General features: G+C 65.4%; 48 protein-coding genes, 2 tRNA genes and 2 pseudogenes (2 of these 52 cut by a window edge). 16 read left to right on the top strand and 36 right to left on the bottom strand.

Annotated elements, in window-relative coordinates:
* Positions 1-342, top strand: partial view of a TadE/TadG family type IV pilus assembly protein gene (locus DWA33_RS13265; protein ID WP_114358553.1) — the 3' end only. It extends 1,026 nt beyond the left edge of the window; only the last 342 of its 1,368 coding nucleotides appear in the window; its start codon lies off the left edge, out of view; its stop codon occupies positions 340-342.
* A 380-nt stretch (positions 343-722) separates the two neighbouring features.
* Positions 723-2,465: a serine hydrolase gene (locus DWA33_RS13270; protein ID WP_114358554.1), complete on the top strand. Its 1,743-nt coding sequence runs from the start codon at positions 723-725 to the stop codon at positions 2,463-2,465.
* Positions 2,466-2,715: 250 nt separating this feature from the next.
* On the opposite strand, the gene DWA33_RS13275 is transcribed toward DWA33_RS13270, so the two are convergent.
* From DWA33_RS13275 to DWA33_RS13290, 4 genes are all read right to left on the bottom strand, one after another.
* Complete coding sequence (locus DWA33_RS13275) at positions 2,716-3,441, bottom strand: DnaJ domain-containing protein (RefSeq protein ID WP_114358555.1); 726 nt, start codon at positions 3,439-3,441, stop codon at positions 2,716-2,718.
* Positions 3,442-3,496: 55 nt separating this feature from the next.
* The gene (locus DWA33_RS13280) at positions 3,497-4,243 is read right to left on the bottom strand and encodes a VWA domain-containing protein (RefSeq protein ID WP_114358556.1); all 747 of its coding nucleotides are present in this window, start codon (positions 4,241-4,243) and stop codon (positions 3,497-3,499) included.
* Between the two features lie 80 nt (positions 4,244-4,323).
* Positions 4,324-5,166: an alpha/beta fold hydrolase gene (locus DWA33_RS13285; protein ID WP_114358617.1), complete on the bottom strand. Its 843-nt coding sequence runs from the start codon at positions 5,164-5,166 to the stop codon at positions 4,324-4,326.
* Positions 5,167-5,435: 269 nt separating this feature from the next.
* Positions 5,436-6,359 (bottom strand): division plane positioning ATPase MipZ, encoded by a 924-nt coding sequence (locus DWA33_RS13290; protein ID WP_114358557.1) that lies wholly within the window; start codon positions 6,357-6,359, stop codon positions 5,436-5,438.
* Between the two features lie 236 nt (positions 6,360-6,595).
* Between DWA33_RS13290 and panC the strand changes: the two genes are divergently transcribed.
* On the top strand, positions 6,596-7,447 hold the full coding sequence (gene panC / locus DWA33_RS13295) for a pantoate--beta-alanine ligase (RefSeq protein WP_114358558.1): 852 nt from the start codon (positions 6,596-6,598) through the stop codon (positions 7,445-7,447).
* Between the two features lie 41 nt (positions 7,448-7,488).
* Here the strand turns inward: panC and DWA33_RS13300 are convergent, their stop codons facing one another.
* From DWA33_RS13300 to DWA33_RS13315, 4 genes are all read right to left on the bottom strand, one after another.
* The gene (locus DWA33_RS13300; RefSeq protein WP_114358559.1) at positions 7,489-7,908 is read right to left on the bottom strand and encodes a DUF1489 family protein; all 420 of its coding nucleotides are present in this window, start codon (positions 7,906-7,908) and stop codon (positions 7,489-7,491) included.
* Between the two features lie 36 nt (positions 7,909-7,944).
* Entirely contained in the window at positions 7,945-9,012 is a 1,068-nt protein-coding gene (locus tag DWA33_RS13305) for a hypothetical protein (RefSeq protein WP_114358560.1), read from the bottom strand.
* Positions 9,013-9,229: 217 nt separating this feature from the next.
* Positions 9,230-9,421, bottom strand: coding sequence for a hypothetical protein (locus DWA33_RS13310; protein WP_114358561.1), 192 nt, complete (start codon positions 9,419-9,421; stop codon positions 9,230-9,232).
* Between the two features lie 211 nt (positions 9,422-9,632).
* Positions 9,633-10,289: a glutathione S-transferase family protein gene (locus tag DWA33_RS13315; protein ID WP_114358562.1), complete on the bottom strand. Its 657-nt coding sequence runs from the start codon at positions 10,287-10,289 to the stop codon at positions 9,633-9,635.
* A 111-nt stretch (positions 10,290-10,400) separates the two neighbouring features.
* Between DWA33_RS13315 and DWA33_RS13320 the strand changes: the two genes are divergently transcribed.
* Positions 10,401-10,697, top strand: coding sequence for a DUF3253 domain-containing protein (locus DWA33_RS13320; RefSeq protein WP_114358563.1), 297 nt, complete (start codon positions 10,401-10,403; stop codon positions 10,695-10,697).
* A 39-nt stretch (positions 10,698-10,736) separates the two neighbouring features.
* On the opposite strand, the gene DWA33_RS13325 is transcribed toward DWA33_RS13320, so the two are convergent.
* From DWA33_RS13325 to mgtE, 3 genes are all read right to left on the bottom strand, one after another.
* Entirely contained in the window at positions 10,737-11,531 is a 795-nt protein-coding gene (locus tag DWA33_RS13325; RefSeq protein ID WP_114358564.1) for a YdcF family protein, read from the bottom strand.
* Between the two features lie 87 nt (positions 11,532-11,618).
* A complete protein-coding gene (locus tag DWA33_RS13330) occupies positions 11,619-12,452 on the bottom strand; it encodes an aldo/keto reductase (RefSeq protein WP_114358565.1) in 834 nt (277 codons plus the stop codon).
* A gap of 222 nt (positions 12,453-12,674) precedes the next feature.
* A complete protein-coding gene (gene mgtE, locus DWA33_RS13335; RefSeq protein ID WP_114358566.1) occupies positions 12,675-14,087 on the bottom strand; it encodes a magnesium transporter in 1,413 nt (470 codons plus the stop codon).
* A 162-nt stretch (positions 14,088-14,249) separates the two neighbouring features.
* Between mgtE and DWA33_RS13340 the strand changes: the two genes are divergently transcribed.
* Together DWA33_RS13340 and DWA33_RS13345 are read left to right on the top strand one after the other, a co-directional pair.
* Positions 14,250-15,053: a polysaccharide deacetylase family protein gene (locus DWA33_RS13340; RefSeq protein ID WP_114358567.1), complete on the top strand. Its 804-nt coding sequence runs from the start codon at positions 14,250-14,252 to the stop codon at positions 15,051-15,053.
* A 136-nt stretch (positions 15,054-15,189) separates the two neighbouring features.
* Positions 15,190-16,500, top strand: a complete 1,311-nt coding sequence (locus DWA33_RS13345) for a polysaccharide deacetylase family protein (protein ID WP_114358568.1) — start codon at positions 15,190-15,192, stop codon at positions 16,498-16,500.
* 87 nt (positions 16,501-16,587) lie between these two features.
* On the opposite strand, the gene DWA33_RS13350 is transcribed toward DWA33_RS13345, so the two are convergent.
* Positions 16,588-16,672 (bottom strand) — tRNA-Leu (locus tag DWA33_RS13350).
* 78 nt (positions 16,673-16,750) lie between these two features.
* Positions 16,751-16,993: a FliM/FliN family flagellar motor switch protein gene (locus tag DWA33_RS13355; protein ID WP_011158713.1), complete on the bottom strand. Its 243-nt coding sequence runs from the start codon at positions 16,991-16,993 to the stop codon at positions 16,751-16,753.
* 66 nt (positions 16,994-17,059) lie between these two features.
* Between DWA33_RS13355 and lipB the strand changes: the two genes are divergently transcribed.
* Positions 17,060-17,797 carry a lipoyl(octanoyl) transferase LipB gene (gene lipB, locus DWA33_RS13360; RefSeq protein ID WP_114358569.1) on the top strand — a complete coding sequence of 246 codons (738 nt, stop codon included), beginning with the start codon at positions 17,060-17,062 and terminating at the stop codon, positions 17,795-17,797.
* A gap of 187 nt (positions 17,798-17,984) precedes the next feature.
* Here the strand turns inward: lipB and DWA33_RS25470 are convergent, their stop codons facing one another.
* The gene (locus DWA33_RS25470) at positions 17,985-18,230 is read right to left on the bottom strand and encodes a hypothetical protein (protein ID WP_244601298.1); all 246 of its coding nucleotides are present in this window, start codon (positions 18,228-18,230) and stop codon (positions 17,985-17,987) included.
* Between DWA33_RS25470 and DWA33_RS13365 the strand changes: the two are divergent.
* Positions 18,144-20,486: pseudogene (locus DWA33_RS13365) on the top strand (EAL domain-containing protein); the annotation flags it as partial. The gene DWA33_RS25470 and the pseudogene DWA33_RS13365 sit on opposite strands and share 87 nt — an antisense overlap.
* 18 nt (positions 20,487-20,504) lie before the next feature.
* Here DWA33_RS13365 and DWA33_RS25725 read toward each other — a convergent pair.
* The 6 genes and pseudogenes from DWA33_RS25725 to DWA33_RS13390 form a co-directional block, all read right to left on the bottom strand.
* Positions 20,505-20,573, bottom strand: a pseudogene (locus tag DWA33_RS25725) (hypothetical protein); the annotation flags it as partial.
* 194 nt (positions 20,574-20,767) lie between these two features.
* Entirely contained in the window at positions 20,768-21,067 is a 300-nt protein-coding gene (locus tag DWA33_RS13370; RefSeq protein WP_114358571.1) for an acylphosphatase, read from the bottom strand.
* Entirely contained in the window at positions 21,067-21,933 is an 867-nt protein-coding gene (locus DWA33_RS13375; protein WP_114358572.1) for an isocitrate lyase/PEP mutase family protein, read from the bottom strand. Before DWA33_RS13375 ends, DWA33_RS13370 begins: the two co-directional genes overlap by 1 nt.
* Before the next feature lie 4 nt (positions 21,934-21,937).
* Complete coding sequence (locus tag DWA33_RS13380; RefSeq protein ID WP_114358573.1) at positions 21,938-23,953, bottom strand: acetyl-CoA carboxylase biotin carboxylase subunit; 2,016 nt, start codon at positions 23,951-23,953, stop codon at positions 21,938-21,940.
* 364 nt (positions 23,954-24,317) lie between these two features.
* Positions 24,318-24,893 (bottom strand): hypothetical protein, encoded by a 576-nt coding sequence (locus tag DWA33_RS13385; RefSeq protein WP_114358574.1) that lies wholly within the window; start codon positions 24,891-24,893, stop codon positions 24,318-24,320.
* 291 nt (positions 24,894-25,184) lie between these two features.
* Positions 25,185-25,583: a DUF2177 family protein gene (locus DWA33_RS13390; RefSeq protein ID WP_114358575.1), complete on the bottom strand. Its 399-nt coding sequence runs from the start codon at positions 25,581-25,583 to the stop codon at positions 25,185-25,187.
* 121 nt (positions 25,584-25,704) lie between these two features.
* Here DWA33_RS13390 and DWA33_RS13395 point away from each other — a divergent pair, with 121 nt between their 5' ends.
* Both DWA33_RS13395 and DWA33_RS25225 read left to right on the top strand, forming a co-directional pair.
* Positions 25,705-27,150, top strand: a complete 1,446-nt coding sequence (locus DWA33_RS13395) for a cryptochrome/photolyase family protein (protein WP_114358618.1) — start codon at positions 25,705-25,707, stop codon at positions 27,148-27,150.
* A gap of 78 nt (positions 27,151-27,228) precedes the next feature.
* The gene (locus tag DWA33_RS25225; RefSeq protein ID WP_167443209.1) at positions 27,229-27,528 is read left to right on the top strand and encodes a histone; all 300 of its coding nucleotides are present in this window, start codon (positions 27,229-27,231) and stop codon (positions 27,526-27,528) included.
* Between the two features lie 95 nt (positions 27,529-27,623).
* Here the strand turns inward: DWA33_RS25225 and DWA33_RS13405 are convergent, their stop codons facing one another.
* Positions 27,624-28,499: a DMT family transporter gene (locus tag DWA33_RS13405; RefSeq protein ID WP_114358577.1), complete on the bottom strand. Its 876-nt coding sequence runs from the start codon at positions 28,497-28,499 to the stop codon at positions 27,624-27,626.
* A gap of 152 nt (positions 28,500-28,651) precedes the next feature.
* Here DWA33_RS13405 and DWA33_RS13410 point away from each other — a divergent pair, with 152 nt between their 5' ends.
* Positions 28,652-29,560: a PhzF family phenazine biosynthesis protein gene (locus DWA33_RS13410; protein ID WP_114358578.1), complete on the top strand. Its 909-nt coding sequence runs from the start codon at positions 28,652-28,654 to the stop codon at positions 29,558-29,560.
* 56 nt (positions 29,561-29,616) lie between these two features.
* Here the strand turns inward: DWA33_RS13410 and DWA33_RS13415 are convergent, their stop codons facing one another.
* Positions 29,617-30,063 (bottom strand): hypothetical protein, encoded by a 447-nt coding sequence (locus tag DWA33_RS13415; protein ID WP_114358579.1) that lies wholly within the window; start codon positions 30,061-30,063, stop codon positions 29,617-29,619.
* Positions 30,064-30,257: 194 nt separating this feature from the next.
* On the opposite strand from DWA33_RS13415, the gene DWA33_RS13420 reads away from it, so the two are divergent.
* The 3 genes from DWA33_RS13420 (at position 30,258) to DWA33_RS13430 (ending at position 35,394) form a co-directional block, all read left to right on the top strand.
* Positions 30,258-30,334, top strand: a tRNA-Arg gene (locus DWA33_RS13420).
* 452 nt (positions 30,335-30,786) lie between these two features.
* The gene (locus tag DWA33_RS13425; RefSeq protein ID WP_114358580.1) at positions 30,787-34,758 is read left to right on the top strand and encodes an NACHT domain-containing protein; all 3,972 of its coding nucleotides are present in this window, start codon (positions 30,787-30,789) and stop codon (positions 34,756-34,758) included.
* Positions 34,759-35,043: 285 nt separating this feature from the next.
* The gene (locus tag DWA33_RS13430) at positions 35,044-35,394 is read left to right on the top strand and encodes a GrlR family regulatory protein (protein ID WP_114358581.1); all 351 of its coding nucleotides are present in this window, start codon (positions 35,044-35,046) and stop codon (positions 35,392-35,394) included.
* 61 nt (positions 35,395-35,455) lie between these two features.
* Here DWA33_RS13430 and DWA33_RS13435 read toward each other — a convergent pair whose 3' ends face one another.
* The 9 genes from DWA33_RS13435 to DWA33_RS13475 all read right to left on the bottom strand — a co-directional run bounded on the left by DWA33_RS13435 (position 35,456) and on the right by DWA33_RS13475 (position 49,830).
* Positions 35,456-38,158, bottom strand: coding sequence for a PAS domain S-box protein (locus tag DWA33_RS13435; RefSeq protein ID WP_114358582.1), 2,703 nt, complete (start codon positions 38,156-38,158; stop codon positions 35,456-35,458).
* A 180-nt stretch (positions 38,159-38,338) separates the two neighbouring features.
* Complete coding sequence (locus DWA33_RS13440) at positions 38,339-40,513, bottom strand: PQQ-dependent dehydrogenase, methanol/ethanol family (RefSeq protein WP_114358583.1); 2,175 nt, start codon at positions 40,511-40,513, stop codon at positions 38,339-38,341.
* Between the two features lie 153 nt (positions 40,514-40,666).
* Positions 40,667-41,458 (bottom strand): NUDIX hydrolase, encoded by a 792-nt coding sequence (locus tag DWA33_RS13445; RefSeq protein WP_114358584.1) that lies wholly within the window; start codon positions 41,456-41,458, stop codon positions 40,667-40,669.
* 4 nt (positions 41,459-41,462) lie between these two features.
* Complete coding sequence (locus tag DWA33_RS13450; RefSeq protein ID WP_114358585.1) at positions 41,463-42,416, bottom strand: dihydrodipicolinate synthase family protein; 954 nt, start codon at positions 42,414-42,416, stop codon at positions 41,463-41,465.
* A 107-nt stretch (positions 42,417-42,523) separates the two neighbouring features.
* On the bottom strand, positions 42,524-43,402 hold the full coding sequence (locus DWA33_RS13455) for an SDR family oxidoreductase (RefSeq protein WP_114358619.1): 879 nt from the start codon (positions 43,400-43,402) through the stop codon (positions 42,524-42,526).
* A gap of 146 nt (positions 43,403-43,548) precedes the next feature.
* Positions 43,549-44,409 carry a MaoC family dehydratase gene (locus tag DWA33_RS13460; protein ID WP_114358586.1) on the bottom strand — a complete coding sequence of 287 codons (861 nt, stop codon included), beginning with the start codon at positions 44,407-44,409 and terminating at the stop codon, positions 43,549-43,551.
* A 147-nt stretch (positions 44,410-44,556) separates the two neighbouring features.
* Complete coding sequence (locus DWA33_RS13465; RefSeq protein WP_114358587.1) at positions 44,557-44,949, bottom strand: Zn-ribbon domain-containing OB-fold protein; 393 nt, start codon at positions 44,947-44,949, stop codon at positions 44,557-44,559.
* The gene (locus DWA33_RS13470) at positions 44,949-46,097 is read right to left on the bottom strand and encodes a thiolase domain-containing protein (protein WP_114358588.1); all 1,149 of its coding nucleotides are present in this window, start codon (positions 46,095-46,097) and stop codon (positions 44,949-44,951) included. Before DWA33_RS13470 ends, DWA33_RS13465 begins: the two co-directional genes overlap by 1 nt.
* A 247-nt stretch (positions 46,098-46,344) precedes the next feature.
* Entirely contained in the window at positions 46,345-49,830 is a 3,486-nt protein-coding gene (locus DWA33_RS13475; protein WP_114358589.1) for an indolepyruvate ferredoxin oxidoreductase family protein, read from the bottom strand.
* 322 nt (positions 49,831-50,152) lie between these two features.
* Between DWA33_RS13475 and DWA33_RS13480 the strand changes: the two genes are divergently transcribed.
* Entirely contained in the window at positions 50,153-50,575 is a 423-nt protein-coding gene (locus tag DWA33_RS13480; protein ID WP_114358590.1) for a hypothetical protein, read from the top strand.
* A 235-nt stretch (positions 50,576-50,810) separates the two neighbouring features.
* Entirely contained in the window at positions 50,811-51,098 is a 288-nt protein-coding gene (locus DWA33_RS13485) for a GCG_CRPN prefix-to-repeats domain-containing protein (RefSeq protein ID WP_114358591.1), read from the top strand.
* Positions 51,099-51,161: 63 nt separating this feature from the next.
* Here DWA33_RS13485 and DWA33_RS13490 read toward each other — a convergent pair whose 3' ends face one another.
* The 5 genes from DWA33_RS13490 to DWA33_RS13510 form a co-directional block, all read right to left on the bottom strand.
* Positions 51,162-51,971, bottom strand: coding sequence for a DUF1295 domain-containing protein (locus tag DWA33_RS13490; RefSeq protein WP_114358592.1), 810 nt, complete (start codon positions 51,969-51,971; stop codon positions 51,162-51,164).
* 106 nt (positions 51,972-52,077) lie between these two features.
* A complete protein-coding gene (locus DWA33_RS13495) occupies positions 52,078-52,626 on the bottom strand; it encodes a hypothetical protein (protein ID WP_114358593.1) in 549 nt (182 codons plus the stop codon).
* Positions 52,627-52,713: 87 nt separating this feature from the next.
* On the bottom strand, positions 52,714-54,447 hold the full coding sequence (locus tag DWA33_RS13500) for a bifunctional protein-serine/threonine kinase/phosphatase (protein ID WP_114358594.1): 1,734 nt from the start codon (positions 54,445-54,447) through the stop codon (positions 52,714-52,716).
* 67 nt (positions 54,448-54,514) lie between these two features.
* On the bottom strand, positions 54,515-55,354 hold the full coding sequence (locus DWA33_RS13505) for a formate/nitrite transporter family protein (RefSeq protein ID WP_013501955.1): 840 nt from the start codon (positions 55,352-55,354) through the stop codon (positions 54,515-54,517).
* 763 nt (positions 55,355-56,117) lie between these two features.
* On the bottom strand, positions 56,118-57,671 hold the end of the coding sequence (locus tag DWA33_RS13510) for a P-loop NTPase family protein (protein WP_244601293.1). 3,315 nt of this gene lie beyond the right edge of the window; 1,554 of the gene's 4,869 nt are visible here — the last part of the coding sequence; the start codon falls outside the window, past its right edge; the stop codon is at positions 56,118-56,120.

Genomic DNA, 57,671 nt, shown 5'->3' on the forward strand with positions numbered 1-57,671 from the left:
ACGCCCTCGAAGGACACCAATTACAAGTACACGGACGCGATCATCCTGCTGTCGGACGGTATGAATACGATCGACCGCTGGTACGGCAATGGTTCGAGCTGGTCGCAGCAGGTCGACGCCAGGCAGAAGATCCTGTGCGACAACATCAGGGCGTCGTCCACCAACACCAACCCCATCACCATCTACACCATTCAGGTCAATACCGACGGCGACCCGGAGTCTGCCGTTCTGAAGTATTGCGCAGATACCGGCAACTTCTTTGCGACCACCACCGCGAGCGGCATCGGGACCGCCTTCGCCCAGATCGGCACCTCGCTGTCGAAGCTTCGACTGTCGAAATAGACCGGCACGAGGCGCCCTGCGCGAAAGCGGCAGTCCCGCGACGCACGGAGCGCCGCTTCCCGGAGCGCGGCTCGGCCCGATCGCCTCCGCGCCGGCCGAACGCCATTGCTGCACCGCGATACCGATTGGGCGAATCCTCGGCATCGCCGCAATAGATGCTTAACCTTTTCGAAACCGCCCGCTCCTAACCTGAATCCCTAAACATTTGCGCTCGCCTCGAAAAGCCGCGCCAATTCAGCCGTTTACCCGACCGATCGGGAGCTGCCGCTGGTGCCGGGCATGCGAGTGATTCCAACGCTGGATTCCAACGTTACCGGACCGCATGGGCTTAATTTTGCCTCACGGCCCGGTGAATGATGAAACATCGGACGGGGACGTTCATGCACCGCAATATTTCCTTCAGCTCGCGCGCGCTGCGAGTTTGCGTGCTCGGCTTGGCCACGATCTCCGCTGCGGTGGTTTTCACGACAGATACGGCCGATGCCCGGCGGCGCCACCGGGGTCATCACGCCCGCCATCACGTCGAGCGCAACGCCTACAATCCCGCCTTCGCTTCGATCATCGTCGACGGCAACACCGGCGCGGTGCTGACAGCCAACAATCCCGACAGCCTGCGGCATCCGGCGTCGCTGACCAAGATCATGACGCTGTACCTGCTGTTCGAACGCCTCGAGCAGGGCAAGCTGTCGCTGGACAGCGAGATGGAGGTTTCTGATTTCGCCTCCGGGCAGGCGCCGACCAAGCTCGGCCTGCGCCCCGGCCAGACGCTGCGGGTCGAGGACGCCATCAAGGGGCTGGTGACCCGCTCGGCCAACGACGCCGCCGTGGTGATTGCCGAGACCATCGCCGGCAGCGAGAGCGACTTCGCCAAAATGATGACCCGCAAGGCGCGTGCGCTCGGCATGTCGCGGACGGTGTACCGCAACGCCTCCGGCCTGCCGAACAACGAACAGGTCACCACCGCCCGCGACCAGTCGATCCTCGGGCGCGCCATTCAGGATCGCTTCCCGCGCTACTATCGCTACTTCTCGACCAGCGTCTTCACCTATCGCGGTCAGGCGATCCGCAACCACAACCGCCTCCTCGGAAACGTCGAAGGCGTCGACGGCATCAAGACCGGTTACACTCGCGCCTCCGGTTTCAACCTCGTCACCTCGATGCACCGCGGCAACCGGTTCCTGGTCGGCGTCGTGCTCGGCGGCCGCAGCGGCGGATCCCGCGACGCGATCATGCGCAATCTGCTGGCGGAAAATCTGGAGAAAGGCGCGACGCGCCGCACGGTCGCGGCCATTACCGAACGTTCGTCCGGATCGGACGATACCGAGGTGGCCGAAACCAACCGCTCCGCGCCGGCCGTCCAGGTCCAAGGCGCGGTTCAGGTCGCCTCCGCCGCCCCCGAAGCGGTGCTTCCGACTCCCCGACCCGCCGCCCCGTTGACCCGCTCGGCCGCGCCGGAACAGCGCGCTGAAACCAAGCCGGAGCCGGGCCCGTTCAACAGCGGCACCATCGAGACCAAGCCGCTGGTGATCATTCCGGGCTCGGCCGAACCGATGAAGCCGGTCCGGGTCAAGACGGTTCAGGTGAAATCCGCTCCGATCAAGCTCGCATCCGCGGTCGCCGCTCCTCCGGTCACCAGCGCGATTCCGCCGGCCCGCCGCGACCCTGCCGAGACCTCCAACGCCGCGATTGCCCGGGTCGAGGCCAGGCCGGAATCGATCCCGCAGCCGGCCGGACACGGCACCGGCCAAGGCGTGCTTGGCGTCCTGCCTGCCTCGAGCCTGCCGTCGAAGAATTCCCAGGCCTTGGCCTACGCCGAACCCGCCGCTGCGCCGCCCCCCTCCGTCCAGCAGCAAGGCGCGATCAAGACGGTGAACCACACCGGCTGGATCGTCCAGGTCGGCGCGCTGGAAAGCGAGACCGAAGCGCGCAAACGGCTCGAAGCGGCGCGCGAGCACGCCAGCGGCCTGCTCGGCAAGGCCGATCCGTTCACCGAGACCGTCACCACCAAGGGCGATCGCAAGCTCTACCGCGCACGCTTTGCCGGGCTGGAGCGCGACGAAGCCGAAGCGGTGTGTCGTAAGCTGAAGCGCTCCGACATCTCCTGCTTCACCATCAAGAACTGATCTTTCCAATCGTCGCACGGCCGAACGCGACCGGGACCTCCCGGTCGCGTTTTGCATATGGGGCGTGTTCATCTGGCGGTGCCGAGAATCGCAGCGCGCGACGTCGCGCGGCGGGAACGGCGCGAAACCACTCGTCAAGGATTGATCGTTAAAAGTTGAACCAACAGCCACGCCGAACCGGCGGGCGACCCGGGCGTCAATTCGGGATCAGGGCACTCGCAGTCTGTAGCGTGAAGTTGCGTTGCTGGAGTTAGCTGCGATGCGTTCGAAGCAAGGTATCCTTGGCCGCGTTTACCCGGGCGGCCAGGTACGTCGACCCCCCTTGGTCGGGATGGAGTTTCTTCATCAGGGTGCGGTGGGCGCGTCCGATGTCGTCCGGCCCCGCTCCCGGCTGCAGGCCAAGGATCTGATAGGCTTCCTCGGCCGTCATTTTGCTGCCCGACGCCTGGCTTCGCTGCCGCCCTGCCGTGTCTCCATCCGCGTTCTGACGCCAGGCGGGAAACCGGCGGTCCAGATAGCTTTCAAGTAGCGCACAGCTCTCGGCGTCGAAGCCGGCCAGCATCGCTGCAAGTTCGCCGAGGTCGAATTCGTCGAGCGAACGGCCGGCATTCGGGCCCTTTATGACTCGGCCGGTGATCGCGCCACTGTCGTGATCCAGCACCATCTCCAGGTATTGCGAGCGCACCGTCGAGGCCTGCCCGCGCGACCGCGCCCCGCCGCCGAAAATGCCGCCGAGGTTGCCGAAGCCGGCATTCTGCAGCGGCGTCCAGCCGAGCAGCCCGGCGCCGAACAGGCCGAGCGGAATCGCCACCGCCAGTTCACCTTTGACGCCGGTGAACAGCGCCGCCGCCAGGGTCACGATGCCGCCGGCGATCTTCAGCGCGCGGGCGAGCACCGCCGGGTTCGCCGAGCGCATCATCTGCAGCAGCGTGTACAGCACGAAAACGGCGATAGCGCCGGCAATCAACGTAGGCATGGCGACAATATAGGTCTGTGGGTCGGAAAAAGCACCGGCACTCCAGCTCGCGCGGTCAGCGCATCTGGCCGAGCAGGAGAGCCGCGCCCCCGCCCGCAGCGGCAAGCCGCTGCAGGGCCGCGCGGCCACCCGCCGCATAGGCCGCCGCGGCACGCAGCAGCTCGCGGAGCTGCGCCGCGGCGCCCGGATCGAAGCGGCACCACGCGCCGCCGCTCAGCCGCGCCATCTCGCGGAAGGTCTGCTCGGCGACCGGATCGACGCCCTCCTGGAACAGGAAGACCGGCACCTTGAGCATGCCGAGCTCACCGGCCCGCGCGCAGAGCTCGTCCGCCGCCTCCTCCATCGCGTCGCCGACGAACACCACCGCCCGCACGCCGGCGCTGACCGCCTCTTTCCGCGCGTCCGACAACACCCGGCCGATCTGGGTATGGCCGCCGCGGCAATCGATCTTGCCCATCAGCCGGGCCAGTTCCGTGCTCGACGAGATCCAGCCCGACGCGCGGCACTCGTTGAAGCCACGATAATACACCAGGCGGATGTCCAGGCTGCCGATCGCTTCGGCTTCGCGGAACATGTCGGCCTGCAGCGCGCAGGCCATGTCCCAGGTCGGCTGCCGACTCATCGTGGCGTCGAGCGCGAACACGAGGCGGCCGCGGGCGCCGGCGGCATCGGGCGACATCGCCCGCGCCTTGGCGACGAAGGCGGCGATCTCGTCCGACGACGAGGCCACCGGCGTGCGCGCGGCCCTCTCCCCCGCACGGAGGGACGGATCGACGGGCGATCGGGTGGGGTCGCGGGACATCGGGCTCGCTTCGGCTGTGCGAGACCTATGTGGCGACGGCCCGATCGACGGTCAATGCGCCCGCTTCGCGACGGCGCGGCTCAACGGCTCGCCGCCGCCAAGGTATCGGCCGGGCGCCTGCCGCGCGGCCCGGCTTTAGGTGCGTCGCTGCCTGGCAAATTGTCGTCGAGGAACTTGTCGAGCGAGGCTGCGATCGCGCTCTTTACCGACTCGGGTCCGCGATCGCTCATCTCGGTGTGCTGGAAGCCGGTATTGACGACCGTGATGCCGGCCTTGTCGCAGACGTCCTGCGCCGGAATCACCCCAGGATCGGTCTTGAAGACCGGATCGTGGGAACGGAACGTCAGCGTCTTGAACTTGCCGTCGATCATGAACGGCACCCGCAGATTGTCCAGCGTGACCACCCGCCTGATCCGCTCCGGATGCAACTGAGCGTAGTACATCGAGATGTCGCCGCCGTTGGAATGTCCGACCATCGTCAGGTGCCGATAGTCGGCGTTCGGGATCACGGTCTGCAGTTGGGCGACGGCGAATTCGATGTTGGCGACGCCTTTCTCGTACACCGGCAGGCGACCGACATAAGGCTCGCCGACTTTGGTCACCAGCGGCGCATCGGTCGGCAGATCGTGTTGGATACTCACCGCCAGATAGCCGCGCACCGCAAACAGATTGGAGAGGAACGAGTACTCAGTGAATTTGACGGTGTTGCCGTGGTTGAGAACCACGACGGGAAGCTCGGCGAGTCCGGCTTCGGCCTGCATCTCCCTGTCACGGCGGATCGCGATCGCGATCTCGACCGGCCGCTGCCGCGACGCATCGAAGAAGGTCAGGGTCTGGTGGCGGATCGCCCACTTCGAGGCCGTGAAGTAAGCGACAGCTGTTAACACGCACAGCGACAGCAGAACTGTGATTCCGCGGGTCATCATCCATCCCGTGTCTGTCAGCGGCCCCACGCCCGAAACGACCGACACCAGGACTATAAATCACTGCCATATGACAGAAAGATCAAAGATTAGCAGTTTTGCGCTTCGCCGTTGTGCAACTGCACAACGCCCCGCCAGGGCGCACGCAAAACGCTCTTCACCGGTTGCAAACAGCGGAATCTTCTCCGGAACAGCCGACAGCTTGGCAAGACATACTCGGCGCGACGGCTCGGCTACGACGAAAGACGTGGTGATTGCCGGCTCCGCAACTACGCGCCGACGATGTCGTGCAGTTCGAGCGGCACGCCGGACTGTGCGAACCATTCGGCACGGGCGGCGGCGCGACGACGGCCGCGTTCGTCCAGCGGCAGCTTCAGACGGCGCAGCAGATCGGTGACCTCCTCGCGCGCGGCGACGTGGCCCATGCTGGGCCGGGTGCCGAGCGTCGTCTGGTCGAGATCGTCGAGTGCCGTCAGTCCTCGCGGGAAGAACTCGCGATACACCACGCGTTCGGCAAAACCGTCGAGCGGCCGGAAGCCGATCCGCATCGCCAGTTCCTTCAGACCGGCCGCCACCGTCTGATTGTTCCGCGAACTCATCGTCGACAGCCGATTGCGGACCACGATCCAGTCGGTATCGACGCCGTCGAGCTGGCGCCGCCGGCGCCGCGCGTCCATCACCATCGCCGCGTAGTGACTCGCACCGGTGACTTCGAACGTGGTCGGGTCGACGCTGCCGAGCACGTCGAAGTCGAGAAAGCTGTCATTGATCGGCGTGATCAACGTATCGGCCATCGAGTGGGCCAGCCGCATCAGATAACTGTCCGACCCCGGCGTATCGATCACGATGAAATCGTGATCGTGCTCGACAGCAGCGATCACTTCGGCGAACTGCTGGAATTCGGCGGCCTCGTTGTCGGCGACCTGCATGGTGTCGCCGAGACGGAGACAGCAATGCCGCGGTGATGCCAGTCCGAGCCCGCAATGCTCCGACCAGGCGCGGCGATTGGCGACGTAGCGGGTGAAGCTCTGCTGCCGGCAGTCGAGATCGATCGTCGCAACCCGTTGCCCGGCCTTCAGCAGCGCCACGGCGATGTGGAGCGCCAGCGTCGATTTGCCGGAGCCGCCCTTCTCGTTGCCGAGCACGATGACGCGCGCCGAACCGGACGTGTCTTGGGGCCCCTCAATCAGCATCGATCTCCCTTTCGCCACTAATCATCAAATCGGCGATGCCGAGGGTCAAGCAAATTGCGCCGGATCGATCCGAACGGAAGAGGCTTTGCGCTTAATCATGAATCCGCAGCCGCTGCGTCGCCATCGAGCCTGACAGCCGGCGCCGTGGTGGCGGCACGCTCCGGGACTTGATAAGATCGGATTCCTTCCTGCTGCCGCCCGGTGCGGCTTGTCTCCTGACCGCGATCGAGCTTTCGATGTCCCGTCCTCCCGTCGTCGCCCGCACCTTTCCCGCCCTCCGCCGCGCCCTCGCCGAGCTGCGCCGCCGCGATGCCAGCGTCGCGCTGGTGCCGACCATGGGCGCCCTGCACGACGGCCACCTGTCGCTGGTTCGGCTGGCGAAGCGTCGCGCCGACAAGGTAGTGGTGTCGGTGTTCGTCAACCCGACCCAGTTCGCGCCGCATGAGGACTTCGGTTCGTACCCGCGAACCTTCAAGACGGACGCCGCCAAGCTCGCCGGCGAGAGCGTCGATCTGATCTGGAACCCCGACATCAAGGCGATGTACCCGGATGGTTTCGCCTCCAAGATCCTCACCGAGGGGCCCGCGCTGGCCGGTCTGGAAGACCGGTTCCGTCCGCATTTTTTCGGCGGGGTCGCCACGGTGGTCGGCAAGCTGTTCAACCAGTGCAGGCCGGACGTCGCAATCTTCGGCTCGAAGGACTTCCAGCAGCTCCGTGTGGTCACCCGGATGGCCGCCGATCTCGACATGGGCGTGAAGGTGATCGGCGCCCCGACGGTGCGCGAGCGCGACGGCCTCGCGATGTCGTCGCGCAACGTCTATCTGTCGGCCGAGGAACGTGCCGTCGCGCCGACGCTGTACCGGGCGCTGAAAGAGGTCGCCAAGCGGATCAAGGCCGGCAAGAGCATCGAATCGTCGCTGGCGGCCGGCGCCGAGCTGATTGCCGAGGCCGGTTTCGTGCTCGACTACCTGGAGGCCAGGCACGCCGACACGCTGGCCCCGATCAAGTCGATCAAAAACGGCCCGATCCGGCTGCTGGTGGCCGCCAAGCTCGGCAAGACCCGGCTGATCGACAATATCGCGGTGTGAGCCGCGCCGTCGCGCCCGCGGCGCGATGGCGGCGAAAACGCCTAAAGCAGCCCCAGCTCGCGCAGCTCCCGGCGCATCGGCTCGGGCATCGCCGCAATGCCGTCGGCCGCCTTGCCGAGATCGGCCGGCGCGTCGGGACCTTTGAGATAGCGCCATCCCTGAAACGGCCGCATCGGCCGCGGGCTGACCGCATGGACCTGCGGCTCCAGCACCAGCCGGCAGCGGCCGATCCCCTCGCCGTCGCGGAACGGCTCGATCGCCAGCAGTTTTTGCCGTGCCGAGATCTCGCCGCGGATCACCCAGTACAGCGAACCGCCCGCCAGCAGCTCGGCGTCGCGCTTCGGCACCATCCGGGTGACGTGAATGTGGCGGCCGGCGCGCCGGGCGCGATCGGCGACCCGCTCGGTCAGATCGCTCACCGAGTCGCAGCCGACCGCGAGCTTGATCAGATGCAGTGCCATCGCTTTGGAATATCCCGATACGGCGAACGCCGCCGCTCAGTTATCCGAATTCGCGGCTTCCGGTGCAAGCTGCACCGGCGCAGCCGGCTTGGGCCTCGGCGGCGCCGGCGGTCGCTTGGCCGGTGGCGGGTTCGCCGCGGCGGCGCCGCCACCATTGTGGTTGGCGGACGCCTGCGCAGCAGCCGGTGGCCTCTTGGCCGGGGCAGACGGAGCGGCCTTGGCGTTGGCCGCGGCACCATGGCCGGCGGCAGCCGCCGGCTTGGCCGGAGCCGCGCCGGCTGGCCCCGGCTCCGGCGTCATGATGCTGACCGGAGGAATCGAGGCCGAGGTCGGGAAATCGATGTCGGTCGGCTTGCCGCTCGGCGCCTCGGTGACGCCCGCAAGACCGGGTGTCGGAGCCGGCCCCGGCACCACGGCGGTGGACGTGGTCGCGGTTGCGGCACTCGCGGCGGTCGGCATCCCCCAGCTCGGCGCGTAGCGCGTCAGGGTGGTCTCGTAGAGGTGGTCGCCCATATTCGCCACGATCCGGGTGGTGTCGGTGAGCGACCGGAAGGCGGGGCAGTCGCTGGTCTGGCAGCGGTCCTGCGACGCCAGCACATAGGCGATCAGGCCATAGCGGTCGCGCTCCACCGCGCGGCGCAGCCGGGCGAGTTGCGGCGTCATCCGCTTGTCGGCGGCGGCGACGTCGCCGAGGGCGGTCAGCCGTCCCAATTGCGCCGCGGCGTAGGACACCGCGGCCGCGACCGTCTCGGGCGAGCTGAACAGGGCTTTCTCGCAGGCCGAGAGCACCAGATCGCCGGCGAGGTCGTCGACACAGGCCAGCGCCGGCATCGCTTTTGCCGTGGGTCCGCTGCCATCGAGCGCGACCATCGTTGCACCGGTCACAGTGGTGCTGGGAGTCCGGAACACGATGTAGCCGGCGAGCCCGATCGCACCGAGGGTGATCACCACCAGCGCGCCGTTGGCGACCGATTTGTCCGCCCGCAGCAGCGTGATCATCACCAGCAGCGCCACGAATGCCGCGACAGCGACGGTGGCCCACATCGAGAAATTCGGTGAATGCAGAATCCGGTCGAGCGAAGCCGACCAAGCAGCCCAATCCATGCGCGTTGTCCCCTGAGCGCCGATCCGGCCAGTCAACACCGGCTTTACGACGAAAATTGGCGCAGGGCCCGGCGAAACGACACCTGCCGAAACGCGGCTTGGCGGAAAGCGTCTCCGAGATCGCTGCCCCTGCCCGCAAAACGAGGCACCGGGACAGCGATGATGATCTCAGAGCCTGCTATGTCTTAGTCTTGGGAAGAAAAGACGAGGCGGGAACTCAGCAGACGCTGAGCTGGCTCTCTTTGGCGACCCGCTCGAACGCCTCGGAGATATTCTTGATCCGGTACTGGCAATCGGACCCGTCGGTCGGGAGCAGCCTGACGATTTCGTACATGCCGCTGGCCGCCGGACGGGCAACGTTGCTGGCGGTAAAATAGACCGAGTCACCTACCACGAACTTGTGCTTCAACGCTCAACTCCTGCGCCACTTGAATACCGATCCGTCCCTGTCGCCGGGTGTGATCGGTTCCCCCCGAGCCCCGCGCGCTTATAGCACGCGGACGGCCTCTCTGGCCAGTGCTTCACGCATGGCTGCTGACGCGATTTTGCTGGTTTTTCAGCGATCTAGGCGAAAATGCCGCCGCCGGGCCGGAGCTTGGGAATGAATCCCCGATGCCGACTTACGCGGTCTCGAATTTGTCGATGATCCAGCTTTCGGCGAGGGCCGCCTGCGTCCACTCCTGGAACGCCGGCAGCGCCATCATGACCTCCATGTAGCCGCGGGCAATCGGATCGACCTCCACCGCATAGGACCGGAAGCGGTGCACCACAGGAGCGTACATTGCATCCGCCGCGGAGAACCGGCCGAACAGATATGGACCGAACCGGCCATAACGCTGCCGACAATCGACCCAGATCTCCTGGATCCGGGCGATGTCGGCCCGCGCCGCGTCCGACAGCGGTTTTGCTCCGACCGGACGATGGATGTTCATGCCACACTCGTTGCGCAGCGCCGCGAAGCTCGCATGCATCTCCGCCGACACCGAGCGTGCGTGCGCCCGCGCGGCGACGTCGTCCGGCCAGAGCTGCGCCTTCGGAAAGCGTTCGGCGGCGTATTCGATGATCGCCAGCGAATCCCAGATCGTGACGTCGCCATCGACCAACACTGGGACCTTGCCGGACGGCGTGAAGGCGAGGATGCGCCGCTTGTCGGCATCGCCGGTGTAGAGCGGGATCACGACCTCGTCGAACGCGATGCCGGTCGCCTTCAGCGCGATCCACGGCCGCATCGACCACGATGAATAGTTCTTGTTGCCGACGACCAGCGTGCGCGCCATCCCGAACTCCTGTTGTCCCGCAGCTATCTTCTCCGGCAATCAATCCACGGGCGCAGTGGCTGTCAATCGGTCGGGTTGCAGCACGCGGATCGATACGGCACTGCATTGCAAATGACCTGTGACGATTCGGCGCCCGCGTCCGCGCCCGCCCCTGCCTCTCACGACCCGGCATTGGAAGACGGCATCCTGGCGGTGCTGAACAAAGCCGGCCCCGGCACGCTCAGCGCTCCGGAGATCGCCCATGCGCTACGTCCGGATGGCGACTGGCACGGGCTGTTGATGCCGATCCGCCGCGCCGCGGTGAGCCTGGCGCTCGCCGGGCGGCTGGTGATCTATCGCAAGGGCAAACCGGCCGACCCGAACGACTTTCGCGGCGTGTATCGGCTCGGCCTGCCCCGGCACGATTGAGCGTCGCAGCAGGCGCCCGGACAAGACGGCGTCGAACGGCTACGGCGACGGCAGCAGCGCCGAGGTTTTGCCGCCGAGCCGATACGCCAGCAGGCCCGCCCATTCGTGGACGGCGACGTCGGTGCGCGCCAGGCCCGCCGCCAAGGTCGCGAACGGCAGCCGCCAGTCTTCGGGGCCCCTGGTCCGCCAGTCGACCGGATAGGCGACGACGTCGAAGCCGGCGGCGCGGAACGCGACGATCGACCGCGGCATGTGAAACGACGAGGTCACCAGCAGCCACAGCTCTCCCGGCTTCGGTGCGACCAGGGCACGCGTATAGGCGGCGTTCTCCGCCGTGGTGCGTGATTTGTCCTCCAGCACCACGCGATCGGCGCCGACGCCGAAACGCTTCAGCAGTTCACCGGCCAGCGGAGCTTCGGCGGCCGAACGCTGGATCAGATTGCCGCTGCCGCCGGTGTAGACGATCCGCGCCTGCGGGTAACGCCGCGCCAGGTCGAGCGCGGCCAGAACCCGTTCGGCCGATGCGTCGAGCTCCAGCACACCGCGCGCGGCGCTGACTTCAGAGTTGATCGCGCCGCCGAGCACGATGATTCCGTCCGGCGCCCGGCCCGACTCCGACCATGGCGGAAACCGTTCCGACAGCGACAGCAGCAGCACGTTGGCGAGCGGCGAGTAGCCGGCAATCAGCAGCAGCACGACGCCGGCGACCAGCAGCGCGCGCCCTGCCCGCCACCACCGCGTCAGCACCAGCACAAGACCCGCGACGCAGATCATCGCGATCGTATTCGAGGGGTGGACGAAGAAGCCGAGGATCTTGGAGAGCAGGAAGAACATCGGTCACCGGCGCGCGAAACATCGTCTGCGCGAGGTGCGGGATTTCAGCCGCGGGGTCAACAGCCGGCGGTGTCGGTCCGACGATTGTCAGTCCCACGCCGGCGCGGTCGCCGTGGTGGTCAGTCGCCCCTTCGGGCTGCCGAGCGCGAAGATCTCGTTCATCTCAGCGTCCGACAGTTCGAAGTCGAACACCTCGATGTTCTGCGCCAGCCGCTCCAGCCGCGAACTGCGCGGAATCGCGGCGACGTTCTGCTGAATCAGCCAGCGCAGGCAGACTTGGGCCGCGCTCTTGCCGTGGGCCGCGCCGATCCGGGTCAGGATCTCGCTCGACTTGGCGTTGCCGCGCGCAATCGGGCTGTAGGCGACCAGCGCCATGCCGTGCGCGGCGCAGGCGGCCAGAACCTTCTGCTGATCGAGAAACGGATGGTACTCGACCTGATTGCACACCAGCGGCGCCGGACAGGCAGACACCGCTTCGTTGATCAGCGCGACGGTGAAGTTCGAAACCCCGATGTGGCGCGTGAGGCCGAGCGCGCGCGCCTGGGCAAGCGCGCCGAGCGTTTCAGTCAGCGGCACGTGCGGATTCGGCCAGTGCAGCAGCAACAAATCGACTTCGGACAGCCGCAGTTTGACCAGGCTTTCCTTGGCCGAGCGGAGCAGATCGTTGGGCGCAAAATGCGTCGTCCAGACCTTGGTGGTGACGAAGATCTGGTCGCGGCGGATATGGGAATTGCGGATGCCCTCGCCGACGTCGCGTTCGTTGGCGTAGATCTGCGCGGTGTCGATATGGCGATAGCCGAGCCGGATCGCCTGCTCGACCGCGCGCGAGCAGACGCGCTTGCTGAGCTCCCAGGTGCCTAGCCCGAGGGCGGGAATCCGCGCTCCGTGGGCCTCGACGAAATGCGCTTCCGCCGTCTGCATGGTGATCGTCCCGCATTCTCGATGACGCAGACTGATCTTTAGTAGTATGAACCGATCGACCTCCGCTGCCAATCGCTGCACGCCGACGAACTTACCAATTCCTTCCCGAGGTTGAGCGTCGCCCACCTTGGATCGCCGCGTCCGATGTCACGGGCCGCCAGGGGCGCGCGGAACTGCATAGTCGACGCGTGCCGCGGGAACTCGGCTCCCAGCGGCGCCGGTTTATTTCAGCCCGAACCATGCGGTCGCGATCCCCAGGAAGGCGAAGAAGCCAACGACATCGGTCACCGTCGTGACAAAGGTGCCCGATGCCACCGCCGGGTCGGCGCGCATTCGTTCGAGCGCCATTGGTATCAGAATGCCGCCGAGCGCGCCCGCAATCAGATTGCAGATCATCGCCAGCCCGATCACCACGCCGAGGCCCGGCACCTTGAACCAGGCATAGGCGGCGATCCCGGTGATCAGCGCGAAGGCGACGCCGTTCACCAAACCGACCAGCGCCTCGCGCATCACCACCCGGACGGCGTTCCAGGCGCCCAATTCGCGGGTGGCGAGCGCCCGCACCGCCACCGTCATGGTCTGGGTCGCCGCATTGCCGCCCTGGCTCGCGACGATCGGCGCCAGCACCGCCAGCGCCACCATCTGCTGCAGCTGATCCTCGAACAGCCCGAGCACCGACGACGCCAGGAACGCGGTGGCGAGGTTGACCAGCAACCAGTTGAACCGGCCGCGCGCGATCGTCCACACCCGGTCGGACAGTTCTTCGTCGCTGGTGACGCCGCCGAGCGCCTTGAGGTCCTCGTCGGCCTCCTCTTCGATGACGTCGACGACGTCGTCGATGGTGATCACGCCGACCAGCCGGTTCTGGCTGTCGACCACCGGCGCGGCGACGAGGTTGTACTTGCCGAACAGCCGCGCCACTTCCTCCTGGTCGTCGTCCACCGACACCTTGCGGCGGTCCTCGTCGACCAGGTCGGTCAGCGGCACGTTGCGGTGCGACCGTAGCAGCCGGTCCAGCGACACCGCCCCCTGCCAGTGGTTGACCCCATCGACGACGTAGATCTCGTAGAAACGCTCCGGCAGTTCCGCGGTCTCGCGCATGAAATCGATCGCTTCGCCGACCGTCCAGTCGCGCGGCACCGCGATGAAATCCGTCTGCATCCGCCGGCCGGCGGAGTTCTCCGGATAGTCCAGGCTGCGTTCGAGAGCGTCGCGCTCCGACGGCGGCAGCTTGTCGAGGATCTCCTCCTGATCCTCCTCGTCGAGCACTTGCAGCAGTTCGACGGCATCGTCGGCGTCCAGTTCTCGGACGCCCTCGGCCACGGCCGCCGGCTCCAGCTCTTCGAGGATCTCCTCGCGGACGGTTTCGTCGACCTCATTGAGCGCCGAGAAGTCGAAATCCGCCCCGGTCAGTTCCACCAGCCGGACGCGCTCGTCGGAATCCAGCGCCTCGATCAGATCACCGAGGTCGGCCTCGTGCAGCTCGGACACCAGCCCGCGGAGCCAGACCGCATCCTCGGCGGCGATGGCTTTTGACACCGCGTCGACGAACTCCGCCCGCAGATCGCCGTGGTCGTCCCGCATCGCGTCATAGTCGAATTCGGGTCGCACGACCGCAGCGACGTTTTCGGTCATGGGGGCCCCCTGCGGGTTTTACTGGTTGCAGATATCGGGCGCCGTCGGGCAAGATGCACTGTCGAGCGGCGGCTCGAATGCTCGTGGCAATAACCAATCGGTGAAGCAAAGCGCAATGATAATCGTGACACCCTGCAACAATCCGCTGGTCCGGAGGGTGTCGTGATCGTCGCGCGCACCGCCGCTGCACTGATCGCCATCGCCGCGCTCGGAGGAACGGCCCATGCTGCGGCATGCCCGCGACCGGGAACGCTGGGCACCTCGCGTGTGCTCACTGTCGATCCGGCGACCTATCCGCGCGTCGGCCTGAAGAGTTTCCCGCAGACACTGCCGCTGGCCGACCACGAAGTCGTGCTGACGTTCGATGACGGCCCGGCCGCGACTACTCCTGCGGTGCTGAAGGCGCTCGCCGACGAATGCGTCCGCGCCACGTTCTTCCTGGTCGGCAAGCCGGCCTCCGAGATGGGCGAGATGGTGCGGCGGATCGCGGCCGGCGGCCACACCATCGGCCATCACACCTACACCCATCAGCATCTCGCAGCGCTCAGTCACGCCGATGCGCTGACCGAGATCGACCGCGGCATCGCGGCCGATGAAGCGGTGATGCGCGCCAAGGGCATTCCGGTCTCAACGACGCGGTTCTTCCGCTTCCCGTATTTCGAATCCACCCCGGCGCTACTCGACGTTCTTCAGGCGCGCGGGATTCCGGTGTTCGGGGCCGATCTATGGGCCAGCGACTGGAATCCGATGACTCCCGACGAACAGCTCAAGTTGATCATCGAGCGCCTCAAGGCGGCCGGCCGCGGCATCATCCTGTTTCACGACCCGCGCAAGCAGACTGCCGAGATGATGCCGGCATTCCTGCGTTGGCTGCGCGAGAACAACTACCGCGTCGTGCATGTGGTACCGTCAGACGAACAGGAGCACGCGGTGGCGTCGGATACGCATGGCCGCACTGCGCGCTGAGCCGGCCCTGTGTCCCAGAATCGCCATGGAACTTTGAACGGTTAAGCAGCCGTTCACGACGCGGTTTTATTTTCGGTCCGGGTCGGGATTCGGGCGTCGCGAACCGCGCTGTCGGTCGCGTGAAGGCGGTGCAGTGTTGTCTGAACGTTCGTTGCGAAACTCCCTTCTCATTGGTGCGGCCTGCGTCGCCGCCTCACTCACCCTCCAGCCTCTTCAGGCCCGCGCGGCGAGCTGTCCCGGCAATCCGGATGCCCTCGGCACCTCCCGAACACTGGTCGTCGACCCGCGCGAGCATCCGCGGATCGGAACGATGCAGTATGGCGAGACCCTGCCGCTGCGCGACCGCGAGGTGGTGCTGACGTTCGACGACGGCCCGCTGCCGCGCGAGAGCAATCAGGTGCTCGACATTCTGGCCAAGGAGTGCGTCAAGGCGACGTTCTTCGTGGTCGGGCGGATGGCGAAGACATTCCCCGAAGGCGTCCGCAAGCTGCGCGACGCCGGCCACACCATCGGCACCCACAGCCAGAATCATCCGCTGAGCTTCAACCGGATGTCGGTGGAGCAGGCCCAGCAGGAGGTCGACGAGGGCATCGCCTCGACCCTTGCGGCACTCGGCGGCGACCGGGCGGCTCTGTCGCCGTTCTTCCGCATCCCGGGCCTGCTGCGGGCCGAAGCGGTCGAAGGATACCTTGCGTCCCGTGGCATTCAGGCCTGGAGCGCAGACTTTCCGGCCGACGACTGGCGTCATGTCTCGCCCGATACCGTGTTTCACCTGGCAATGAGCCGGTTGGCCGCCAAGGGCAAAGGTATCTTGCTGCTACATGACATCCAGCCGCGCACCGTGGCGGCGCTGCCGCGCATTCTTCAGGCGTTGAAAGCCGGCGGCTACAAGATCGTCCACGTGGTCGCGGCGACGCAGGACCTGCCGAAGACGGCGACCACGCCACAGGAGTGGCGCCTGCATCCGGCGCCGGAAGCCGTGGCGAGCGCTCGCTGGCCCAGGGTGCCGCGCTTTGTGTTCGCCACTGCGGAGATGCTGCCGGCCCCGGCGATCGCCGATATCGGCCTCGATCGCGACCGGCTGATTCCGGGCAGCGTGCCGATCCGCTCGAATCGCCTGGCGCGAGGCCAGGTGCCGACGCCGCAGAGTTCGCCATGGCCGCGGCACACTCTGGTCGAATCGCCTGCCAACATGATCGCCCTGCCGGTGCCGTCACAGAGCCTGTTCGCTCTGCCCGAGCGCAGCGCTCCGGTGATCCGGGCAATGGTCCCGGTGAAAGCGGATCGCGCCGCCAGCGATGCCCCGCAGCTCGTCAACGACCGAAACGTCTCAATCGACATCAGTGCCGCAGCGCGGCCGATCGCCGGCAGCGTCCGGATCGCACCGGAAGGCCTGCAGCGCGGCCCGCTCGATGCCGGTAGTCGCCCTCGCCCGCTCAATCACTGACGAGCGTCCAAAACGAGCCGATCTCGCGTCGAGGCCGTTCTATCGGATTGTTCTGAAGGATTGCGCCGAACAGCAAAGGCGCGGAAGTGGTGCGCTCGGAGGGACTCGAACCCCCACGATTTTACTCACTGCCACCTCAAGGCAGCGCGTCTACCAATTCCGCCACGAGCGCTTGGGACCGGTTTCGGGCATCGCCGACCGGATCGACGGCGCCCATTTAACAAAACAATGATGAGGCCACAAGGCCAGATCACCTTCGATCTGGGGATCGCGGCAACATCTGTTTGACCTCGACCGCAATTCGGTTGCGATCGACCAAAACCATGCCGGAAGCGATCGGCATGTTGTTGGCGAGGATCTTGACCTCGTCGGCCTCGGTGGCATCCAGTTCGATGATGGCGCCGCGGCTCAGCCGCAGCACCTGGTGGATCGGCATTGAGGTGGTCCCGAGAACCACCATCAGATCGACGGAAACTTTATCGAGTGTCGGCACTGGAACCCGGACTGCCTTGCCTGAGGAACGAAGACGTGGTCGACGACACCACGTTATGGTTATCCAATGATTAACGCCCCGCTTTCCCCGAGACAGACGCTGGATTGGACCGTCCTGAAGCCCGCCGACGGCTCGCCGGCGGTGGAATGGCGGATTTCCGATTCGCTCGTGCCCTATCCGGAGGCGGTGGCGACCATGGAGGCACGGGCCGCGGCGATCGCAGCGGGCGACGCGCCCGAGCTGGTCTGGCTGCTGGAGCATCCGCCGCTCTACACTTCAGGCACTAGCGGCCATGCCTCCGACCTGCTGGAGAAACGCTTCCCGCTGTTCACCACCGGCCGCGGCGGCCAGCTCACCTATCATGGCCCCGGCCAGCGCGTGGCCTATGTGATGCTCGACCTGAAGCGCCGGCGCCCGGACGTGCGCGCCTATGTGGCTGCGCTCGAACAATGGATCATCGCCACGCTCGACGCCTTTAACATCCGCGGCGAGCGCCGGGAAGATCGGGTCGGCGTCTGGGTCCGCCGCCCGGATAAAGGCGACGGCTGCGAGGACAAGATCGCGGCGATCGGTGTCCGGCTGAAACGCTGGGTGTCGCTGCACGGCATCGCCATCAACGTCGAACCCGACCTGTCGCACTTCAAGGCGATCGTGCCGTGCGGGATCAGCGACCCGCGCTATGGGGTCACCAGCCTCGTTGACCTCGGCCTGCCGGTGGTGATGACCGACGTCGATATCGCTCTGCGCACCGCGTTCGGGGAGATCTTCGGCGAAACCCGCGCTGCGGTTCCTGCAGGAGCCTGACCTGCTGATCCTGCCTGGACCGCAGCACCGACGGCGCGATCGTGTGCGCTCGCACGGGGACAGAGCATCCGTCACCATCGTGATGAACCGGGCGCTGTCGCTACAGGGTCGGAGATCGCGGCAACGGAATTCTAAGGATGAAACCGCTCGGTTCCGCGCGCGCGGGACCGACAACGCTTTCGTCACGTTAAAATGGGTAGATCGGCCAGGGCATTCGCTTGCTGCGGCGAACCGGTTCGTAGTTTCCAAAGTATCCGTCTGGACGATGCATCGACACACCAGCCATTTCGATGATCAGTCGCTCTGGCGCGTCGCCCTGGAGCGGACGCGCGATGCCGTTGTCATCATCGACGACAACGGCCGCATCGGCTTTTTCAACCAGGCGGCCGAACAGATCTGGGGCATCTCGAGTGAGGAAGTCGTGGGGCGCCATGCCGATTGCGTCGGACTCGACGCGATCGCGTCAGACGTCGGTGCCAGTTCGCAGCCTCGGGACGGGGGAGCTGACCTCCCGGTGGTGGTCGATCTGGTCCGCCGTGATGGCCGCTCGATCCATGTCGAACTGACGCGGTCGACGATCATCGCCGAGGGCAGCAATCATGCACTCGTGACCGCGCGCGACATCACCCCGAGCCGGGAGAACGGCCAAAAGCTGACGCTGCTCACGTCGATCGCCGACCGCACCACCCGTGCGGTACTCGTCACCGATCCTGAGCTGAGGATCGCATATACCAACGCGGCCTTCGCAGCCATGTTCGGCTACAGCGCCGACGAGGCCAAAGGCCGCAACATCGCCGACCTGCTCGCCGGCCGCCACACAGACCGCCGGACGATGATCCGATTGCGGCGTTGGATCGCCGAGGACGAAGGCGGCGAAGAAGAGATCCTGGTCTATGACAAAAGCGGCGGCGAGATCTGGATCTCCGCCGACGTCAAGGCGTTGCGGGACGCGCAAGGCCGAACCACGCAGGTGTTCGCGCTGCTCTCCGATATCTCCGAGACCAGACAATTGCACCTGCTGCAGCAAGTGACGCTGAGCGCGCTCGCCGACGACATCCCGATCACCGACGTCATCCATCGGATGTGCTGTTTCGTCGAGAAGATCGCCCCGGACGTGGTGTCTTCGATTCTGCATGTCGACGCGCAGGGCCTGCTGCATCCGCTCGGCGGCCCGAGCCTGCCCGATGACTACTCCCGCGCGCTCGACGGCGTGTCGATCGGACCGCTGGTCGGCTCATGCGGCTCCGCGGCGTATTTCGGCGAACCGGTGCTGGCGCTCGACATCGAAAGCGATCCGCGCTGGCGGCCGTTCAAGCAGCGGCCGCTCGAGCTCGGGCTGCGCGCCTGCTGGTCGTCACCGATCAAGGCCAAGGACGGCCGCGTGATCGGCACCTTCGCGTTCTATTTCCGCGCGAGCCGGCCGCCCAGCCGATGGCACCAGCGCATCGTCGACTCCTGTGTGCATCTCGGAGCGCTGGCGATCGAACGCATGGAGTCACATGCCCAGATCGCGAAGCTGGCTTATTTCGATATGCTGACCGGCCTGCCAAATCGGGCGCGGCTGCGAGATCTGATCGCCGAAGCGACGGCGGCCTGCCCGCCAGGGCGAACGCTGGGGCTCGCATTTCTCGACGTCGACAATTTCAAGGACGTCAACGACACGCTCGGCCACGCGGCAGGCGACGAGTTTCTCGTCGAGTTCGCTCGCAGGCTGCGCGAGCAGGTCCAGCCCCGCGACGTGCTCGGACGGCTCGGCGGCGACGAATTCCTGATCGTGCTGCCGAACCGGGAGCAGGCCGAGGTCGAGCGGGTGATCGCACGGATCAACGAGGCGCTGACGCTGCCGTTCAGCCTGTGCAGCAGCCAGATCTCGATGTCGGCCAGCATCGGCGTCAGCCTCTATCCGGACAACGCGACTGACATCGACGCGCTGATCAATCAGGCCGACACCGCGATGTATCGGGCGAAGTGCGCGGGCCGCTCGACCTACCGGCTGTTTCACGCCGACATGAACGGCGCGGCGGAGCAGCGCATGTCCTACGCCGCGGCGCTGCGGACGGCGGTGGCGAACGGTGGCCTACGACTGCACTATCAGCCGCAGATCCGAACCGCGGACGGCGCGCTGCACGGCGTCGAAGCCATGGCACGCTGGCACGACCCGGCGCTCGGCACCGTGCCGCCGGGCAGGTTCATTCCCCTGGCCGAAGAATGCGGATTGATCGATCAGATCGCGATCTGGTCGATCAATGAAGCCTGCCGCCAGATGCGGGTCTGGCACGACCAGGGAGTCGACGTGCTCTGTGTCTCGGTCAACCTGTCGCCGATCAATTTCGAGAATCCCGTCCTCGCCCCGACCGTGGCGGACATTCTCGCCGCCCATCGTCTGGCGCCCGACACCTTGATGCTCGAAGTCACCGAAGGCGTCGCGCAATCCGACCGCTCTGTCGCGCAAGACACCATGGCGGCGCTGCGGCGGCTCGGGGTCGGATTGTCACTGGACGACTTCGGCACCGGTTACTCCAATCTCAACCGACTGGCGCAAATGCCGATCCGCGAACTGAAGATCGACCGCGACTTCATGCGCGATCTCGACACCAGCGACACCGCTCGCGCCGTCGTCACCACCATCGTGCGCGTCGGCCAGAGCCTCGGCCTCAGCGTGGTCGCCGAAGGGGTCGAGACTTCGGCGCAGCTGCAACTGCTGAATGCGCTCGGCTGCGATGTCGTCCAGGGATTCCTGTACGCTCCAGCACTGGCGCCGGACGCGTTCGAGCACTGGCTGCTCGGCTACAGCGCCTCCCGCGCCGGCAGCATGAGCGACCGGATCGGCGCCGCCGCGAACGACGGACGTCCGCCGTTCCGCATCACCACGCGACAGCGGCAATAATCCCGGGCGCGCACGACGCCGCCTCCGCCGCAGCGATCATCCCCGCCGCTTGCCGACGTGATCTTCGCTAGAGTTGGCCGGCCTCACAGCGTCGATAGGATCGAAAACCGCTCGCCCGGCTGGCGCAGATCGAGCACATCGGGCGCGGCGGTCTCTGCGATCACCGCTTCGACCCGCGCCGCCGTCGGCCCGCGCCGGCAGCGTTCGATCATCTCGCTGACGACTTCATCGCGGCCGGCCAGCACCGCCTCGACGCTGCCGTCGCGGCGATTGCGCACCCAGCCGTGCAGTCCCACCGCCTCGGCGGTGTGGGCCAGCCAGGCCCGATAGCCGACGCCCTGCACCCGGCCGCGGATCGTCACCTGCCGGATGATCTCGGCCATCAGCGTTTCACACCGAGGAAATGCTCGCCGCGGTCGGCCACAACGTCGGCGCGCGTGACCTTGTCCATCAGGTCGGCCCCGGCGAGCCCGGTCAGTTGCTTCGGCGTGGCGCCGTCCTTGATCGCCGACAGCGTTTTGAAGACGGCCTCAGTCGCAGCCGCGATCGGCGCATGGCCCTGCACGGCGATGCGGACTCGCCTGCCCGCGAGATGATCGAAGTCGCCGAGTTCAGCCGGCGGACTGCCGAGCGCCAGCGGCAGCGTGGTCGCGGCACTGATCGCTTCGAGCTGCGCGCGGGTCTTCACGCCGGTGAAGAACAATGCGTCGACGCCGGCGGCCTCGTAGGCCAGTGCGCGTTCGATCGCATCATCGAGCGACGTGATCGAACACGCGCCGGTGCGACCAATAATGACGAGGTTCGGATCACGGCGGGCATCGAGCGCGGCCTTGATCTTGCCGAGCCCCTCTTCGCGCGACACCAGCTGCGGCTTGGCTTCGCCGTAGGCCTGCGGCAGCAGCGTGTCTTCGATGGTGAGACCGGCGGCGCCTGCCGCCTCCAATTCTTCGACGGTGCGGCGAACGCTGAGGGCATTGCCGTAACCGTGGTCGGCATCGACCACCACCGGCAACGCAGCGGCACGGCTCATCCGCCGCACCTGCTCGGCGAGTTCGGTGAGCGTGATCAGCGCGATGTCGGGATCGCCGAGGATCGCCAGCGACGCCACCGAGCCGCCGAACATCCCGAACGGAAAGCCGAGATCGTCGGCGATCCGGATCGAGATCGCGTCGTACACCGACGCCGGGCGCACGCAGGCCGATCCAGCAAGGATCGCCCGCAATGCGCCGCGGCGGTCACGCCAGGCCATGGCCTTACGCGAACTCCATGATCACCGCGTCGACCGCGAGCGTGGCGCCGGCGGCGGCGTGGATCTTCTTGATCTGGCCGTCGCGCTCGGCGCGCAGCACGTTCTGCATCTTCATCGCCTCGACCACGGCGAGCGTCTCGCCGGCCTTGACCTCCTGGCCCTCGGCCACTGCGATCGACACGATCAGCCCCGGCATCGGGCACAGCACCTTCTTGCCGGTGTCGGCCTTGTCGACTTCCTTCATCCACCGCGCCGCCGCCGCTTCGCGCTCGGTGAAGACGTTGACCGCGACCTCGTAGCCGTGATGCGCCAGCTTGAAGCCGTTCGGGATCGAGCGGACCTGCACCGCGACCGGATGGCCGTCGATGGTGCCTTCCCACACCGGATCGCCCGGCATCCACGACGACAGCAACTGATGCGGCTGACCGAGCGAACCGTCGGGGTTGGCGAAGCGGACCACGAACGCCTCACCCTCGCGGATCACGTCGAGCGGCACTTCGCTGCGCTCCAGCCAGACGCAGCGGCGGCGCTCGCGGATCACCGCGCGGCCGATCATCTGGCCCGAGATCTTGCGCTTGCGTTCGCCGATCACCCGGTCGATCGCCGCGCCGACCGCCGCGATGCGGCGGGCGACTTCGCCCTCCGGCACCCGCGGGTGGAAGCCCTGCGGGAACTCTTCGGCGATGAAGCCGGTCGACAGGTTGCCCTCGCGCCAGCGCGGATGCGTCATCAGCGCCGACAGGAACGGGATGTTGTGGCGGATGCCGTCGACGTAGAACGCATCCAGCGCATGGGTCTGCGCCTCGATCGCCGCGGCGCGCGACGGCCCGTGGGTCACCAGCTTGGCGATCATCGGGTCGTAGAACATCGAGATCTCGCCGCCCTCCTGCACGCCGGTGTCGTTGCGCACCGTAATGCCCGAGGCCGCGCTCTCGGCCGGCGGCCGGTACTTCACCAAGCGGCCGATCGACGGCAGGAAGTTACGGAACGGATCTTCCGCATAGACCCGGGACTCGACCGCCCAGCCCTTCAGCGTGATGTCCTTCTGCGCCAGCGCCAGCTTCTCGCCGGCGGCCACACGGATCATCTGCTCGACCAGATCGATGCCGGTGACCATTTCGGTGACCGGATGTTCGACCTGCAGGCGGGTGTTCATTTCGAGGAAGTAGAAGCTCTTGTCCTGGCCGGCGACGAACTCGACGGTGCCGGCGCTGTCGTAGTTCACCGCCTTGGCCAGCGCGACCGCCTGCTCGCCCATCTTGCGGCGGGTGACTTCGTCGAGCAGCGGCGACGGCGCCTCTTCGATCACCTTCTGATTGCGGCGCTGGATCGAGCATTCGCGCTCGCCGAGATAGATGACGTTGCCGTGTTTGTCGCCGAGCACCTGGATTTCGATGTGGCGCGGATCGACGATGAATTTCTCGATGAAGACGCGGTCGTCGCCGAACGACGCCTTGGCCTCGGCCTTGGCGAGGTTGAAGCCCTCGGCGACCTCGGCGGTCGAATGCGCGATGCGCATGCCCTTGCCGCCACCGCCGGCGGAGGCCTTGATCATCACCGGATAGCCGATCTCGTCGGCGATCTTGACCGCGTGCTTGTCGTCCTCGATCACGCCGAGGAAGCCGGGCACAGTCGAGACCTTGGCCTGCGCGGCGGCCTTCTTCGACTCGATCTTGTCGCCCATCGCGGCGATCGCGCCGGGGTTCGGACCGATGAACACGATGCCGGCGTCGGCCAGCGCCTTGGCGAACGCCTCGCGCTCGGACAGGAAGCCGTAGCCGGGGTGCACCGCCTCGGCGCCGGTCTTCTTGCAGGCTTCGACGATCTTCTCGATCACCAGATAGCTCTCGGCAGCCGCCGGCGGGCCGATCAGCACCGCCTCGTCGGCCATTTCGACGTGCAGCGCGTCGCGGTCCGCCTCGGAATAGACGGCGACCGTCTCGATACCCATACGACGCGCGGTCTTGATGACCCGGCAGGCGATCTCGCCGCGGTTGGCGATCAGAATACGTTTGAACATGCTCTTCTTGCTTGCAACCTTGGGGGTGGTTCTGCCGTCCCGGCCGGGATGGCAATCGGCATTGCGGATGTGCTTGTAACAATTCTGTCGCCGCGGAAAACTAGATATTGCGCAGGGGGCCCGCGCGACGACCGATTAAATCAAGTCTGCGCCCGCGCCGCCCGCCGCGACATCCGCAAGCTGCGTCCGCTGTCGCGCAAAAATCCCCGCTCCGCAATCGAATTCCGTGCTTTTTCAGCGGCCTAACGGCGGATTTCGCCGTCCGGGTTGAACTCTTGCGGCCGCCGCCGCACCTGACCGCACAAACAAAAGCGGCGGGGAAGACCTCCCCCGCCACCGGATTGCCGCCCTGCAATCGGATCGATCAGACGCCGAGGTCGAAAATCTGCGGCACCTGCGTGATCAGCGGCAGGGTCGCGACACCGACCAGAGTCGCCACCAGCCGCATCAGGGTGTGATTGCTGCGCCGCGTGCTGCGCATCTGGCGCGAGATCCACTCCAGCACCTCGGTGTTGACGCCGACCGCCTGGGTCGGAGCCCAGGATTCGATCGCAACGTCAGGCGACAGCGCGACACTGCGGGCCGGCACCGGCAGACCCGAGGCGGCTGCGGCATGATGCGCCACCGCCTTGGCGAACAGATCGTCGAACCGCCCGCCGTCGGTACGCTCGGCCGCGGCGTCGTTGATCTCGAACAGCGCCTCGGCTTCGGCGCGGCTGATCGGCTGATGGTCGACGGCAGCCGCCGTCAGGATTCCCATGCACCAGGCGGTATCGCCGGCGTCGAGGGTTCGGGAGAAATGCACCCGACCCTGGGTGGTCGGGCCTTCGCCGGTGATGATCCCATCCCGCACGATCCCGAGCGCCTGCGCGGCGGTATAACGATCCGAAACCTTGAGAGGGTCGATGCCGATCAGTTCGGCGGTGGCGACGGCAGTCATTGCTTTCACTCGTTTTTCTGGCTCTGGCCCAGCATTTCCACGCTGGCGTAAACGCTTGGTTAAGACTTCACCCCTGCGCTCGATTCGATCGGAATTACCCACGAAGTTTCGAAACAGGGTTGCCGATTTGTCGCAGCAGCGGTCTCGCCGGCTCAATTCGCAAGCCGCTCCGGCGGCGATTAGGCGCAGTGGCGGCGCAATTGCGGCAAAGCGGACTTGCCGGGCGGCCATTTGGCCGCACCGGTCATTCATCCGTCCTTCAGCGTTTCAGGCGTCGAGCCGCGCGCCGCGTCAGCGCGGCGACCACCAGTCGGCAAGCAGCAGTCCGAGGGTGCCCGACACCGCCGTCACGAACACTCCCCAGGAGATGTCGACGGCGACCACCGGCCAGGTCCAGTGCTTCAGCAGCGCCAGCGAGGTCAGCTCGAAGGTCGAGTAGCAGAAGAAGCCGAACAGAGCCCCGTACAACAACGAGGATTGCCAGGTCGCCTGCGCCGACCCGTTGACGAAGATGATGATGCCGACGACGTAGAGCAGGTAGAACAGCACAGCCGGCAGCATCCTCACCTCGCCGAGCATCTCCCCGACCTGCGACTGGAAGAAGCTCTTCGCGATCGTGCCGAGGAACAGAAAGTCGAGCGGAATCAGGACAATGAATGTTGCCAGATAGAGCACACCGTATCGCTTCAAATCGTCCTCCCGAACAAATCAGATTGCATCCTGTCAAATACGAAGCGTCTCGTCGATGGTTGCACAGGCGGCGGCGCCGCGGTGCGGGATCGCAGCCTGAGATCTTGGAGGAGCATCCATGCTGATGACCACTGCCCGCCCCGTCATCGTCTGGTTTCGTGACGACCTCCGTCTGACCGACCATCCGGCGCTACACGCGGCCGCGCAATCCGGCGCGCCGGTGCTGTGCGTCTATGTGCGTGACGACGACAGCGACGGCGTGCGACCGCTCGGGGCAGCCGCGCGATGGTGGCTGGCGCAATCGCTTCGCGCGCTGGAGGCTGAACTGCGCACGTTGAGCGCGACGCTGATCCTGCGGCGTGGGCCGGCGGCCGCGGTGCTGGCCGAGCTGGCGCAGCACAGCGATGCAGCGGCCGTGCATTGGAACGAGATCGAAATCGCGCCGCATCGCGCCGTCGCGGACTCGCTCGCCGACGCCCTCACTGTGGCGGGCATCGCCTATCACCGCCATCGCGGCGACACCCTGGTGCAGCCGAATGCGATCCGCAGCAAGGACGGCCGCGGCATGCGGGTGTTCACCCCGTTCTGGCGGCGGGTCCTCAGCCTCGGCGACCCGCCCGAGCCCCTGCCCCGTCCGACGACGCTGCGGGCGGCACCGGCGCAGCCGAGCGATCAGCTCAGCGACTGGCAACTCGAGCCGACCACGCCGGACTGGGCCGGCGGCCTCCGCGCCACCTGGATGCCGGGTGAAGCTGCAGCGCAGAGGCTGCTCGCCGACTTCCTCGCCCGGCAGCCCGGCTACGCCGAGGGCCGCGACTATCCGGATCGGCACGTCACCTCCAGGCTGTCGCCGCATTTGCGCTTCGGCGAAATCAGTCCGCGCCAGGTCTGGTACGCGGCGCGCTTCGCCGCTGCCGAACGGCCAGCGATCGCGCCCGACATCGACAAATTCCTCAGCGAACTCGGCTGGCGCGAGTTCTGCCGGCATCTGCTGGCCGAACATCCGGATCTTGCCGCCAGCAATCTACAGCCGGCGTTCGACGCCTTTCCGTGGCGGAGCGACGATGCCGCGCTGATCGCCTGGCAGCGCGGCCTCACCGGCTACCCGATCGTCGACGCCGGGATGCGCGAGCTGTGGCATTCCGGCGTGATGCACAATCGCGTCCGCATGGTCGTCGGCTCGTTCCTGGTCAAACACCTGCTGGTCGACTGGCGGCTCGGCGAGCAATGGTTCTGGGACACGCTGGTCGACGCCGACCCCGGCAGCAATCCGGGCAACTGGCAGTGGGTGGCGGGCTGCGGCGCCGATGCGGCGCCGTATTTTCGCGTCTTCAATCCGGTGCTGCAGGGCGAGAAGTTCGACGTCGACGGCCGCTACGTCCGCCGCTGGGTACCCGAACTCGCCGGGCTGCCGAACAACCTGCTGCACCAGCCGTGGACCGCGACGCCGCTCGAACTCGCCGCGGCGGGGGTCGAGCTCGGCGGCAACTACCCGCGGCCGATCGTCGACCACAAGGCCGGCCGGCAGCGCGCGCTTTCGGCCTACGCCGAACTGCGTCAACGTTGAACAACTGCGGTTGACAGCGTTACTAATTGCGCGAATCGGCTATCGTCGGGGTTATCTGCAAACCCTTGGGGGATCAACATGGACGACGACAAGCCGATGATCGATCAGGTGGGCGAGGTGATCGCCGAGGTCACCGAGGCGGCCAAGACCACCGTCAAGAAGGCCCGCAAGGCGGCCAAGAAGGTCGCCAAGAAGGTGAAGGCCGGCGCCAAGAAGGCATCCAAGAAGGCGGGCAAGAAGGCCGCTAAGAAAGCCCCGAAGAAGGCTGCCAAGAAAGCCGCCAAGAAGGCTCCGAAGAAGGCTCCGAAGAAGGCCAAGAAGGCCGCGAAAAAGACCGCCAAGAAAACCGTGAAGAAGGCCAAGAAATCCAAGCGCTGAGCGAGTGATCGCATCGGCCGGCAAGAGCCTCCGGAAACACCGCGCCGGAGGCTTTTTGCTGCCCGCGAACTACGCCCGCGGACAGCCGCCCGCCCTCACGCCTTGGCGCGGTTGACCAGGAACACCGCGGCCGCACACACCGCCATGCCGAGGATCGAGACCGCATCCAGCGTCTCGCCGAACAGCACATAGGCCATCAGCGCGGTGACGCCGGGCACCAGGTAGAACAGGCTGGCCACCGAGGTCGCGGCGGAATGCCGGATCAGCCAGTACAGCAGCCCGATCGAGCCGATCGACAGCACCACCACCAGCCAGCCCACCGCCAGCACGAACTCCGTGGTCCAGGTCACCACCCGGGTCTCGAACAGCGCGGCGCCGACGGCGAACAAGCCCAGCGCGGCGAGGAATTGGATGATGTTGCCGGCGCGCCAGTCGATGCCGGTGCAGAACCGCTTCTGATACAGCGTCCCGATGGTGATGCCGATCAGCGCACAGGCTGAAGCCAGCCAGCCCCAGCCGATGTCGCCGGTCAGGCTGCGGCTGTGCAGGATCAACAGCGTGCCACCGAGGCCGAGCCCGAGTCCCAGCCATTGCAGCGGTGTGACCCGCTCGCCGAGCCAGCGATTGGCCAGCGTCGATGTCAGGATCGGCTGCAGGCCGGGGATCAGCGCCGACAGCCCGGCGGGCACCGAATGCGCGATCGCGATCGAGGTGCCGGCCAGGTACACGCCGTGCACCAGCAGCCCGGCGACGACGCTGTGGCCGACACCGGCGAGGTTCGGCCAGCGTGGCCGGGCGATTGCGGCGATCACCGCCATCAGCGCCACCACCGCCACCATCCGGATCGACAGATAGGTCAGCGGCTCCGCACCGGCCAGCGCATATTTGGTGCCGATGAAGCCGGTGCTCCACAGCACGACGAACACGGCCGGCGCGGCCCGGCCGGCGAGATGCTCTGCGTGACGGTTCATTGTCTCCCCGGGGACCCGATCGTATGGTGACGGGCAGCTGCCCGATGGCGCCACGTCCATGCCATGCCGCAACCGCGGCGGCCAGCACGGATCGTCGTCTTTCTGTGCGGTGCCGCCTTCCCTGCGGCGCGTTCGTCATCTCTGGAGCCGCCATGCGCCTGCAGTTCGAAACCGTCGACGTGTTCACCTCCGATCAGTTCAGCGGCAATCCGCTGGCCGTGGTGCTCAACGCCGAAGGTCTGTCGAGCGCGCAGATGCAGGCGATCGCCGGCGAGTTCAATCTGTCGGAAACGACCTTCGTGTTGCCGCCGCAGGATCCCACCCACACCGCGCAGGTGCGGATCTACACACCCAACGGCGAGCTGCCGTTCGCCGGCCATCCGAATGTCGGCACCGCCTTCGTGCTGGCCCGGATCGGCCAGAGCTACGGCCGTGGCATCGACGGCGACCATGTGGTGTTCGAAGAGAAGGCCGGGCTGGTGCCGATCGAGCTGATCAAAGACGGCGGCGCTGTCACCGGCGCGCGCCTGACCTCGCCGCAGCTCCTGTCGCTCGCCGACGAGGTCGCGCCCGATGTCATCGCGGCGGCCTGCTCGCTCGGTGAAGGCGACATCGAGACGGCCAACCACCGGCCGTGCATCGCGTCCTGCGGCACCGGCTTCATCATCGTCGAGGTGAAGAGCCGGAGCGCCCTCGCCGCCGCCAGCCCCAGCGCCGACGTGTTCCGCGACCGCATCGCCGGCTATACGACGTCCAAGATCCTGCTCTACGTGCCGACCGGCGAGGACGCCATCGACATCCGCGCCCGGATGTTCGCGCCGCTGCACAAGATCCCCGAAGACCCGGCGACCGGCAGCGCCAACGTCGCGCTGATCGGGCTATTGGCGAAGCTGCGCGCCGAGCCGGATCTGACGCTTTCCAAGACCATCCTGCAGGGGGTCGAGATGGGACGCCCCAGCCTGCTGCTCGCCAGCGCCGAGAAGCGCGGCGGCGAGGTGATCGCGACGTCGATCGGCGGACACTGCGTTCCGGTGATGGCGGGGACGATCGAGCTGAATTGAGGGTTTGCCGACGCGCGCGCCCGGCTCCGATCCGGGCGGCTCAGCCGGCGGTGCGCTCAATACTCTTCCGGACAGGGATCGACGATCTTCCACAGATCGACGCCGTTCTTGATCTTCTTCATCTCGGTGGTCAGGCCGCCATTGCGGGCGAGCCAGTCCTTCACCGGACGCGGATAATACGACATCAGCTCCGATGTGCCCTCGAGGCTGGTGACCTTGATGCCGAAGGTGAACGCCTTGTCGTAATAGGCCTGGTGGAAGCCGACGCTGGCGCGCGGGGTGACGCAGATCTTGTTCAGCGGCACGATCCCGAACACCAGGGTGCAGGCCGAATTGCAGATGCCGTCGATGATGACCCGCTCGCGGCGATCGCGGATGCGCTGGTACTTGGCCTTGTACTCCTCGACGTAGCCGCCGTGATCCCGCCTGATGTGGAGGTCGGCGCGGGCCGGCGACGCCAGTACGATCAGCGACAGCAGCAGCGACGAGAACAGGGTACGCATGGTTCGGTCGAAACCCGTGGCGGCAGGGGGAGCGGGCCGGCAGCCGCCGGCACCGTCACATTGGCCGAGTTTGGTTTGCGCGACGTTAATGCGCACATTCCGGCGAAATCATGGGATCCGACCTCCCCCTTGTAAGCGCCTGCAAAAGTGGGGTATTCGGAAGGCCCTCGCCGGGGGCACCCTCCCCCGGCCCCGCGCTCGTAGCTCAGCTGGATAGAGCATCGGATTTCGATTCCGAGGGTCGGAGGTTCGAATCCTTCCGAGCGCGCCAAATTCCGCCGATTGCACTCTGCTCTAAGTCATCGTCGTTGACCGTACGCCTCTGTATGTGGCAGAGGCCGCACTCGCCCAACAGAGCTTAGTAACGGCAGATAAGACTTTTCAAGACATCGGCATTTCGCCGCTGGCGCCGGAATACGGTGCGCTGCTTACCCCCCAAGGAAGCGAAGAACCGCCTGGCTCCCCTCAAATCGGAAGCAGACGAAAAGCGGCCGCATGTTACCGGTTAGACGCCCTTACCGAGGTATTTCAAACATGATCGTTTCAGAAAACATTTTAGTGCAGGCGAAAACAGAGCCCCAATGCTGGGAGGTGCAACGCGCGCCGGGGCCTTCGGAACGTTGCCGTGACGCGGCAGAAACAAGTCGTCCATGACACCAGCTCCAAGGCCGCTATAGACGACTGCTTGCCTATTCAAATCGGTCCATGATCTTAAGTTAATCCATGAAGAAAACGAAGCACAAGAACAAGGAAACGGCCCCGCAGGATTCAGCAAAAGCTGAAACGCGCGCCGGCGGAGCAGCAACGGCGTCTGGCATGAATTTTCAGGCCGCCGTCACTGCCGTTGCAGTCATCCACATGGCGCGTGGCACAGCGGTTGGCTGGCTCGACGGATTGATTAACGATGTTCCTGTCGCAGTGCGGGCCGAGACGGCCGGTGCAGGTGATGATATCCAAATCGAATGCATCGACGGCGAAATCGTAGAAGCACAGGTGAAACGGGGATTGTCCGTCGGGCCACGATTGTGGGAGGCACTCATCGCGCTCTCGCAGGCAATATCTGCCAATAAGATTAGTTTCGGCGTGCTCGTTGTCTGTCCGGCAAGCAGTCAAACCATAGCGACCCAACTCTCGCAGGACATTGTTAGACTTGGCTCCGGCGCCATTGACCGTCTTTCACAAACGGGCGTCAAATTCGTCGCAAAACTTAAGGAGATTAGCCTCGACACACAGACGGTATGCAAACGGCTTCGTATCGTTCGTATGCATTGCCTGAGAAACGACGACTCCTCCATCAAGGCTGCACAGGCAGAACTCGCTCACATTTGCGCACGCAAAGACCAAGTTCAACAATCATGGGACCGACTGTACCGGGATGCTCACTCCCTGATTGAATTAAAGGGTCGGAGAACTGCGGTATCGGTCCTGCAGATTCTGCGATCGACAGCGATCGAGGTCGCAACGCCATCAAACGCAGGCCCTGTTACCGCGATCGAGGCTTTGACGAAGTGGATTCTTTCGACAACGGCAGAGTTCTTCGTGGTTGGTTCCGACACCTCACTCTCCCTCGACACGGACTGGATAAAGATCAGCGTACAAGTATCGGACAAAGACGTTGCCAACGATCGTGACTTGGCCACGGTTCTTGAAGAATACCACGGCTGGTATGAGAAGAAGCGGCCGGAAAACAACCGCTCGCTGATTGAACCAGATACGTTGGGTCTGTTCTATCCTCATTGCGTGGTCGTTGGCGGACCCGGTATGGGCAAGAGTCTTCTGCTGAAGCGACTTGCACGCGAGTACGCGAAAAGATCCAACCCGGTCCTGAGAATCAATCTTCCGGCCTTGCATGCCCGTATGAAGCACCATGGCAGCGGATTCGAGGAAGGCTTATTCTCTTTGGGGCTCGACGGTTCCGGACTCTCGGCGGGAGACTTTGAGCGCAGGGGACAAAACTGGATCTTGATATGCGACAGTCTTGATGAGTGCGGCCATGACCAAGAGAGCGTGACGGACGGGCTAAGCAAATTTGCAGCCAGCAATCCCGGATGCAAGATTGTCGTTGCGACCCGCCCAGTCGGCTATCGCCGGTCATTGCTGCACAAATGGCGACACTACGAACTGCTCCCGCTCGCAACCACTTCTGTGCCCGAGCACACGGCCACCTTGATCTCCGGCCTGTTCCCAAGGGATCAGCAGAAAGCAGCCGCGGCGATCGCATTTGCCCGCAGCCAGATCAAGAACAACGATACGGCAAAGCTCGTTGCCAGGAGCCCTCTACTCCTGAGCATGATAGCGGCGCTCGCTGCAAACGGAACATCCATCGGTACCACGAAATCGCGCCTCTACGAGAGCTTCTTTGAACTGATCGACATGGCCTCGCCTAGAAAACCGGTGACCGCAGCCATTACACGTCCCGTTCTTGACAGGTTCCTGCAAGTAGCAGCATGGACGATCCTGACGGAGACGATCCCGTCCAGTTCAGTAGTGGTTGATGCCGCGGCGGCCGTGCTGGCGTCGGAATTGGAATACTCTTCATTGAAAGCGAAATCGACCGCAGCGGATTGCCTGACCTATTGGCAGCAGGTCGGCCTGCTCGAGCGAGTATCGCATGCCAATGCTGAGACAATCACATTCATTCACAGGTCATTTGCTGAGTATGCGGCAGCCGGCCTCTTAAGCACCCTCCTCGAAGCGGACCGCGCCAAAGAATTCCGGAGCAAGATCAATCAGCCGTCATGGCAAGAAGTCTTGAACTTCGCAGCATCCGGCGGATTGGTGAATGAGATTATCGATGCATGCGATCTAGCGGATATTGAATCACTAAAACGTGCGCTCTCGCTCGCGGCAGAGTCGGATGCAGAAGTTTCGGAGGGTCGGCTAGAACTTCTAGCAAATCGTGGGTTTCATCACGTTAAGGGAGAACGGCGAGACCAAGCGCAAGCAGTCGGGGTGCTGTTGGAACGAGTAAGCAGACGTTACCCGGAGGCGATCTTTAACACAGCGAACGCCTGCGTAAACGCAAGCCTGCCCTGGACACGTTTGGTCGCATGGGCCTGTCTTGTTAATTGCGGAAGCCATCCCATTGAATTTGCCGCCCTCGTCGATGCCTTGCGTCAACTGCCTAAGTCGGTCGAGTTGCAATCGTGGAATTCGCTCGGTGGGTTTAGACTGGCGAATGATGACGGCCGTGAGCTGCTTGTGTCGTTGATAATCGCTGGGTGCCGCCTAATTCTAGAGCGCTGCTCTCCGGAGGAAAGCGATGAGATCGTGCCGGAAATTCTGGCGGCAAAGGATCTACATACGCTTGGCTTCTACGAAAGGATCGAGCCTCTCTTACGGGAGTTTGGGAAAGACTACGATGTCGGAGGAAGCCGCTCGGTGTTCTCGAAGGGGCTTGACTGGAATATCGACGGGTACAGTGAAGCATGGGAAACCTTCTTCCACCATCTATTCGCGATCATCGGTGAAGCGAGCAAGGCGAGGAACGTCACCCCAGTTGGGGCTTCGGAGCATCTTCCCTATGTCAGCGCATTCTTGCAGATGACATCATTTTGGGAGTTGCCCGCGAGCAATGCTTGGGCTTGGACCCAGCATTTCGATCGTGAATCCGTAAGGGAAGTTGTTACCGGAGCTTTGAAATCCAGCAGCCTACCTGAAGACTTGATCGCACGCGATGCCCACCGGCTTATAGCCGCGCAGTCATTGGGCGAAAGGTGTACTGGCAAGATAACCGCCTTCAGTCATCTACCGACTGTGGACGTTTGGGAGATGGACTACACGAAGGTTGATCCGGCCATTCTTGACGTTAGAAAGTTGGAGACCGCGCTCTACCAGCGTTGCCAGTGGACCATTCAGGTCGCGGTAAGCCTGATCAGAACAACTGACACTGAGACGCGCTTGGGCATTGTCAAAAGAGTTCTGAAAAACGGCAGGGGAATTACGCTGTGGGCGGCAGCAGCCATTGCAGCAACGCTAGACGGTCGGCGTCGCCTTGAACTCCTCGGGGGACGCTTGAGTGAATCGCTGTGTAGCGGATGCGAATATCTGATGTCCGCGCTGGCGGACGACCTTGCTTCCGATGACGAGGCATACAATCTCCTGAGTGTTTGTCTGGCGGCGGATAATGTGTTCTTGGCTATTGAGGCAGCAAGAGCTGCGTTGCGATTGTCCGACACGGCGGATCGTCAGCTCGTGCCTCTGCTGACTTCCGCCTATGGATTTTGGCTTGAGCACGAGAAGCCCTATCCAAAGGGGGGAGGCGTGGTCCCCGATAGTCCAAGGGCACTCTTGCTTGAGGCGATCCAGAAGATCGAGCCTGTTTCAGACGACAGGCTATTCGAACTCATCGCAGACGACCGCTCCGACATTCGCGGGATGTCTGAAAAATGGCTCATTTGCCGCCTAACCAAATCGAATGATGTTCGGAATGACTTTCTAAATAAGCTTGAAAGCGGCAGCGTGAAGCCGAACCTCCTTACCGCTGCGCTTCGTGAGCACGTTCCCTTCTCCAGTGAGCAGCTTACCCGCATTCGGAGCTTGCTGAACTCCTCCGATGCTCGAATGCGATATGCAGCAATGGGGGTGCTTGTCGGTACCTATCTTGCGACAGACGAAATACTGGCTCATGCAGAAGCGCTGCGGGGTGACACCGAACAGGACATCCGGGATCGCGCGTATCGCATTCATACATAAATTCTCCACGGGTGCAGCCGATGGAACGGCGCCGAAGACCACGCGCAACTGGCGCTGCTGGTTAGTCGGATCCTCTCCGACCAGGCATCCCCCGCCGGTGCGCCATCTCCAACGGTCCAACCGCGGCCGACCGGCTGACAATTGAACTTTACCAGACTCCCCACCGGAACTTCCCGCTCCGATCCGCCGCACCTCGTCACGTTGACGCCGTGTCCGCCGTCTTGGCATAAAAGTACCGCGCTATTTGGAATTGCGCGATCGGCCGGGGCGCGGCTGGGGGGTGCGATGCAAAACGGGCTGTATTCGATTCATGTCGACCTGCTCGACGGCCGCTCCGGCAAGGGCAGCGGGGTAGTGCTATTTCGCGACGGCAAGATCCTCGGCGGCGACGCGTATCTGTTCTACGTCGGCAGCTATGTCAGCACCGGCGACAGCTTCAAGGGCGAGGTCACCGTCACCCAGCACACCCCGAGCCCGGACGCCAACCCGCTGTTCGGCGGCCAGAAGGAGCCGGTCGGGATCGGCGTCACCGGCACCTCGACCGGCACCGCGGCGGTGATGAACGGCACCGCGCTGGTCGGCAAATCCAGCCAGATTTTCCGCGCGACGCTGCGGTGGCTGGCGGACGCCGAGTGACGACCCGACGGGCGACGACGCTCCGACATCCGCGCTGCAACGGCCTGCCCGACCTCGTTTGCTACGACGCCGAAGCCGCCGCCAGTTCGGCACGCTCCTGCGGCGCGCTCCGCGGCAGCGTCATCAGGATGCGCGTGCCGTTGCCGGGCTCGGAGTCGAGTTCGAGCCGCCCGCCGAGCCGGTTGGTGACGATGTTGTAGACGATGTGCAAGCCGAGCCCGGTGCCGCCCTGGTCGCGCCGGGTGGTGAAGAACGGATCGAAGGCGCGGCGGCGCACGTCGAGGCTCATGCCGCAGCCGTCGTCGGAATACGCCACCACGACGTGGTCGTTGCCGGCCGCGCGGACCTTGATCTCGACCGTGCCGGCGCGGCCGTTCGGGAACGCGTGCGCCACCGAATTCAGAAACAGGTTGGTCAGCACCTGGCCGTAGGGGCCCGGATAGGAGTTCATCGTCAGTCCGGGCTGGCACTCGACGTTCAGCGTCAGATTGTGTTTGCGCAGGCCCGGCCGCAGGCTCATCACCACCTGCTCGGTGAGGTCGCCGAGGTCGAACAGCCGCTGATCGGAGTAGTTGCGGTCGGCCGCGACCTGCTTGAACGACTGGATCAGCTCGGCGGCGCGATTGAGATTGGCGACGAGCTGCGACGAGGCATCGCGCGTGGTGTCGAGAAACTCGTTGAGGCGCGAGCGCTTCAACTCGCCGCGGGCGACTTCGGTGGCGAACACCGCGGCCTTGCGCTCCAGCGCGGAGGCCACCGTCAGGCTGATGCCGACCGGATTGTTGACCTCGTGGGCGACGCCCGCCACCAGGCGGCCGAGCGCGGCGAGCTTTTCCGCCTCGATCAGCGACTGCTGGGTTTCGCGCAGGTTGCGCAGCGCCGCTTCCGCCGCGTCCTTGGCCTGGCGCATCTCGAGTTCGCCGCGCTTGCGCTCGCCGATATCCAGCGCCACCGTGACGATCCGTTCGATCCGGCCCTCGGCGTCCTTCAGCGGCATCTTGTTGACCAGCCACTGCCGCATCGAACCGGTCGCGTCGCGATACTCCTCCTCGTAGAAGCCGAGCCCCTCGCCGGTTTCCAGCACGCGCTTGTCGTTGGCGTCGGTCTTGTGCGAGCCGAACCGCGACATCAGCTCGGCGGTGGTGCGCCCGATCGCGTCGTGCGGATCGATCCCGAACACGCCTGCCATGTAGCGGTTCATCAGTACGTAGCACAGCTCGGTGTCCTTGACGTTGATCACCGCCGGCACCGTGTCGATCACCTGCTGCAGCAGCAGCCGGCTTTCAGCCACCGCCTGCTCGGCGCGCTTCTGGTCGGTGATGTCGCGTACCGCGCCCTCGTAGCGGATGACGTTGCCGGCCTCGTCGCGGACCGCACCGGCGCTGTCCGACAGCCACAGCACCTCACCATTGCGCTTGCGCGCCTGATATTCGAACTCGCGCACCATGCCGTCGCGCTGCATCAGCGCGCGGTATTCCTCGCGCTTGGCCGGATCGAGATAGATGGTGGTGGTGACGTCGGCGGTGGCGCGGATCAGCTCGGCGGGATCGTCGTAGCCCATCATCCGCGCCAGCGCCGGGTTGGCGTTGAGCAGCGCGCCGTCCGGCGTGGTGACGTAGATGCCGTCGATCGAGCCCTCGAACAGCTTGCGGTAGCTCTCTTCGGCGAGCCGCTGTTCGGCGAGCGCCCGCACCGCCGCCTCGCGGGCATTGTCGGCTTCGACCAGGGTGCGGCGGAACACTTCGGCGGCTCGGGCGATGTCGCCGATCTCGTTCTTGACGTCGGTGGCCGGGATCGCGGTGTATTGCTGGCCCGCCGCCAGCGAGCGGATCGCGCGGGTGATCGCCGTCAGCGGACCGACGGTGCGGCGGACTACGAAGGCCGCCGCCATCCAGCCGACCAGCACGCCGGCAATGCCGAGTACGATGCTCTGCCACTTGTCTTCGGTCAGGGTGCGGCCGAGATCGCGCGACAGCACCCGGCCGCGGCGTGCGGCGGCGTCGCGCAACAGTTCCGTCACCTTGCCGATCAGGCGCCCCTCGGTGCCGAGCACGTCGCGATCAAGATCGGCGATCTCCTGCTCCACCGCCGCGGTCGCCGCGATCACGTCGGCATAGTCGCGAACCGAGCCGGCCGCACCGCCATCGCCGATCCGCAGCGCGCGCATCCGCCGGGCGGCGTCGCTGGCGCCCATCAGATCGCGCGACAGCAGCGCCGCCGCGACCTTGATCTGCGCCGAATGCAGCTCGCCGGCGAGCCTGCGGTCGGACAGCCCAGCGATGGTGGTCTCGAACCGCTCGCGCAGCGCCGGAATCTTCGCCACCAGCTCGCCGCGGCGCTGCATCAGCTCGGTGATGCGCTGCAGCCCGTCGCGATAGTTGGTCAGGCGCTCGGTGACGCCGTCGAGCATCTCCTGCTGATCCGGCGCCAGTTCGAGCCGGGTCTTCTTCAACAGCTCGGTGAGCGCCGATGCGGCTGCAAACACCCTGCCGGCCGGCTGCGCGGCCGGCTCGGTCACCGCCTGGCGGGCAGCGAAGCGCAGATCGCTCATCCGCCGCTCGATCTCTTCGGCGAGGTCGCCGACGCTCTGCAATCGCTGCAACTCGCCGAAGGTGCGGTCGATGTGCCGGATCGCCACCACGCTGCCGATCGAGGTGGCGGCGATGATCGCCAGCAGCAACAGGAAGCTGCCGAACGTCATCTGCCCGATCGAGAGCGTGCGTGTCTTCACGCTCTGGATGAACGATGAAACAGCGTTTGGCATGCGGACGAGACCGGCGCTCCCTGTGCGGGCCTGATCCTCCCACACTTGCGCCGCAAAGGGTACAGCGTCGGTGCGCCCGCAACAATCGTCGAAGGCCCCCCTAACGGAGACGGCGACGTCCAGGTTGTGACGGACGCGACCGCCGCCGGGGGCGAGCCGGGCGGCGGCAGATTTGGGCCGCTAGTTCTTCGGCCGGATTGCGTCCGCGGTGCCTTGGATGAAGGCCTGGATCTTGACCACGTCGGCCTCGGTCAGCTTGCCGGTGAAGTCCGGCATGCCCTTGTCGCGGAACGGGCCCTTGAACACGATGTCCTTCAGGTGCTCGATCCGATCCGTGGTGGAGTAGCCGAGATTCTTGACGTTGCCGCCGCGGTCGACGCCCGGCACGCCGTGGCAGGTGGCGCAGGCGGCGACGTAGATCGCCGTACCCTCCGGCACGTCCTTGGGATCGTATTTGACGCCGGTGAGCAGATTGCCCATCTGGTACTTGGCGAATTCCGGCATCTTGGCCTTGCCGCCGACCGCGAAGGTGTACACCGTGCCGGGCGTCTCGGTCTCGGTGGCGCGGGCGCTGATGCCGAACACGCCGCCCCAGCCGACCGCGATCGAGACGTATTGCACGCCGTCGACCATGTAGGTCGCAGGCGCCGCGACCGCGCCGGTGCCGAGCGGGCTCTCCCACAGCTTCTCGCCGGTCTTGGCGTTGTAGGCCACCAGCCGGCCGTCAGCCGTGCCCTGGAAAACCAGATTGCCCGCCGTTGTCAGCGTGCCGCCGTTCCACGGCGACACATATTCGGCGCGCCAGGCTTCCTTCTGCTGCACCGGATCCCACGCCACCAGCCGGCCGAACGGCAGGTTCTTCGGCGGTGTCGCGTTCAGCGTGAAGCCGACGTTCCAGCCGGTAGTCGAGCCGAACTTGAACGGCTCCATCTTGTTCTGGGTCAGCGCCTTCTCGCCGGTGAGATTGACCGGCACGCCCTGCGCCGGCAGATAAACCAGACCGGTCTGCGGATTGAACGACATCGGGTGCCAGTTGTGCGCACCGTACGGTCCCGGGATCGCGTCGAACGATTTGTCCGGCGAGCGTGCCTCCGGATTCTCGATCGGACGTCCATTGGCGTCGTAGCCGGTCGCCCAGTTCACCTCGACGAAGTTCTTCGCCGAGATGAACTTCCCGTCGGTGCGGTCGATCACGAAGAAGAACCCGTTCTTCGGCGCGTGCAGGATCACCTTGCGCGGCTTGCCGTCGATCGTCAGGTCGGCGAGAATCATCGGCTGGGTCGAGGTGTAGTCCCAGTTGTCGCCGGGCGTCTCCTGATAGTGCCAGGCGTATTTGCCGGTGTCGGCGTTCAACGCCACGATCGAGGCGAGGTACAGATTATCGCCGCCGGACGGGCTCCGAAGGTGACGCGCCCAGGGCGAGCCGTTGCCGGTTCCGACATAGATCAGGTTCAGCTCGGGATCGAAGGTGATGGTGTCCCAGGCGGTGCCGCCACCGCCGTTGATCCACCATTTGCCGGCCGGATCCCAGGTCTTGGCCGCCCTCTCCATCGACTCGTCCTCGAACGGCTTGCTCGGATCGCCCGGCACCGTGAACCATCGCCACGCCTGCTTGCCGGTCTCCGCATCATAAGCGGTGACGTAGCCGCGCGCGCCGTATTCGGCACCGCCATTGCCGATCACCACCTTGCCGTTGAACACCCGCGGCGCGCCGGTGATGGTGTAGGAATGCTCGTGGTCGATCAGGGTGTCGATTTCCCACGCCTTGCTGCCGGTCGCAGCATCGAGCGCGATCAGCCGGCCGTCATAGGCGCCGACAAACACCTTGCCCTTGTACAGCGCGACGCCGCGGTTCACGACGTCGCAGCAGCCACGATAGCCTTTGGCGCGATCGACCTTGGGATCGAAGGTCCACAGCTTCTTGCCGGTGCGGGTGTCGATCGCGTGCACCACGCTCCACGACGCGGTGACGTACATGATGCCGTCGACCACCACCGGGGTCGCTTCGACGCCGCGCTCCGAACCGAGGCTGTAACTCCATTGCAGCCCGAGTTGTTTGACGTTGTCGGTGTTGATCTGGTCGAGCTTGCTGAAGCGGGTCTCGGCGTAGTCGAGGCCGTAGCTCGGCCAGTCCTTGGTGGTCTTGGCGTTGGCGACGATCGCGGCACTGTCGACCGCGCCGGTGACCGCGCGAATGTGCGCGGCGGAGCCCTTGGCATCTTGTGCGGCGGCGACCGCCGGCGACAGCAACGCGGCCATCAGCGCCGCGGCGCCGAGCCGCTTCGCAACTAATCGTGTTGCGGATTGATGGACAGGTTGGTGCGCAGTCCGCACCGCGTCAGCAGGCTTCCTCATGCATTCGCTCCCTACTCGGCCTCTTGCCGGGCCGAGCGGAAGTGTTGCTCGCGGTGGGAACAGCGTCAACCAGAATGCGGACGCGATGCAGACGCAGTTATTATCTCGCAATGCAATGCGCAACGCGCTGCATTGCGATGCCGCGGCTGCGAACTAAGCGCCGGAAAACTCGAACAGCTCGCCGTCGTAACCGGCCTCGGCCGGAATCCGCAGCAAACGCTTGTCGCCGTCCTTCGACATGATCGGCAGCACGGTGACGATGCTCTGTGCACGTGCGTGATCGAGCGCCGCCGCCACGCTCGGCTGCTGGCCGAGCCGGATCAGATTGCGGGTGGTCGGAAACGGGAGCGTGAAGCGACCGCTGTCGCCACCGTCCAGTGCCTCGCGGGGCGACAGCCAGATCGAATCGGTGGTCTCCCAGCCGTCGTGCATGCCGAGCTGTTCGGGCGGCGCTTCAGCAAGGAAGAACCAGGTGTCGAACCGCTTCGGCAGTTTCTCCGGCGTGATCCAGTGCGCGTAAGGCACCAGCAGATCGAGCGCGAGCACCAGCTCGTTGTCGGCCAGGATCTGCGCAAACGCGATGTTGCCGTCGCACAGCGCCTTGCGGTGCGCCGCCTCGATTTCGGCGGCGCGGCTGGCGGCGACGAGCGCGTCGCTGCCGCGCGGCCGCGCCAGCAGGATGCCGCTTTCCTCGAAGGTCTCCCGGATCGCCGCGATCCGGAATTCCAGCGCGGGGCCGACCGATCCGTCGACCCCAGCATACAGCTCCGGCCGCCCGACGATGTCGCGATCGCCGGCATCGACGCTGCCGCCGGGGAACACCAGCGCCCCGGAGGCGAACTCGACCTGATAATTCCGGACCATCATGAAAACGTCGAAGCCGGCCGCGGCCTGGCGCAGCAGCACGATGGTCGATGCGGGACGCGCGGCGGCTTCAACAGTCATGGTGTTACTCCGCAGCTTTGCTGCGCGGTTCGAGATCGGCGCGTTTGTCGACCCGCGCCAGCCGCGACAACAGATAATCGACCTCTTCGCGTGTCGTGTCGGTCAGGCTCGCGCCCGGCTTGCGCTGCGCGCTCGACGACAGCAGCCCGCGCTTCTTCAGCACGTATTTGCGAACCGACAGGCCGACGCCCTGCTGATGCTCGTAACGGATCAGCGGCAGATGCGCGTCGAACAGGTTGTGCGCGAGATCGCGCTGGCCGGCCTTCGACAGCTTGACGACGTCCACCAGCATGTCCGGGAAGCAGTAGCCGGTCATCGCGCCGTCGGCGCCGCGCTCCATCTCGAAATCCAGGAACAGGCCGCCATTGCCGCACAGGATCGACAGCGGGCGCAGCGATCCGTCCTTCTGGAAGCCGCGCAGCGTGGTGATCTTCTCGAGCCCCGGCCAGTCCTCGTGCTTCAGCATCACGCAGGACGCGCTGTCCATCACGATCTGCCGGATCACCTTCGGCGTCATCACCACCGACAGCGTCAGCGGATAATCTTGCAGCACCCAGGGCACATCGTCGCCGATCGCCTCGGTCGCCTGCCGGAAATAGCTGGTGATCTGCTCGTCGGTGCGCAGCGACGGCGGCGGCGCGATCATCACGCCGGCGGCGCCAGCGTCCATCGACAGCCGTGCCAGCCGGCGCATCGCGGCGAAGCCCGGCGCCGACACGCCGACGATCGTCTGCATCGACTTGGCGCGCTTGATGAAGCGGGTTGCCACCGCCTCGGCCTCGGCCGCATCGAGCTTCGGCGCTTCGCCGAGGATGCCGAGCACGGTGACGCCCTCGCAGCCGACCTCCGCGTAGAAATCGGTCAGACGGTCGATCGACACGTCGTCGATCTTGCCGTCGTCGTGGAACGGGGTCGGCGCAATGGCAAAGGTGCCTGCGGCTTCCGGGGTGAGCTTCATCGCGTAGGCCTTTCGGTTGCGCCGGCGCCGGCAGGTCGACCTGCTGGTTCAGCACCGGCCGTCGCCACCGCACCGGTTCGGCGGCGGCGACACCTTTCGGCACCCGCTCAGCGCGGGCGTCCGGCCGCCTTGATAGCCTCTTCCGAGAAGAAAATCTCGCCGGCGTGGGCCGCAATCTCCTCCGCGGACCAGCCGTTATGGGGCGGCTTCCAGCCGTCCATTTCCATCAGCTTCATCTCACGCACCCCGCGCGGGCCGGAAACGCCGAGCACCTTGCCGGTCTGGTCGCCGGACAGGCCGGAGACCATGTACAGCACCGCGGGCGCGATCCCCTCCGGCGTCAGCGCCGCGCCCGGATTCTCGCGATAGCGCGGCAGGTCTTCGGTCATCCGGGTCAGCGCGCCCGGCGCCAACGTCCAGATCCGGATGTTGTATTTGCGGCCTTCGATCGCCAGCACGTTGGAGAGGCCCCAGATGCCGCCCTTCGCCGCGCCGTAATTGCTCTGGCCGAAATTGCCGAGCAGGCCCGAGGTCGACGAGGTATTGACGATGACGCCGCCGCCATTGTCCTTCATCCATTTGAACACCGGCTGGGTGACACAGAACGTGCCCTTCAGGTGCACCTTCATCACCCTGTCCCAGTTCGCCTCCGAGACCTTGGCGAAGGTCTGGTCGAGCAGGATGCCGGCGTTGTTGACCAGGATATCGGCGCGGCCGAAATGCTTGATGGCGTCGTCGAACACCGATTGCCCGCCGGCCATGGTCGAGATGTCGGCGGTGTTGGCGACGGCGCGGCCGCCCGCGGCCTTGATGGCGTCGACCACCTGCTGAGCCATGCCGGCGTCGGAGCCCGAACCGTCCCGCGGTCCGCCGAGATCGTTGACCACCACCGCAGCGCCTTCGCGCGCAAACAGCTTGGCGTAAGCCTCACCGAGCCCCCCGCCCGCTCCGGAGATCAACGCCACCTTGCCCTCGAGCAATCCCATCGCGTCCTCCCGTTTTTGCTGCGCGCTGACCGCGTCTGTTGTCGTCATTGCCGGGCTCGACCCGGCAATCCATCTTGTTCGAAGCGATGGATGCCCGGATCAAGTCCGGGCATGACACATCACTCGAAATAAGCGTCTTTTTCCACTCAGCCCAGCACCGTCCGGCCGCTCTTGATCACCGTGACGTTGCGCGACTTCACCCGCGCTTCCAACGAGATCACGTCGCCGTCCTTCCACATGTCCATGGTGACGGTCTCGCCCGGATACACCGGCGAAGAGAACCGCACCGCATGCTGCCTAAAGGCCGATGCATCGTAATCGGCGTAGGTCTGCAGCACGCCGCGGCAGGTCATGCCGTAGGTGCACATGCCGTGCAAAATCGGACGCGGGAAACCGGCCTTCTGCGCGAATTCCGGATCCGAATGCAGCGGATTGCGGTCGCCGCACAGCCGGTAGATCAGCGCCTGATCCGGCCGGGTCGAAATATCGACGCTGCGGTCGGGCGCGCGGTCGGGCATCTTGTGCGGCTCGGGCTGCTCCAGCGCCGGGCCGCCGAAGCCACCGTCGCCGCGCGCGAAGCGCGACGCCAGCAGAGTCGCCAAGGCCTCTCCCTTGTCGTCGCGCAGGATGGTCTGGTGACGGATCACCACGCCCTTGTCCTTGCCCTTGTCGTAGACCTGCACCACGCTGGAATCCGCGGTGATGTTCGCCGCCACCGGCATCGGGCGGTGAAAGGTGATGTCGCGCTCGCCGTCGACCACCAGCAGGCGGTTGAGATTCATCTCGCCCGGGCCAGCGCCCCACGCCGCGACCGACGCGAACGTCGGGACCACTTTCAAGGGGCGCTCGGTGTAGGTCGCCTCGTTGACGAAGGCGAGTTCCTTCTCGTCCATCGGATCAGCGCCCATGCCGATGCCGTAGGCGTAGAGCATCACGTCGCGATCGGTGTAGGCGTATTTTTGCCCGGTGGCCTTCAATCCCATCAGTTCGTCGTAGCGGGCCGACATCGGCTTCTCCCCTTGTTCTTGTCGTTCTTATCGTGATCCTCATGGTGAGGAGCGCGCCTTGCGCGCGTCTCGAACCATGAGGATAGAAGCAACTCTCCAGTCACATCCTTCGAGGCGCGCGCTTGCGCGCGCTCCTCAGGACGAGGCTCAGACAGCCGTGAAGAACGGAATTGGCGCGCCGCCGTCGCTGGGCTTGAACACCACCTTGACCTTGGTGCCGATCTTCAATGCACCGAAATCGCAGTCGACGAAGTTGGTCAGCACCGACGGGCCTTCCTTCAGCGTGACGTAGCCGATCGCATACGGACCGGTCGGCGACTTGCGCATCAGGCTGTAGCTGTAGATCTCGCCCTCGCCCTTGCTCTCTTCCCACACCGTCTGGTCGGAGAAGCAGAACGGGCACAGCGCGCGCGGGAAGTAATGCGCTTCGCCGCAAGCGGTGCACCGCTTGATCAGCAGCTTGCCTTCGGTCGCCGCATCCCAGAACGGCTTGGTTTCGGCGTTGCCCTGAGGCGCGGGATATTTCACGGGGCTGTTCATCACACGCGCTCCAGAATGCAGGTCGAGGCGGCGTGGCGGATGCCGAGCATGCCGCCGGTGCCATGGGCGATCGCGAGGTCGCAGTTCGGCACCTGCACCTTGGGATGCGCCTCACCACGGAGCTGACGCACCGCTTCGAGCAGCTTGGTCATGCCGCCGCGATTGACCGGGTGGTTGCTGCACAGACCGCCACCGTCGGTGTTGAACGGCAGCTTGCCAACGCCCGAGATCAGGTTGCCGTCGGCGACGAACTTGCCGCCCTGCCCCTTTTCGCAGAAGCCGAGATCTTCGAGCTGCATCAGCACCGTGATGGTGAAGCTGTCGTAGATCGAGGCGTACTTGATGTCCTTCGGCGTGACGCCAGCCATCTCGAACGCCGGCGGCGCGGACCACACGCCGGCCGAATAGGTCAGATCGAGGTTGTGGCCGCCGCGCGGCCCCTTGATCGCCTCGCCGGCGCCGATCATCCGCACCAGCGGCTTCTTCAGGCTGCGCGCGATCTCCTCGGTGGTGACGATCAGCGCACCGCCGCCGTCGGTGACGACGCAGCAATCCATCCGGTGCAGCGGATCGGCGATCAGCGGCGAGTTCAGCACGTCCTCGACGGTGACGACGTCGCGCAGCATCGCGTGCTCGTTGTACTGCGCATGATGCGAGGCCGCGACCTTGATCCAGGCGAGTTGTTCGGACGTGGTGCCGTATTGGTGCATGTGGCGCGCAGCGCACATCGCATAGACGTTGTGCGTGGTGGCGCCATAGGCCAGTTCGAAGTCGCCTTCGGCGCCGACCGGGCGCGGCGGCAGCGCGCCGGTGCGAGGCTTGCCCGCCAGCGTGATCAGCGCGATCGAGCAACGGCCGGCGGCGATCGCCTCGGCGGCATGGCCGAGATGCACCAGATAGGAGCAGCCGCCGGTGTCGGTCGAATCGAAATGGCGAACCTTGAGGCCGAGATAATCGACCATCGCCATCACGCCACCGGGCGCGTCGCCGGCGCAGAAGTAGCCGTCGATGTCGGCCTTGGTCAGACCGGCGTCGTCGAGCGCACCCTTGGCGACTTCGGCGTGGAGCTGGGCGATGGATTTATCAGGCGCGTGGCGCGTGGGATGTTCGTAGATGCCGGCAATGTAAGCCTTGCCTCTTATTGTCAACGCAGTTCTCCGCTGGCGTTTGGTCGGACGGTTTTTGTGACCGCTCCACGCGACCTTGGCAAGCGTGTTCCGCGCGCGGGGACAATTACCACGTCGCGGAATGTCCTGAGATCACATCGTCACAGAGAGTCAGAGGGAAAGACCTCCCCGTCATTGCGAGCGAAGCGAAGCAATCCAGAGCCCGGTGCACTGAGCTTCTGGATTGCTTCGCCTTCGGCTCGCAAGGACGTGGAAACTATCGGCAGATCTACTCCGCCGCCATCTGCCGCGGCGGAGCGGGTTGCGGGTCGCGCAGATTAGCACGGAGTTCGGCGAAGCGCGGCGCGGTGTCGTCGACCGACTTCTGCTTGATCGGGCCGTAGCCGCGAATCCGGTCGGGCATCGACAGCAGCTCGACCGCGGTGTCGATCGTCGCCGGCGACAGATGCTGCAGCACGCTCGCGACATCCGCCTCGTGGTCGGCAATCAGCTTCCGCTCCAGCTTGCGCTCGGGGTGATAGCCGAACGGATCGAGCGGCGTGCCGCGCAGGAAGCTGAGCTTCGCCATCGTCCGGAACACCGGGCGCATCGCCTCGCCGAACTGCCGCTTCTTCGGCCGGCCGGTGAGATCGACACCAGGCAGAATCGGCGGCGCGAGGTTGAAGCTGATCTTGTAGTCGCCTTCGAACTGGTCGCGGATCTGCTGTTCGAAGCCCGGCTCGGTCAGCAGCCGTGCCACCTCGTACTCGTCCTTGTAGGCGAGCAGCTTGGCGTAGTTCAGCGCCACCGCACGCGGCAGCGCCTCGCCGTAGCCGCCGGCATCCGCGGCGCTGCGCACCTTGGCGACCAGATCGGCGTAGCGCTTGGCCAGCCGCTTACCCTGATACGAGGTGAGCAGCGCGCTGCGATGCGCGATGATCTCGTCGAGCGACATCTCGCCCTGGGTCTTGCCGACCGTGGCATGATCGGCGCCGTGCAGCAGCGAGGCCAGCCGCGCCGGATCGGCGGCGGCGAGTCGGCCGAGCCGGAACGCCTGGGTGTTCATCTTGATCGACACACCGTTGAGTTCGATCGCCTGCTCGATCGCTTTCGCCGACAGCGGCAACAGACCCTGTTGATAGGCGAAGCCCATCATCATCATGTTGGTGGCGATCGAGTCGCCGAGCAGCGTCTCGGCCGCCTTGGTGAAGTCCAGGAACGCGGAGTCCCTGCGCAGAGCGGCTTCGAGCACGTTGTTGACCTTGCGGGTCTGGAAATCGAAGTCGCGGTTGCGGATGAAGTCGGCGATCGGGATCAGATGGGTGTTGACGACGCCGTGGGTGCGGCCGGCTTCGCACAGCGACAGCGTCTCCTTGGAGATCGCCATCACTTCGTCGGCGACGATCAGCACGTCGGCGGTGCCGGTGACGATCCGCGAACAGGTGACGTCCTCCGGCTTGTCCGACAGCCGGACGTGGCTGAGCACCGCGCCGCCCTTCTGCGCCAGGCCCGACATGTCGAGGATCATCGACGCCTTGCCTTCGATATGCGCCGCCATACCGAGCAGCGCACCGATCGTCAGCACGCCGGTGCCGCCGACGCCGCCGACCGCGACGTTGTACGGCTTATCCAGCCCGGGCCGCGTCGCCGGCTCGGGCAACGAGCCGAGATCGCCGAGATCGACCGCCGCGCGCTTGCGCAGCTTGCCGCCGTCGATGGTGATGAAGGACGGGCAGAAGCCCTTGAGGCAGGAATAGTCCTTGTTGCAGGTCGACTGGTTGATGGCGCGCTTGCGGCCCAGCTCGGTCTCCAGCGGCTCGACCGAGATGCAGTTCGACTGCACCGAGCAATCGCCGCAGCCTTCGCACACCGCGGCGTTGATCATCACCCGGCGCGCCGGATCTTCCATCAGGCCGCGCTTGCGGCGGCGGCGCTTCTCGGCCGCGCAGGTCTGCACGAACACGATCGCGGAGGCGCCCTTGATCTCCCGGCATTCCTTCATCACCGCATCGAGCTCGTCGCGGTGGCGCAGATGCACGCCCGGCGCGATGGTGTCGGCCGGATAGGCGTCGGGATTTTCGGAGACCAGATAGATCTCGCGGATGCCCTCGGAATGCAGCTGGTAAGTGATCTGCTGCGGCGACAGATCGCCGTCGTGGCGCTGACCGCCGGTCATCGCCACCGCGTCGTTGTAGAGGATCTTGTAGGTGATGTTCGCCTTCGAGGCGATCGACTGCCGGATCGCGAGGCTGCCGGAATGGAAATAGGTGCCGTCGCCGATATTGGCGAAGATGTGCTTCTCGTCGGTGAACGGCGCGATGCCGACCCACGGCACGCCCTCGCCGCCCATGTGGGTGAAGGTCTCGGTCGAGCGGTCCATCCACAGCGACATGAAGTGACAGCCGATGCCGGCGAGCGCGCGGCTGCCTTCCGGCACCTTGGTCGAGGTGTTGTGCGGACAGCCCGAGCAGAAATACGGCGTGCGCGCGATCGGCACCACCGACTGCACCTGCGACGCGTCGCGGCCGTGGAACCAGTCGGCCTTGGCGCGCAGCATCTCGGCGACCGTCGGATCGATCTCCATCGCCAGCAGCCGGTCGACCATCGAGGTCGCGACCTTGGCGACGCTCAGCTCCTCGGCGAACGGCAGAAAGCGATGGTTGTGATCGTCCATCTTGCCGATCACGCGCGGCCGGTCGCGCATCCCGAACAGCAGTTGCTTGACCTGGTTCTCGACGATCTCGCGGCGCTCTTCGACCACGAAGATCTCCTCCAGCCCGCGGGCGAATTCCTGCACGCCTTCCGGCTCCAGCGGCCACGGCATGCCGATCTTGTACAGCCGCAGGCCGATCCGGGCGGCGACCTGCTCGTCGATGCCGAGCTCGCGCAGCGCCTGGCGCACGTCCTCGTAGCTCTTGCCCGAGGCCATGATGCCGAACCTGGCGTTCGGCGAATCCATGGTGATGCGGTTGACCTTGTTGGCGCGGGCGAAGGCGATCGCGGCGAAGCCCTTGTAGTCCTGCAGCCGGCGGTCCTGATCGTAACGGTCGTCCGGCCAGCGCAAATTGAGTCCGCCGGGCGGCATCTCGAAGTCGGTCGGGATCACGAACGGCTTCATCTCGTCGGCGAGATTGATCTCCGCGGTGGTCTCCACCGTCTCGGTGATCACCTTCATGCCGACCCAGCAGCCGGAATAGCGCGACATCGCGATGCCGAGCAGCCCCATCTCGATCATCTCGTGGATCGACGACGGATACAGATACGGCATCAAGGCGGCGATGAAGGCGTGGTCGGACTGATGCGGTACGGTCGAGGACTTGGCGCCGTGATCGTCGCCGGCGAGACACAGCACGCCGCCGTGCTTGGCCGAGCCCGCGGCGTTGGCGTGGCGGAACACGTCGCCGCAGCGATCGACGCCCGGACCCTTGCCGTACCAGATGCCGGTAATGCCGTCGTACTTCGCGCCCGGCGACAGATTGAGCTGCTGGGTGCCCCAGATTGCGGTAGCGGCGAGATCTTCGTTCACGCCGGGCTGGAATTTGACGTTGTACTGTTCGAGATGACGGCGCGCGGCGACGAGCTGCTGATCGTAGCCGCCGAGCGGCGAGCCGCGATAGCCGGTGACGAAGCCGGCGGTGTTGAGGCCCGCCGCGCGGTCGCGCCGAACCTGCGCCATCGGCAGCCGCACCAGCGCCTGAATGCCGGTAAGGAAGACGTGTCCTGAGTGCTGCGTGTATTTCTGATCGAGACTGATCGGTCCCTGGTCGATTCCCATCCGGCCCTCGCAAGGCATTGGACCGCAAGGGCCATTCGGCCGCTGACGCGGTCTGTTTCGAACCAGTCTAAGCTGGTTTTTCCGCCCCGCGCATCACAAAAAGCAGCTCTGCAAACGCTGCACGGCTATTCGCATTTTGATGTCTCGGAACATGCGCGGGCGTTCAAGAAAGTGCCGCGGAACGGGCCCCGGACGAACAATCGTATCCGCCGCACCGCAACACGCATGGCGTCGACCAAACGAGATCCGACCTGCGGAACCGGACACGGGCGGAACGTAAGGATGGGCGATGGATTAGTGAAGAAGCCGCAAGGAGGACTCAATGGCACGCAATCCAGATGATCCGTACCGGCCCGATGCACCGACCGGGCCGTACCGGCCCGATGCACCGACCGGTGATCCCCGCACGCCCTCGCAACTCGATGCGGAGTTGCAGGCCGATCCGGAACTGCGCGAAGGTCCGGTGACGTCGGGTCGGCTGATCCTGGTGGCGCTGGCGATCGTGCTGGTGTTCGCCGCCGTGTTCTACGGCATGAACAGCACCGCGATCGCTCCGGACAATCCATCGGTCGCAACCCAGACCTCGCCGCCGCCGCCCGGCCAGACCGATGCGCACAATGCGCCGCCGGTGCCGCCCGGCGTTCGCGACGTCACGCCGCGCAGCAGCGATCCGAACGCCGACGGCGTGACCACCGGCGCGGCGCCCGCGCCGCGCGCCGCCCCGAGCAGCGGCTCACAGAACTAACAGCCCGCCTGCGAACTGCAGCGACGATTTGATGATGCGGCGGATGGCGCGTGCCTTCCGCCGTATTGTCTTGTCGCCTGCCCGCGACTGCGGCCTGCCGCATTCATGCCGTGTTCAGACCGAATCGGATACACGCATTCTGGGGACAAATAGAACGCACGCCGACTTCGGATCGAAGGACGCGTCGCGAGGGTCACAGAGCCGATCGACGGCCAGTGAAGGGAAGAACCGACAAATGAAGAAGATCTTTGCCGCAGCCATTTTCGCCGCGACGCTGGTGGGAGCCGGTGCAGCCAATGCGATGCCGCTGGCGCCGCTCGGCTCCGCCACCATCGGCGACGTGATCCAGGTCGCGCAGGGTTGCGGTCCGGGTTGGGCGCGCGGTCCGATGGGCCGTTGCCGTCCGATGGCGCGCCGTCCGGTCTACGGCCGCCCGGTCGTCGTTCCGCCGCGCGTGGTCGCGCCGCGCGTCTGCCCGCCCGGCTACGCCTGGCGTCACGGCCGCTGCTTCCGCCGGTTCTGATCGCTCCGGCAACTGGTCTCCAAAAGCCCCGCTTCGCGCGGGGCTTTTTTGCGTTCGACAGCTTCAACGGAAGCGCACGAGCAGCTTGCGCAAGCTGTAGAGCGGCACCCACGGAAACAGGATCGGCACGCTGCGGACGTAGTCCTGATAGTCGGCCCGATCGCCGTAGCGCTCATCCTGCTTGCGCTCGAGACCGGCGGCAGCGGCCGTCATCAGCGCTTCGATATACACCAGGCCGAGCAGCGAGAGCGCCCAGGCCCAGCCGGAGCCATAGGCCGACAGGCCGGAAAACCAGACGCCGAACCAGAACAGCATCTCGCCGAAGTAATTCGGGCAACGCACCGTGCGATACAGCCCGACGTCGCAATAATGCGACGGGTGCTCAGCCTTGTAGCGATACTTCTGCCAGTCGGCGAGGCTCTCGACCCACAGCCCGGCGACCATGATCATCACCCCGAGCGGCACCGACACCGGCCACACGCCCTCGGCCTGCAGCGACAGCGTCAGCAGCGCCGGCAGGAACAGCAGCGTGAACAGCAGGCTGACGCCGAGCCAGATCGCGATCCTGTGCCACAGCTTCAGGTCTGCAGTCCGGCGCTCGGCACGCGCCAGCTCCGCCGCGTAGGCCGGATTGCGTTCGCGGATCGCCAGGAACGCGCCGAGCCGAACGCCGTAGGCCAGCAGCAGCACAAGCTGCAGCGTCACCCAGCCGGAGATGGTGTTGGAGAACAGCAGCGCGAACACCAGACTCTGCGCCGCAATCGCACCCGCATAGCACAGGCTGACGAAGTAATAGACCCGCCGGAAGCCGGGCGCAGCGACCACAAGGCAGACGGCGAACGCCAGCGAAACGAGATGCCACGGTATCGTCATGTCGAAGCCGATCGTTGTTGCCCCGGTTGCCGGGCTTATAGACCGATCGGCCGACAGCCGCCATGTGCCGCATCAAAGCGGCGCGCGAGCCAGCCCGCGGCGGCGGCTATTTGGTCTTGCAGCGCTGGCCGGGCACCCGGCTGTCGCACACCCGGGACAGCTCGAAGAATTTGGTCCACAGCTTGCGCTGCTTCGGGGCCGGCTCGGCGTCGGCGGCGAGCCGCAGCACGTAGAAGTTCTCGCGGCCCTGCACCGCCTTCCACCAGCTCAGCGAGGGTTTGCCGTCGTCCTTGGCGCTCGGGCAGCTCTCGCTCCACATCACCATCGGATACAAGTTCTCGTTGCCGTGCCGGAGGTCTTCGAACCTGGCGCCGGGACACGCCGCGATCGCCGCCTTCTGCCTGGCAGCGCGATAGGCCTCCGGCGACTGCTCGGCCTGCCTGAACAGCGTCTGGGCGGTGATCCGCGTCGTCGCGTTGGCGATGTTCTCTCCACCCGGCACCAGCACCGTGGTGCTCTCCTTGTCGTTGGCCGTATCGGCGGCGAGCTTGAAGCCCTTTGGCGATTGCAGCAGCAGCCTTTCGGTGTCCGCGGCGCGCACGCTGCCGGCGGTTGCGAGGGACGCGATCAGGCACATAACGGCAATGCGGAGCATGAACGGTGAGCCCGGATGGTTGAAGGCGGCGAAGCTTGCCCGAGAACCGCAGCCTGTTCAATATCGCTCGGCGCAGTCGGCCGCCGATCAAAGTCCGCCATGCAGACGCGCCAGCAGCCCGACGACGATCAAGGCCAGCAGCGCCGACAACAACTGCCAGAACAGTAGCGGATTTCGCGCGGCCAGCGGCTGCGGCCGGGCGTCGAGATAGTCGGCCCGCGGATGCCGCAGGTCGTGAACGAATTCAGACAGTGCCGGATAGCGCTTGGCCGGATCCAGGCTGACGGCGCGTTGCAGCGCGCGGTCGACCCACACCGGCACTTTGGCATTATGGTCCGCGGCCGGGCTGTAGCGCAGCTTGCGCGGCTTCAGCGCCTGGTTGGCGCGCGCCAGCTCGGCGCCATAGGGCAGCCGGCCGGTCAGCATCTGATAGGCGATCACCCCAAGCGAGAACTGATCCGCCAGGGGCGTGCCGCCCTGCCCGGCGAAATATTCCGGCGCCATGTATTGCACCGTGCCCAGGAATTCGTCGCCGCCCGACGGCCCCAGCTCGGCGACGCCGGCGACCCGCACCGAGCCGAAGTCGATGATCTTCACCGTGCCGCTGCGGTCGATCAGCACGTTTGCGGGGCGCAGATCCTGATGCACCATTTCCTTGCGGTGGAACGCATACAGCCCCTTGGCGATCTGCTCGATCAGGGCGCGGACGGTTTCGAGCTCGGCGCGCGGATGGTCGATCATCCACTGCGCCAGGGTCTGGCCGTCGATGTATTCGAAGGCGACGTAGAGAGAGCTGCGCGGCCGCTGCACCGCGCGCGGCTTCAGCACATGCGGGCTGTCGATCCGCCGCGCGATCCATTCCTCCAGCAGGAAGCGCCTGCGAAAGTCGGCATCTTCCCGCAGATCCACGGACGGCGTCTTCAGCGCCACCAGTTCGCCGGTCGCGATATCGGCCGCCAGATAGATATGGCTGCGGCTGGTGGCGTGAAGCTCGCGGAGGATGCGGTAGCCGTCGAACTCGGCGCGCGGTTCGAACTGCGGCGGCAACGGCAATTCCGCGGCCCGGCCGAACAGATCGGCGGCCTCCGCATTCGGCACTGCGTCGATCCGAACCACCTGCACGGTGAGATTGTCGTCGCTGCCGTTGTTGAAGGCCTCGCTGACGATCGCGCGCGCCGCGGCGTCGAGGTCTCGGGCGTGCTCGTCCAGCGCCTTGACGATGAAGCGGTGCGCGACGTGGTCGTAGACGCCGTCGGTCGCCAACACGAACACGTCGCCGGGCGCGACCGGCACCGACTGGTAGTCGATCTCGACCTGAGGATTGACGCCGAGCGCGCGGCCGAGATAGCTCTGCTCGGCGGACAGCCGCACCCGATGATCCTCGGTGAGCTGCTCCAGCGCGGCGCCGGCCAGCCGATAGATCCGGCTGTCGCCGATGTGAAACAGATGCGCTGCCGCACCTTTGAGCACCAGCGCGCTCAACGTGCAGACATAGCCCTTGTCACGATCGTAGCGATAGTCGCTGCGCCGGGTCTCGGCGTGCAGCCATGAATTGGTCGCGGCGATCACCCGCTGTGCCGAGGATTTCACCGACCACGCCTCGGACGTGCAGTAGTAGTCGGTGAGAAAGCTCTTCACCGCGGACTCGCTGGCGACCTGGCTGACGTCGCTCGACGAAATGCCGTCGGCGAGCGCGATCGCGATGCCCTTGGTGGTGAGCAGCGGCTCGGCCGGGATCAGCGCACCATAGAAATCCTGATTGACGGGCTTGCGCCCCGGCGACGACGCCTGCCCGATCGAGACTGTGAGCTGCTGCGCCATACGCCCTGCTGCGAAACGAACAACGGGAGCTTCACCCCCAGGGGCGAAGCTCCCGAACCCGAGCGGATTACGCCGCAATGCGCGGCGACGAGACCGGCGCGATGCTGCGCTTCGCCGCGGTGCGGACGTGGGTGGTGTAGAGCGTCAGCCCGGTGAAGGCGAGCCCGCCGACCAGATTGCCGAGCACGGTCGGGATTTCGTTCCAGATCAGATAGTCGAGGATCGAGAACTTGGCGTGCAGCATCAGGCCCGACGGGAACAGGAACATGTTCACCACCGAATGCTCGAACACCATGTAGAAGAACACCAGGATCGGCATCCACATCGCCAGCACCTTGCCCGGCACCGTGGTCGAGATCATCGCCATCACCACGCCGGTGGAGACCATCCAGTTGCACAGCACGCCGCGGAAGAACAGCGTCGCCATGCCGGCGGCACCATGCGCCGCGTAGCCGAGCGTGCGGCCCTCGCCGATATTGCCGAGCGCGGTGCCGACCTTGTCGGGCGCCTGGCTGAAGCCGAAAGTGGTGACGAACGCCATCAGGAACGCCACCGTCACCGCTCCGGCGAAATTGCCGATGAACACCAGGCCCCAGTTGCGCAGCACGCCGCCGATCGTGCAGCCAGGCCGCTTGTCGAGCCAGGCCAGCGGCGCCAGCACGAACACGCCGGTGAGCAGGTCGAAGCCGAGCAGATACAACATCGTGAAGCCGACCGGAAACAGCAGCGCGCCGATCAGCGGCTGGCCGGTGTTGACGTTGATGGTCACCGCGAACCAGGCGGCGAGCGCCAGGATGGCGCCGGCCATGTAGGCGCGGATCACCGTGTCGCGGGTGGACATCAGGATCTTTGACTCGCCGGCGTCGACCATCTTGGTGACGAATTCAGAAGGCGCGAGGTAGGACATCTGCTCCGTGCTCCGTTTGCTGCTGAAAAGGCCGCGTCGGAACGCACAAGCGACGGGAGCAACAAGGGTGCGGAGCCTGGGCGACGCCGCGGCTCTCCTGATGGAGAGCTGTCCCATTGCTGTCTGCCGGCAGGCGGCTTGGGCAATTCTCGGACGGCGGTCGTCGTTGACCGGAACTTACTAAGCAATCGCCGTGCCAGTGCCTGATGACTGGGGTTACGCGCATTTCCCCGAGAAATTCCTCAGATCACGCTGCACCGGCCCCGCCGCTGGGCTGCGCCGATGCCCAGAGTCTGCGCAACCGGCCTGCGCATAGCTCGCATTTGAGGCAACGTCCCAATCTGCCCCGGGGGCCCCTCCAGCGCCTCTCGATGGTGGGCGCCGATCTGGACCTTCGCTGGCTACTTGGTCCTCATCCTGAGCAGATCGCACTAATACAAGGAGCCGAGGTCTCGAAGGATGCGGCCACGCATGGGCCCGCGGCACATAGTTCAAGACGGCAATTCGCGTTTTCCTCATGATGAGGTCTGGCCTGTCGTGCAAATCTGGAAAAGCGTAGTTTGAATCAGTAGACCGCATGAGCGTAGCGACATGCGGGAGCGCCAAACCTGGAAGTCGCTTCGCTCATCCTGGCTACGCTTGCTGGAAGTCGCGAAAGACGACAACGCCGACGAACTGAAGAGGCTCAATCGATCAGATCGAAGGTTGCCTGGAGCGAGCCACGGGAAAAGCATAGCGACAGGCGGCGCAAAGTAGGGTCACGTCAGCGAAGCAGATCCGGAAGTTCGTAGAGCAGCTTTAGCGCGTCTGACCAACCAACGTCCGAAAACAAGCGCAGGATCTCTACGAGCGCGGCGCGCCGCTTGTCGTCCTCAAATATCGAACGGTGATCGGCGATGTAACGGGTGATCATCCGCACGATAACCGGCGCGGCGAGGCCTTCGTGATGATAGCCCTCTCGCGCGGCAGGGCCTGTCAGCAGCGCATGGAGCGCGTCGAACACCCCAGCTGGATCGCCGGGGATCAGAAACTCGTAGAGTTCGACGAGATGATGGTGTGTCGAAGGTTCGTGTGACGCCGCCAGCAGAGCGAGCATCGGGCGATAATCGACAAGGAACCGGTGCATCGACTCGGGGGACGTGAGGCCGACTTTCGCCTCGTGATCGTCGGCGTGCGCGCCCGAGCCGAAATAGACCTGGTTCATCAGGTGGCCGATCACCGACTCCGCCGCCTGGTAGGTGGCGATGGCGGCCTCACGCTCGGCGCCCTCAACCGTTTTGCGCATGACCGCAGCATGGCTGGCGTCCGCGGCCGCCGAGCAAGCCGCCAGGATGACCATCGCCGCTTGCTGTGAGCGATCGGCAAGCCCAGCACCGCGCTCCTTACCGTTCGCATAGCGGGCGAAGAAGGCATCGCGCAGCATCGACAGGAAGGACGTAAAGAACTCGCGATGCGCGGCGGGGTCGTTGACCCAGGCCTTGAGCCATTCGAGCGCGATGGCCTCTTCCTGCCGGCACCAGAGCTGCGCGGTCAGTCTGCCGAGTTGCTCGGCGACCTTGTCGCGGTCCGCCTTGTTGTCGCGCTCGACCGCCTCGCGACGGGCACGAACGATCTCGATGATCGCCTTGCACTTTTCAACGTCCTGCCAAGTGACGCGCCACACGACCGAGTGGAGGAAAAACGTCAATACTCCGATATGCGGCTCGTCACGCGCCACCTGTTCGGCGAGGACCCACATCTTTTCCCGTGCGACATTCCAAAGAACCAACAATCGTTGCGCGGCTTGGAGGCGGACTTGGGGCACGGGATCGGCCAGCATCACATCGAACTTGCGGACGAGTTCGCTATGCGTTTCGCCGAAGCGCCTGGCGAGTTCGGCATAGGCCTGGGCGGCATAGACGCGCACATCCCAATCGCCCCAGCTCAGGCTTGAATCCTCGTCCTTCCGCCTCTGTTCGGGAAAGCGACTGGCCCACAAGCGTTCGAGAACGCCGAGCAACTCATCGAGCGACGGCAGGCCTTCGGTGCCGGGCACATAAGCGTCGGCATCGACAATGCGCTTGACAGCATTGCTGATAGCCCCCCAGATGGGCTGCTCGACCTTTTCGTGAAGCACGGCCGCATTGGCGTCGTACATGCCGATCGTCGCGAGCGTTACCGTCCACAAGGCGCCAAGCGCAGCCGCGTCGCTGGCCGGGGACGTCGTCTGCACCAACTCGTAGAGCACCTCGGACTGCGACAACATCTGCGCGTCCACGCCTTCATCAACATTGACGCCTTCGCCGGCGAGCAGGCTGCGCGTGACCCCGCGCGACGA

This window comes from Rhodopseudomonas pentothenatexigens (assembly GCF_900218015.1).
In the GTDB taxonomy this organism is placed as follows: Bacteria; Pseudomonadota; Alphaproteobacteria; order Rhizobiales; family Xanthobacteraceae; genus Rhodopseudomonas; species Rhodopseudomonas pentothenatexigens.

What these genes read in the sequence shown, in the direction of transcription:
- DWA33_RS13385 (WP_114358574.1), bottom strand. Translation starts at nt 24,893, where the DNA reads ATGACTGCCGTCGCCACCGCCGAACTGATCGGCATCGACCCTCTCAAG.
- lipB (WP_114358569.1), top strand. Translation starts at nt 17,060, where the DNA reads ATGATTAACGCCCCGCTTTCCCCGAGACAGACGCTGGATTGGACCGTC.
- DWA33_RS13280 (WP_114358556.1), bottom strand. Translation starts at nt 4,243, where the DNA reads ATGTCCCGCGACCCCACCCGATCGCCCGTCGATCCGTCCCTCCGTGCG.
- DWA33_RS13435 (WP_114358582.1), bottom strand. Translation starts at nt 38,158, where the DNA reads ATGCCAAACGCTGTTTCATCGTTCATCCAGAGCGTGAAGACACGCACG.
- DWA33_RS13430 (WP_114358581.1), top strand. Translation starts at nt 35,044, where the DNA reads ATGCAAAACGGGCTGTATTCGATTCATGTCGACCTGCTCGACGGCCGC.
- DWA33_RS13405 (WP_114358577.1), bottom strand. Translation starts at nt 28,499, where the DNA reads ATGAACCGTCACGCAGAGCATCTCGCCGGCCGGGCCGCGCCGGCCGTG.
- mgtE (WP_114358566.1), bottom strand. Translation starts at nt 14,087, where the DNA reads ATGACCGAAAACGTCGCTGCGGTCGTGCGACCCGAATTCGACTATGAC.
- DWA33_RS25225 (WP_167443209.1), top strand. Translation starts at nt 27,229, where the DNA reads ATGGACGACGACAAGCCGATGATCGATCAGGTGGGCGAGGTGATCGCC.
- DWA33_RS13325 (WP_114358564.1), bottom strand. Translation starts at nt 11,531, where the DNA reads ATGTTCTTCCTGCTCTCCAAGATCCTCGGCTTCTTCGTCCACCCCTCG.
- DWA33_RS13445 (WP_114358584.1), bottom strand. Translation starts at nt 41,458, where the DNA reads ATGACTGTTGAAGCCGCCGCGCGTCCCGCATCGACCATCGTGCTGCTG.
- DWA33_RS13455 (WP_114358619.1), bottom strand. Translation starts at nt 43,402, where the DNA reads ATGGGATTGCTCGAGGGCAAGGTGGCGTTGATCTCCGGAGCGGGCGGG.
- panC (WP_114358558.1), top strand. Translation starts at nt 6,596, where the DNA reads ATGTCCCGTCCTCCCGTCGTCGCCCGCACCTTTCCCGCCCTCCGCCGC.
- DWA33_RS13300 (WP_114358559.1), bottom strand. Translation starts at nt 7,908, where the DNA reads ATGGCACTGCATCTGATCAAGCTCGCGGTCGGCTGCGACTCGGTGAGC.
- DWA33_RS13410 (WP_114358578.1), top strand. Translation starts at nt 28,652, where the DNA reads ATGCGCCTGCAGTTCGAAACCGTCGACGTGTTCACCTCCGATCAGTTC.
- DWA33_RS13290 (WP_114358557.1), bottom strand. Translation starts at nt 6,359, where the DNA reads ATGCTGATTGAGGGGCCCCAAGACACGTCCGGTTCGGCGCGCGTCATC.
- DWA33_RS25470 (WP_244601298.1), bottom strand. Translation starts at nt 18,230, where the DNA reads ATGGCGCCCCACGACTTCCTCACTCGAGATGCCCCAGATCTGTTCGGC.
- DWA33_RS13375 (WP_114358572.1), bottom strand. Translation starts at nt 21,933, where the DNA reads ATGGCCTGGCGTGACCGCCGCGGCGCATTGCGGGCGATCCTTGCTGGA.
- DWA33_RS13465 (WP_114358587.1), bottom strand. Translation starts at nt 44,949, where the DNA reads ATGAACAGCCCCGTGAAATATCCCGCGCCTCAGGGCAACGCCGAAACC.
- DWA33_RS13380 (WP_114358573.1), bottom strand. Translation starts at nt 23,953, where the DNA reads ATGTTCAAACGTATTCTGATCGCCAACCGCGGCGAGATCGCCTGCCGG.
- DWA33_RS13440 (WP_114358583.1), bottom strand. Translation starts at nt 40,513, where the DNA reads ATGAGGAAGCCTGCTGACGCGGTGCGGACTGCGCACCAACCTGTCCAT.
- DWA33_RS13425 (WP_114358580.1), top strand. Translation starts at nt 30,787, where the DNA reads ATGAAGAAAACGAAGCACAAGAACAAGGAAACGGCCCCGCAGGATTCA.
- DWA33_RS13460 (WP_114358586.1), bottom strand. Translation starts at nt 44,409, where the DNA reads ATGTCGGCCCGCTACGACGAACTGATGGGATTGAAGGCCACCGGGCAA.
- DWA33_RS13330 (WP_114358565.1), bottom strand. Translation starts at nt 12,452, where the DNA reads ATGCAGACGGCGGAAGCGCATTTCGTCGAGGCCCACGGAGCGCGGATT.
- DWA33_RS13495 (WP_114358593.1), bottom strand. Translation starts at nt 52,626, where the DNA reads ATGCTCCGCATTGCCGTTATGTGCCTGATCGCGTCCCTCGCAACCGCC.
- DWA33_RS13490 (WP_114358592.1), bottom strand. Translation starts at nt 51,971, where the DNA reads ATGACGATACCGTGGCATCTCGTTTCGCTGGCGTTCGCCGTCTGCCTT.
- DWA33_RS13500 (WP_114358594.1), bottom strand. Translation starts at nt 54,447, where the DNA reads ATGGCGCAGCAGCTCACAGTCTCGATCGGGCAGGCGTCGTCGCCGGGG.
- DWA33_RS13415 (WP_114358579.1), bottom strand. Translation starts at nt 30,063, where the DNA reads ATGCGTACCCTGTTCTCGTCGCTGCTGCTGTCGCTGATCGTACTGGCG.
- DWA33_RS13485 (WP_114358591.1), top strand. Translation starts at nt 50,811, where the DNA reads ATGAAGAAGATCTTTGCCGCAGCCATTTTCGCCGCGACGCTGGTGGGA.
- DWA33_RS13275 (WP_114358555.1), bottom strand. Translation starts at nt 3,441, where the DNA reads ATGCCTACGTTGATTGCCGGCGCTATCGCCGTTTTCGTGCTGTACACG.
- DWA33_RS13305 (WP_114358560.1), bottom strand. Translation starts at nt 9,012, where the DNA reads ATGGATTGGGCTGCTTGGTCGGCTTCGCTCGACCGGATTCTGCATTCA.
- DWA33_RS13285 (WP_114358617.1), bottom strand. Translation starts at nt 5,166, where the DNA reads ATGACCCGCGGAATCACAGTTCTGCTGTCGCTGTGCGTGTTAACAGCT.
- DWA33_RS13505 (WP_013501955.1), bottom strand. Translation starts at nt 55,354, where the DNA reads ATGTCCTACCTCGCGCCTTCTGAATTCGTCACCAAGATGGTCGACGCC.
- DWA33_RS13320 (WP_114358563.1), top strand. Translation starts at nt 10,401, where the DNA reads ATGACCTGTGACGATTCGGCGCCCGCGTCCGCGCCCGCCCCTGCCTCT.
- DWA33_RS13270 (WP_114358554.1), top strand. Translation starts at nt 723, where the DNA reads ATGCACCGCAATATTTCCTTCAGCTCGCGCGCGCTGCGAGTTTGCGTG.
- DWA33_RS13480 (WP_114358590.1), top strand. Translation starts at nt 50,153, where the DNA reads ATGGCACGCAATCCAGATGATCCGTACCGGCCCGATGCACCGACCGGG.
- DWA33_RS13370 (WP_114358571.1), bottom strand. Translation starts at nt 21,067, where the DNA reads ATGGCCGAGATCATCCGGCAGGTGACGATCCGCGGCCGGGTGCAGGGC.
- DWA33_RS13450 (WP_114358585.1), bottom strand. Translation starts at nt 42,416, where the DNA reads ATGAAGCTCACCCCGGAAGCCGCAGGCACCTTTGCCATTGCGCCGACC.
- DWA33_RS13475 (WP_114358589.1), bottom strand. Translation starts at nt 49,830, where the DNA reads ATGGGAATCGACCAGGGACCGATCAGTCTCGATCAGAAATACACGCAG.
- DWA33_RS13315 (WP_114358562.1), bottom strand. Translation starts at nt 10,289, where the DNA reads ATGGCGCGCACGCTGGTCGTCGGCAACAAGAACTATTCATCGTGGTCG.